Source organism: Caballeronia udeis, assembly GCF_044909315.1.
In the GTDB taxonomy this organism is placed as follows: Bacteria; Pseudomonadota; Gammaproteobacteria; order Burkholderiales; family Burkholderiaceae; genus Caballeronia; species Caballeronia udeis_A.
This window is the reverse complement of record NZ_JBIYEB010000002.1, coordinates 229,545-287,215: the sequence shown is the minus strand read 5'-3', so window position 1 is coordinate 287,215 and position 57,671 is coordinate 229,545. Positions and strand designations below refer to the sequence as shown.

Annotated in this window: 44 protein-coding genes and 1 other RNA gene (2 of these 45 cut by a window edge); 19 read left to right on the top strand and 26 right to left on the bottom strand. The window is 62.2% G+C overall.

What is annotated here, in order from left to right:
- The 5 genes from ABH944_RS04020 to ABH944_RS04000 all read right to left on the bottom strand — a co-directional run.
- A protein-coding gene (locus tag ABH944_RS04020) for a glycosyl hydrolase 2 galactose-binding domain-containing protein (RefSeq protein WP_404604481.1) crosses the window boundary here: on the bottom strand, positions 1-2,510 show its 5' portion. It extends 4 nt beyond the left edge of the window; 2,510 of the gene's 2,514 nt are visible here — the first part of the coding sequence; the start codon lies at positions 2,508-2,510; the stop codon falls past the left edge of the window.
- A 177-nt stretch (positions 2,511-2,687) separates the two neighbouring features.
- The gene (locus ABH944_RS04015) at positions 2,688-3,647 is read right to left on the bottom strand and encodes a DUF1839 family protein (protein ID WP_404604711.1); all 960 of its coding nucleotides are present in this window, start codon (positions 3,645-3,647) and stop codon (positions 2,688-2,690) included.
- Between the two features lie 74 nt (positions 3,648-3,721).
- Positions 3,722-4,762, bottom strand: coding sequence for an amino acid--[acyl-carrier-protein] ligase (locus ABH944_RS04010; protein WP_404604482.1), 1,041 nt, complete (start codon positions 4,760-4,762; stop codon positions 3,722-3,724).
- A gap of 3 nt (positions 4,763-4,765) precedes the next feature.
- Positions 4,766-6,064 (bottom strand): acyl-CoA dehydrogenase family protein, encoded by a 1,299-nt coding sequence (locus ABH944_RS04005; protein WP_404604483.1) that lies wholly within the window; start codon positions 6,062-6,064, stop codon positions 4,766-4,768.
- Positions 6,061-6,312: an acyl carrier protein gene (locus ABH944_RS04000; protein WP_062084037.1), complete on the bottom strand. Its 252-nt coding sequence runs from the start codon at positions 6,310-6,312 to the stop codon at positions 6,061-6,063. The genes ABH944_RS04005 and ABH944_RS04000 overlap by 4 nt, the downstream gene beginning before the upstream one ends.
- Positions 6,313-6,670: 358 nt before the next feature.
- Between ABH944_RS04000 and ABH944_RS03995 the strand changes: the two genes are divergently transcribed.
- The 5 genes from ABH944_RS03995 (at position 6,671) to ABH944_RS03975 (ending at position 12,803) form a co-directional block, all read left to right on the top strand.
- Positions 6,671-7,201, top strand: a complete 531-nt coding sequence (locus ABH944_RS03995) for a GNAT family N-acetyltransferase (protein WP_404604484.1) — start codon at positions 6,671-6,673, stop codon at positions 7,199-7,201.
- Positions 7,202-7,329: 128 nt separating this feature from the next.
- On the top strand, positions 7,330-9,015 hold the full coding sequence (locus ABH944_RS03990; protein WP_404604485.1) for an O-antigen ligase family protein: 1,686 nt from the start codon (positions 7,330-7,332) through the stop codon (positions 9,013-9,015).
- Between the two features lie 107 nt (positions 9,016-9,122).
- Positions 9,123-10,316 carry a glycosyltransferase family 4 protein gene (locus ABH944_RS03985; RefSeq protein ID WP_404604486.1) on the top strand — a complete coding sequence of 398 codons (1,194 nt, stop codon included), beginning with the start codon at positions 9,123-9,125 and terminating at the stop codon, positions 10,314-10,316.
- Positions 10,317-10,489: 173 nt separating this feature from the next.
- The gene (locus ABH944_RS03980; RefSeq protein WP_404604713.1) at positions 10,490-11,608 is read left to right on the top strand and encodes a glycosyltransferase family 4 protein; all 1,119 of its coding nucleotides are present in this window, start codon (positions 10,490-10,492) and stop codon (positions 11,606-11,608) included.
- 91 nt (positions 11,609-11,699) lie between these two features.
- Positions 11,700-12,803, top strand: coding sequence for a glycosyltransferase family 4 protein (locus tag ABH944_RS03975; RefSeq protein ID WP_404604487.1), 1,104 nt, complete (start codon positions 11,700-11,702; stop codon positions 12,801-12,803).
- A 129-nt stretch (positions 12,804-12,932) separates the two neighbouring features.
- Here the strand turns inward: ABH944_RS03975 and ABH944_RS03970 are convergent, their stop codons facing one another.
- Together ABH944_RS03970 and ABH944_RS03965 are read right to left on the bottom strand one after the other, a co-directional pair.
- The gene (locus ABH944_RS03970; protein WP_404604488.1) at positions 12,933-13,910 is read right to left on the bottom strand and encodes a glycosyltransferase family 2 protein; all 978 of its coding nucleotides are present in this window, start codon (positions 13,908-13,910) and stop codon (positions 12,933-12,935) included.
- Positions 13,849-14,808: a glycosyltransferase family 2 protein gene (locus ABH944_RS03965; protein WP_404604489.1), complete on the bottom strand. Its 960-nt coding sequence runs from the start codon at positions 14,806-14,808 to the stop codon at positions 13,849-13,851. Before ABH944_RS03965 ends, ABH944_RS03970 begins: the two co-directional genes overlap by 62 nt.
- 209 nt (positions 14,809-15,017) lie before the next feature.
- On the opposite strand from ABH944_RS03965, the gene ABH944_RS03960 reads away from it, so the two are divergent.
- The 6 genes from ABH944_RS03960 to lepB all read left to right on the top strand — a co-directional run bounded on the left by ABH944_RS03960 (position 15,018) and on the right by lepB (position 23,644).
- The gene (locus tag ABH944_RS03960) at positions 15,018-17,003 is read left to right on the top strand and encodes an alpha/beta hydrolase (RefSeq protein ID WP_404604490.1); all 1,986 of its coding nucleotides are present in this window, start codon (positions 15,018-15,020) and stop codon (positions 17,001-17,003) included.
- A 173-nt stretch (positions 17,004-17,176) separates the two neighbouring features.
- The gene (locus ABH944_RS03955; RefSeq protein ID WP_404604491.1) at positions 17,177-18,658 is read left to right on the top strand and encodes a flippase; all 1,482 of its coding nucleotides are present in this window, start codon (positions 17,177-17,179) and stop codon (positions 18,656-18,658) included.
- A gap of 84 nt (positions 18,659-18,742) precedes the next feature.
- Positions 18,743-20,377, top strand: a complete 1,635-nt coding sequence (locus tag ABH944_RS03950) for a mannose-1-phosphate guanylyltransferase/mannose-6-phosphate isomerase (RefSeq protein WP_404604492.1) — start codon at positions 18,743-18,745, stop codon at positions 20,375-20,377.
- Positions 20,378-20,725: 348 nt separating this feature from the next.
- The gene (locus ABH944_RS03945; RefSeq protein ID WP_404604493.1) at positions 20,726-21,481 is read left to right on the top strand and encodes a FadR/GntR family transcriptional regulator; all 756 of its coding nucleotides are present in this window, start codon (positions 20,726-20,728) and stop codon (positions 21,479-21,481) included.
- A 370-nt stretch (positions 21,482-21,851) separates the two neighbouring features.
- A complete protein-coding gene (locus ABH944_RS03940; protein WP_404604494.1) occupies positions 21,852-22,832 on the top strand; it encodes a Gfo/Idh/MocA family protein in 981 nt (326 codons plus the stop codon).
- Positions 22,833-22,936: 104 nt separating this feature from the next.
- The gene (gene lepB / locus ABH944_RS03935) at positions 22,937-23,644 is read left to right on the top strand and encodes a signal peptidase I (RefSeq protein ID WP_404604495.1); all 708 of its coding nucleotides are present in this window, start codon (positions 22,937-22,939) and stop codon (positions 23,642-23,644) included.
- Positions 23,645-23,671: 27 nt separating this feature from the next.
- On the opposite strand, the gene ABH944_RS03930 is transcribed toward lepB, so the two are convergent.
- The 6 genes from ABH944_RS03930 to ABH944_RS03905 form a co-directional block, all read right to left on the bottom strand.
- A complete protein-coding gene (locus ABH944_RS03930; protein ID WP_404604496.1) occupies positions 23,672-24,331 on the bottom strand; it encodes an amino acid ABC transporter permease in 660 nt (219 codons plus the stop codon).
- A gap of 112 nt (positions 24,332-24,443) precedes the next feature.
- The gene (locus tag ABH944_RS03925) at positions 24,444-25,235 is read right to left on the bottom strand and encodes a cystine ABC transporter substrate-binding protein (protein ID WP_404604497.1); all 792 of its coding nucleotides are present in this window, start codon (positions 25,233-25,235) and stop codon (positions 24,444-24,446) included.
- 141 nt (positions 25,236-25,376) lie between these two features.
- Positions 25,377-26,417, bottom strand: a complete 1,041-nt coding sequence (locus tag ABH944_RS03920) for a quinone-dependent dihydroorotate dehydrogenase (RefSeq protein ID WP_404604498.1) — start codon at positions 26,415-26,417, stop codon at positions 25,377-25,379.
- Between the two features lie 129 nt (positions 26,418-26,546).
- Complete coding sequence (locus ABH944_RS03915; RefSeq protein ID WP_404604499.1) at positions 26,547-27,428, bottom strand: arginyltransferase; 882 nt, start codon at positions 27,426-27,428, stop codon at positions 26,547-26,549.
- Positions 27,429-27,651: 223 nt separating this feature from the next.
- Positions 27,652-28,401 (bottom strand): leucyl/phenylalanyl-tRNA--protein transferase, encoded by a 750-nt coding sequence (gene aat / locus ABH944_RS03910; protein WP_404604500.1) that lies wholly within the window; start codon positions 28,399-28,401, stop codon positions 27,652-27,654.
- 15 nt (positions 28,402-28,416) lie between these two features.
- Positions 28,417-28,962 carry an NUDIX hydrolase gene (locus ABH944_RS03905; RefSeq protein WP_404604501.1) on the bottom strand — a complete coding sequence of 182 codons (546 nt, stop codon included), beginning with the start codon at positions 28,960-28,962 and terminating at the stop codon, positions 28,417-28,419.
- Positions 28,963-29,323: 361 nt separating this feature from the next.
- On the opposite strand from ABH944_RS03905, the gene ABH944_RS03900 reads away from it, so the two are divergent.
- From ABH944_RS03900 to moaE, 3 genes are read left to right on the top strand one after another with little or no spacing between them, the layout of a single operon-like run.
- Positions 29,324-30,556, top strand: a complete 1,233-nt coding sequence (locus tag ABH944_RS03900; protein ID WP_404604714.1) for a molybdopterin molybdotransferase MoeA — start codon at positions 29,324-29,326, stop codon at positions 30,554-30,556.
- Between the two features lie 8 nt (positions 30,557-30,564).
- Complete coding sequence (moaD, locus tag ABH944_RS03895) at positions 30,565-30,822, top strand: molybdopterin converting factor subunit 1 (protein ID WP_404604502.1); 258 nt, start codon at positions 30,565-30,567, stop codon at positions 30,820-30,822.
- A gap of 1 nt (position 30,823) precedes the next feature.
- Entirely contained in the window at positions 30,824-31,303 is a 480-nt protein-coding gene (gene moaE / locus ABH944_RS03890) for a molybdopterin synthase catalytic subunit MoaE (protein ID WP_404604503.1), read from the top strand.
- Positions 31,304-31,378: 75 nt separating this feature from the next.
- On the opposite strand, the gene ABH944_RS03885 is transcribed toward moaE, so the two are convergent.
- The gene (locus ABH944_RS03885) at positions 31,379-32,014 is read right to left on the bottom strand and encodes a group III truncated hemoglobin (RefSeq protein ID WP_404604504.1); all 636 of its coding nucleotides are present in this window, start codon (positions 32,012-32,014) and stop codon (positions 31,379-31,381) included.
- Positions 32,015-32,571: 557 nt separating this feature from the next.
- Here ABH944_RS03885 and ABH944_RS03880 point away from each other — a divergent pair.
- Both ABH944_RS03880 and clpB read left to right on the top strand, forming a co-directional pair.
- Entirely contained in the window at positions 32,572-33,063 is a 492-nt protein-coding gene (locus tag ABH944_RS03880; RefSeq protein ID WP_404604505.1) for an Rrf2 family transcriptional regulator, read from the top strand.
- A 331-nt stretch (positions 33,064-33,394) separates the two neighbouring features.
- Positions 33,395-35,992, top strand: coding sequence for an ATP-dependent chaperone ClpB (gene clpB, locus ABH944_RS03875; RefSeq protein WP_404604506.1), 2,598 nt, complete (start codon positions 33,395-33,397; stop codon positions 35,990-35,992).
- A gap of 114 nt (positions 35,993-36,106) precedes the next feature.
- On the opposite strand, the gene ABH944_RS03870 is transcribed toward clpB, so the two are convergent.
- Both ABH944_RS03870 and ABH944_RS03865 read right to left on the bottom strand, forming a co-directional pair.
- Positions 36,107-36,556 carry a YidB family protein gene (locus ABH944_RS03870; protein ID WP_404604507.1) on the bottom strand — a complete coding sequence of 150 codons (450 nt, stop codon included), beginning with the start codon at positions 36,554-36,556 and terminating at the stop codon, positions 36,107-36,109.
- Positions 36,557-36,756: 200 nt separating this feature from the next.
- A complete protein-coding gene (locus ABH944_RS03865; RefSeq protein WP_404604508.1) occupies positions 36,757-37,359 on the bottom strand; it encodes a ComEA family DNA-binding protein in 603 nt (200 codons plus the stop codon).
- A 38-nt stretch (positions 37,360-37,397) separates the two neighbouring features.
- On the opposite strand from ABH944_RS03865, the gene ABH944_RS03860 reads away from it, so the two are divergent.
- Positions 37,398-37,571: a hypothetical protein gene (locus ABH944_RS03860; protein WP_404604509.1), complete on the top strand. Its 174-nt coding sequence runs from the start codon at positions 37,398-37,400 to the stop codon at positions 37,569-37,571.
- Between the two features lie 116 nt (positions 37,572-37,687).
- On the opposite strand, the gene pbpC is transcribed toward ABH944_RS03860, so the two are convergent.
- The 10 genes from pbpC to trxA all read right to left on the bottom strand — a co-directional run bounded on the left by pbpC (position 37,688) and on the right by trxA (position 55,030).
- Positions 37,688-39,895: a penicillin-binding protein 1C gene (gene pbpC / locus ABH944_RS03855; protein ID WP_404604510.1), complete on the bottom strand. Its 2,208-nt coding sequence runs from the start codon at positions 39,893-39,895 to the stop codon at positions 37,688-37,690.
- A gap of 4 nt (positions 39,896-39,899) precedes the next feature.
- The gene (locus ABH944_RS03850) at positions 39,900-45,881 is read right to left on the bottom strand and encodes an alpha-2-macroglobulin family protein (protein ID WP_404604511.1); all 5,982 of its coding nucleotides are present in this window, start codon (positions 45,879-45,881) and stop codon (positions 39,900-39,902) included.
- Between the two features lie 132 nt (positions 45,882-46,013).
- Positions 46,014-47,393 (bottom strand): MATE family efflux transporter, encoded by a 1,380-nt coding sequence (locus ABH944_RS03845; protein ID WP_404604512.1) that lies wholly within the window; start codon positions 47,391-47,393, stop codon positions 46,014-46,016.
- Between the two features lie 2 nt (positions 47,394-47,395).
- Positions 47,396-49,156 carry an ArnT family glycosyltransferase gene (locus ABH944_RS03840; protein ID WP_404604513.1) on the bottom strand — a complete coding sequence of 587 codons (1,761 nt, stop codon included), beginning with the start codon at positions 49,154-49,156 and terminating at the stop codon, positions 47,396-47,398.
- 297 nt (positions 49,157-49,453) lie between these two features.
- Complete coding sequence (locus ABH944_RS03835; RefSeq protein WP_050380378.1) at positions 49,454-49,708, bottom strand: type B 50S ribosomal protein L31; 255 nt, start codon at positions 49,706-49,708, stop codon at positions 49,454-49,456.
- Between the two features lie 188 nt (positions 49,709-49,896).
- Entirely contained in the window at positions 49,897-50,745 is an 849-nt protein-coding gene (locus ABH944_RS03830; protein WP_404604514.1) for a M90 family metallopeptidase, read from the bottom strand.
- A 35-nt stretch (positions 50,746-50,780) separates the two neighbouring features.
- Positions 50,781-52,328, bottom strand: coding sequence for an MFS transporter (locus ABH944_RS03825; protein WP_404604515.1), 1,548 nt, complete (start codon positions 52,326-52,328; stop codon positions 50,781-50,783).
- Entirely contained in the window at positions 52,328-52,807 is a 480-nt protein-coding gene (locus ABH944_RS03820; RefSeq protein WP_404604516.1) for a MerR family transcriptional regulator, read from the bottom strand. The genes ABH944_RS03825 and ABH944_RS03820 overlap by 1 nt, the downstream gene beginning before the upstream one ends.
- Before the next feature lie 176 nt (positions 52,808-52,983).
- Entirely contained in the window at positions 52,984-54,249 is a 1,266-nt protein-coding gene (gene rho, locus ABH944_RS03815; RefSeq protein ID WP_031356444.1) for a transcription termination factor Rho, read from the bottom strand.
- Between the two features lie 454 nt (positions 54,250-54,703).
- The gene (gene trxA / locus ABH944_RS03810) at positions 54,704-55,030 is read right to left on the bottom strand and encodes a thioredoxin TrxA (protein WP_031356443.1); all 327 of its coding nucleotides are present in this window, start codon (positions 55,028-55,030) and stop codon (positions 54,704-54,706) included.
- A gap of 391 nt (positions 55,031-55,421) precedes the next feature.
- On the opposite strand from trxA, the gene ffs reads away from it, so the two are divergent.
- Together ffs and ABH944_RS03800 are read left to right on the top strand one after the other, a co-directional pair.
- Positions 55,422-55,520, top strand: an RNA gene (ffs, locus tag ABH944_RS03805) — signal recognition particle sRNA small type.
- A 312-nt stretch (positions 55,521-55,832) separates the two neighbouring features.
- Positions 55,833-57,671, top strand: the 5' portion of a protein-coding gene (locus ABH944_RS03800; RefSeq protein ID WP_404604517.1) for a DNA polymerase III subunit gamma/tau. The gene runs 954 nt beyond the window's last position; the window shows 1,839 of its 2,793 coding nt (coding positions 1-1,839); it begins with the start codon at positions 55,833-55,835; the stop codon falls past the right edge of the window.

Sequence of the window (57,671 nt, the reverse complement as noted above, 5' to 3'; positions counted from 1 at the left end):
TTACGCTGGTAATGAATTGAAAACGTTGCGTTGAGTGCACGAACCTCGCCTTTTGGCGGATGAGAAGTGTTGCAGTGGCGAGCAATCAGCGGGATATGGCGCTCACGGTCAGGTGGAAGATGGAACCAGTCGAGCGTTGCGCGATAGTGCGGATCGACGATATGAACCCATCGTGCCAAACGTTTGGCGCTCACTACCAACACCCAGCTCTCGTCGCTGGTCTGCTCCACGCGAACCTCGAGTCCAAGATCGTGGTTCTGCGTGCAGGCACGTTCGGGGAAGTGGAATGCTTCGGACAACACGGCACCGCTAACCTTGTCACGCAAGGTGATCATGGTGGCATCGTGGGCGCGCGGCCCGAATCTGTACGCGTAGGTGAAATCGAAGAACTGGCCGAGCAGCTCTGAAGCCGCGACGCGCGCCGTGCTGCGCGCGGCGAGTGTTACGTCTTTCGATGCGCTGGCCACTTTCGTTGCACCGTCACGAAGGCACGCGAGTTCGAGACGGGCGTCGACAGCCACCGCGGTCTCGTTGATCAAATGCACATCGAGGCCGTCAAGGCCCTCGTCGGTGATGAGCGTTGCTACCGGACGCAAAACCTGCGCGAGGCCGTGCCAGGCGCTTTTGGGCGCTCCCAGGGAGTCTATTACGCCCCAGCCAGCCCCTGGACGCAGGTCCTGTAACTGCCAGACAATTCCTCCGGCGCACGACGAGCCATGACGGCGCCATTCCGAGAAGACTTCGGTCATGACCTCGGCCACGACCGCGCGCGACAAGTCGAGATAACGCTCCGGGTCTTCGTATCGAAGGCGGGCGGGATCGACCTGGTAGAGCGTACGCAGGTAGTACTCGCGCACGTCGTCGAAGTCCCAGCCCGCGCCGGGGTCTCGCGGCACGGCGGCTTTCCAGCGCGGCTCATGCGGCTTCGATGCAAGCGGCACGGCGTTGAGCGCGACATCGTCGGGAACGTTGGCGAACGCCAGGCATTCGCTGGCGAACCGGACATTCGCACGGCGCGCGTCTTCGAGCGGCCTTTGGTAAGCGCCCACGCCGTAGTAATGGGTGACGCCCGCGCGCGTGGCGAATGGCCATGAGGGAGCGCCAGCCTCACTTGCGGGCACGCTCGGCGAGTTCATCACGTAAGGGACATCGGGACGTAACGCGGCCACGATCGACGGCAATTGCTGCGTGAATAACGTTTGCGTGCGCAATTCGGATGGCAGGCCAAGCATGGCCCCTTGCTGGTCGGCTTCACTGCCGCCGCATAGAACGCCAAGGGACGCGAAGCGCCGCGTGCGCAACAGGAATTGTTCGGCTTCGCGCTGGACACTGGCCGTGAAGGCCGCATCCGTCGGATAGTCGAAATTCGCAAATGCAAAATCTTGCCAGATCAAAAGCCCGTATTCATCCGCCAATCCATAGAACGCATCGGACTCGTAGAGCATCGTGCCGCCCACTCGCAAGAGGTTCATGCCGGCATCGCGAGCGAGTCGGAAAAACGTTTGCGCCTGTTCACGCGACCCGCTGAGCGACACGAGATCCGCCTGCGTCCAGCACGCGCCGCGCGCAAATATCGGCACGCCGTTTACCACTAACTGGAAGCCGTCGCCCTCCGGTCCACGGTCTACGCGCAGTTCCCTGAAGCCGATGCGCCCAAGCTCGATCATTTCATGGCCGGCAAATTCGAGCGCGACGCGATGCAACGCCGGTTCACCATGCGTATGCGGCCACCAGCGCGGCACATCCGGAACGCGCAACGTGCCCGCAAGCGTTTGCGCATCGCGCCATTGCAGCGTTATCGTCGCATTGTTGCAAACAAGCCGCCCGGTCTGTTCTTGTTGCGGATGGACAAACCGGAGCGTCAGGTGAATCAGGCCGTCGTTTCCATCGAGGCTCGAATGCAGCTCCACGCGATCAATCGAAGTGGCCGATTCCCCGAGCAATTCGACCGGCCGCCATGGGCCTGCCGCCTGGATCGGCGGGCACCAGCCGGGCATGTGGCCAAGCAGGGTTGTGCGTACGTTGCGCAGCGTGGCCGGCTGCGCAAGCCTCGGCCGCCAGCGCGCGCGGGTACGTTTGGCGCCAAGCGCGGCGCTCAGCGAACGGAAGCAGAGATAGAGCGTGGCGTTGCCATCGAGATGCAGGTCGAGATCGTGCGCGACGAACATCGAATCGGAATCGAGCAGTTTTGTATCGTTGAGCCAGACTTCCGAAAGTGTTGCAAGTCCGTGCAAGCGTAGCCGGCGCAGCCCTTTTTCCGATAGGACCAGTCGATACCAGTGGTCATCAAAAGCGAATGCCGGCGGCGTGTCCGGATCGAGCTTGCCGGCCTCTCGCCACGCCGATGCAACGGTGCCGGGAACGGGTGCGGCAAGCCATCCTTCGGCACTCAGCGCCGCGGGCGTGGCATAGGCGCCGGCATGCGTGGTGACGCACTCCCAGCCCTCGGACAACAGGCGCGGCAAGTAAGCGGATGGCGAAACACCGGGCGCGGGCGACGGGACGCTCATGGCGGTTTCCTCGAATGGCGTTGTAACGTGGCGTCGAGGCGACCCACTCTTATAGTGTGTAGCCGGCGCGCGGCCCTGACCGCGTCGCTGCTACCTTGTTTTCGGCCAGCCGGGCCAAAACTTTAAGTCCGGCCGGACGGGACGGGGCCAGTGACTGGCGACCGTTCCGACCATTCCCTAGCGGATCAGTGCGGCAAGCGGCTCTACGATTTTGTCGTAGGACTCTTCCAGCACATCGAAGCACTCATGACACGGATCGCGCCGTCCACGTGCAATTGCCCGCACCAGCCGGAACTGCATCACCATCGACTCGGTCGCGATGCGTTGCGCGGCGGTCGGCATCTCGTCGGGGATGGCGAATCCACGCTCGCGCATCCAGACGAGGTATCTCGAGAGGAACTCGAAGTTCGAGCCGAGTTGCCGCATGAGGTTGAAGGTGTACAGGTGGAAATGGTCCGGACCGCGCTCGAACAGCATTTCCAGGTGTTCGGGGAAAGCCGCCCGCCATTGCGAGATCGGATTGCGCGCCGGACGCCGCTGCAAATGCGCAACGAGCAGATCCGCCGATGCTTCCGCCAGTGCTGTGCCGCTCAGCGGCGGCCGTGCGCGCTTGCAGAACTCCACGTACGGAAACAGGAGCTCGGGGCGGCCATCAAGCTCCGGCAGCCGGCGAAACACGCCTTCATAGTCCTCGCCGTCCAGCACGAAGTAACCCGTGTTGTGGAAATAACCCAGCCTGCGCGAACGCGGATCGATGTAATCCACGCCTATGGTCGTCTTCGTGTGGTCGCGCCGGTACGACGTGGCGCGCGTATCGGGCAGGTAGAACGCATCGACTTCAGCGAGCACCGTATGGCCGCGCTGGGTCTGGGTACGCACACGGTCTTCCAGTGAATCGTAGATGGCCAGTTCCTGGACCTGCAGACCGTAGAGCTTGTCGAGGTCTTCCAGCGGAAACTTGAAGAACGTGAACTGGTCGCCCTCGAAGTCCTGCGTGACCGTAAACGCAAGCGCTGCGCGCGGATCGAGTCCGTAGCCGTGCAGCAACTCGATCCACAGATCCACGTAGCAATTGGTTTCCGCCCAGACCCGTTCGCCCTGATGCAGCGAGTGCGACTGGTGCTTGCGCACGCGCATGTGGGACGGGTGCAGTTGCACGACTCGGGCGCGCTCGCGGCTGGAATCCGTTGCGCCGCTGCTATGGACGGCAGTCATGAGAGTGCCTCGAGCCCGGCGCTGATACGCGACTGCGTATCGCCCCAGAGGAACTCGCGCACCTCGGCCGGCCACGCTTTGACATCGAGGCCATGATGGCGGAAGAGAGCAAGCGTCGTGCGTTCCATGCCGAAACCGACGCACGCGGTATGCGCCAGTTCACCGTTCGCCTGGGCGATCTTCCAGATTTCGCCGAAGTGTTCCATGTGATAGTTGAACGACAGGCAGGCGGTCGGCCGGTCAGGCGTTGCAACCGGAATCAGCAGTTCGAATTTCAGTTGCTGGGCGCGCTGGCTGTCGGCCACGATCTTGCCGCCACGGCCAAAGAACGGATCGTTCGCGAGATCGATCTCGAACGGCAGGCCAAGCATTTTCACGAGCAGCGAACCCCGCTCGATCCACTTCTGACGGAACTCCATCACTTGCTGCGGGCTGCCGAGGCGCACGTATTCCCGCATCCGGAACATCTGCATGCGGCCCGGATCAATGGACGGTTCATGGCGGAAGCAATACGCAAACACGTCGACAGTCGCGCCGTCCTCGGCCAATGCGCCGCGCTTGGCGATGGTCGGGTAGATGGGGTAGCAGGCAGCCGGTGTCAGGACCAGGCGGGTCGGTTTCTGCTGGTCCATCCATTCGTCGGTGCGTTCTTCCTCGCCTACGGACACGGTCTTTTCGAGCGCTTCCAGCAACCGGTGGTGACCCCGGTCATTGCCCTGGAACGAGTGGATCGTGCCGGCGAGATCAGGAAAGCTCTTCAGGTATTCGCTGTCCTCGAAGTCGTGGCGGCGCATGGCGGGCGGAAAGCGCAGCACTTCGGCTTCCTGGTCGGCGCCCAGCAAGGTGATCGCGTTGTTGAGGCGGTCGATGATGTCCTCGAATACCTGGCTGCGGCCATACAAGCCGTCTTCGCCCGTGTCGATCAGGATCCCTGCTTCAATCAAACGATCCCGCAACGTGATGTCCGAAGCGTTGTAGGCGGATGCTTGTTGGGCATCGGCGGCTGCGATGGCCGCGTGGTCCGTTAACGTGTTCATGTCCTAGATTCTCCCCGTAGCCGGCGTGCGCTGCGCAAGCAGCAGGTTCGCCGTGTTTAATTGGATGCGGTCGTTGCTGATCATCAGCGGCGCTGAGAAAAGATCGCGCAGATGACGCCCGACGCTGTAATCGGTGTTGTTCTTGTAGCCCGCCATGCCGCAGATCATCAGCGTCTCCTGCACAACCTGCAGCGCAGTCGACGAGATGCTGAGCTTGAGCGTGTTCATGTCCGAAGCAAGGCTCAGGGACGCGCCCAGGGGCGTATCGAAATCGCAAGCCTCCTGGGCATCGCGCGCAATGCGCTCTGACGAGGCTTCGGTTGCGGCATCGAGTGCAACCTTCAGGCGTGCCTGCATCATGCGCAACTGCGCGACCGCGTCCGCGAGCCGTCCCGCCGAAGGAGGCAAGGCACCGGGCTTGCCGCGCGCCTGCGCACGGAAGAACTGGTGCGCGCGGTTCACGGCGTCGGCGGTAATGCCGATCCATACCGACGCCCACAACGTGTGCGAGACCGGCAGCATGGACTGGTCGGCGATCTGAGCGAACGGCACGGGCAGGATCTGCTCGGCGTGGCCCACGGCGACGAGCCGGAAGCTTTCGCTGCAGGTGCCGCGCATGCCGAGCGAGTCCCAGCCGCCACGCTTTTCCAGCACGAGCGAGTCGCGCGGGGCAACGATCAGGACCTGGTCCGAGGCGCTGGCCTCCGGGCTGCGGCGCGCGGTGACCAGGATGCAGTCAGCGTGCTCGCCATACGAGATGGTCGGTGCGAGCTTCTCGATCCTGAACGCGCCATCGACCAGTTCGACCGCACACGCGCTGGTGCGCATGTTGCCGCCAATGGTCTCTTCGGACGTTGCAGAGGCGAGCAGCCATTGCTCGTCCACCAGGCGCGCGATCATCTCGCGTTGCCACGGGACCGCGTTGCCCTGGTCGACAATGCAGGCCACCTGGCTTTGATGCATCGCATACACCATTGCGGTCGATGAACACGCACGGCCCAGCGTTTCACAAATGCGCGCGACTTCGGCAAGCGTCAGGCCGGCGCCGCCGAGTGAAGCGGGGATCATGGCGGACAACAGGCGCTCGCGGCGCAAGGCCTCGAAGGCTTCGACCGGGAAACGCGCGTCGCGATCGACCGCGGCGGCATGGAGTGCAGCGACCTGGGCCACGCGGCGGGTGGCGGCGAGCCATACGGGCTCAGCCGACGCTTGCCGGACGTCTTCCACGATCTGTGCTGCCACGACCGCGGCTTCTTCGGCCTTCACTGCTGCAAGGACGGCGACATCCGTGGAGGCGTTCATGCTGCGGCCTGCGCCTGTTGCAATTCGGTCACTGCGGCGGCGAGCGAGTCGATCGACGAAAACAGGCGGCGCGTGAGCATGCGGTCGGGGATCTCGATACCGAACTCGTCTTCAACGGCGAGCATCAGATGAACGGTGGCAAGCGACGACAGGCCGGCGGCGTAGAGGTCGGCGTCGTCGGCGAGCGAGTCGGCGGGAACGTCGAGCCGGGCAGATTCGGTAAGGATGCGGCGCAGTGCGGATTTCATGTAATAGCCCCCCAAAGAAGCGTCACTAAAGGTGTTTCACCTAGGACCGGCCGCAGCCGCTTGATATCGGCTTGGTCGCGTGACCGGAACCGAACTGGTCATGCAATCGGCGAGCTGGCGCACGTTTGTTTTGAAGCCTGGAGTCTTGTCCCGCGTGGGCGGGTTTCTGGCTCTTGGTTCCAGGCTCTTTCTCGCGGCAGTTCGTCATTCGCCGATTGCGGTTCGGTTGACCGTATTTAACGGATTAGCAAGGGGTTGCGTCGGTGCGATGCCGCACGGAAGTTAAGTGGTCAACGACTTAAGGTATGAACATCGAACAAGCCGGTGTCGCCGGCTTTATCTGGAGCAGGACCGGCACATGAACTGGAAAGCACTCGACTTCGAGCAAATCACCGCACGGGAGCTGTATTTGATCCTGCGGGCGCGAAGCGCTGTGTTCGTTGTCGAACAGTCCCATGTGCATCTGGACCCGGACGGGCGCGATGAAACGTCCCTCCACGTGTTTGCAGTCGATGACATCTCGCGGCCAATGCCTGTCATGGCCTACGCGCGGTTGCACGAGGGCAGCGCAGGGCCGGCGGAAGCGGGCGTGGTCATGGTGGACAAGATCCTCACGAGCCCGCTACGGCGCGGCGACGGCACGGCTGCGGCGCTGATTGCACGGGTGCTTGCGGCAGCGGGCGAGCGGTGGCCCGGGCGCGGTGTGCGCTTGCTGGCCCCGGTGAGCTTGCGCGGTTTCTACGAAGCATTCGGATTTCGCAAGGATCAGGGGCCGTTTGTCGAGCGCGGGGTTCGCCTGATCGGGCTGATACGCAAGAGCCGTCATAACGGCCGGCCGAGCCAGGATGCCGGCGAGCCGGATTTCGTCGATACGGTCGAGGAAGTTTGAAGTTGTTCAGAAATACGTAATTTGCAGGGGCCTAACGTCGGCATTAGACGTTTCCAAATGACACAGAGGACGCGAGTGACGTGCATTGCACGAACACGACGCCGACCTCTCCTTCACAGGATTTAACGATGTCGAGTGTTTCGATCACGAATGGGCGAGACGAGCCGAAGGACGGGCGCGTCGAGACCTGGAAGACGCCGCGGATGGCGCAGCGCGAGAAGATGGTGTCCAGGCCTGCATTGTCGCCTGCAGCGAAAGCGGCTCGCACGGCGAAGCTCGCGGCCGATGCAGCGGAGTTGAAGCAGCGTACGGAGTTGAGCCGCCGGCGCCGCATGATGATCGCGCCGCTGGCCTTTGCCGCGCTCACGGGGTTGTTGCTCGTCCTGCATCAGAGCCGTGTGCTGGAACTGTTCTATCCGGCGGGCGCTGTCCTTGTCGCCGCGATTCTCTACAAACGTTCGCCCGCGCACTATCTTTCATTCGTCGTGTGGCTGTTCTTCCTCACGCCGGAAGTGCGGCGCCTGTCCGACTACTTCAACGGCACGTTCAGCGACCGCAGCCTCATCATGCTCGCGCCGGTGATCGCGGCCGCGCTGTGCGGCATGAACCTGCTGACCCATTTCCGTGTGCTGATGCAGCGGCGTGCGATCCCGCTTACGCTGATCGTGCTTGGCATCTTCTATGGCTATGTGATCGGTATGGTGGGCGCCGGGATTGCTGCTGCGTCCTATACGCTGATCTCGTGGTTGTTCCCGGTGCTGATCGCATTCCACATCCTGGTGACGTGGCGGCAGTACCCCGAGTATCACCGCACGATGCTCAAGACCTTCGTGTTCGGGGGCTTCGTGATTGCGGCGTACGGCGTGTACCAGTACGTCAGCCCGCCGCCCTGGGACGCGTTCTGGCTGGTGCAGTCGGGCATGATCTCCGAGGGCGTGCCACTGCCGTTCGGCATGCGCGTCTCCAGCACGATGAATTCGTCGGGACCGTTCGCCATCGCGATGATGGCCTGCCTGCTGATGACGCTCGCCGCGCGCAACAAGATGGCCTTCCTCGCAGGCGGCCTGGCCGTGCCCGCGCTGATCGGCACCATGTCCCGCAGCGTGGTAGGCGGACTTGCTATCGGGCTCGTGTACCTGTTCGTGATGCTCGACGGCCGCAGCCGCCTGCGCCTGGTCGGCGGTGTCGCGGTGATCGTGCTGCTGTGTTCGCCGGTCGCCATGATCGATGAAATCTCGGACAAGGCGATGGCGCGCTTTTCCACGGTGACCCAGCTCGATAACGACTACAGCTATCAGGTTCGCACCGAGATCTACGACCACTTCCTCTCCGAGATGACCACGAATATCGCGGGGCAGGGTCTTGGCATGACCGGTCTCGGCTCGAAGCTCTCGGGCGATGGCTCGTCGAATAACGTCGACTTCGACAGCGGCCTGATGGAGGTGCCCTACGTGCTCGGATGGCCCGGTACGTTGCTCTACACGGCGGGGCTGCTGATGCTGATACTGCGCGCGTTCGTTGCCAGCTTCGCCAGGAAGAACGACCGCTTTGCCGTGGCCGGCGCGGCTGCGGCGTTCGGCGTGCTGGCCATGATGGTATTCGTCAATACGCTGATCGGCTCGGGCGGCATGTTCTTTTTCATCGGCGTGATGTTGCCGGTTACCGGCTGGCGTTATGCACGCGAGATTCAACATCGGGCGGCGCGCGCAGCCGCCGTTCGTCCGGACGCGGCGGCAACGCCAGACCAGGCAACGGCAGGAACCGAGGCGCAGCGGAACATCGCGCTGCCCTCCAAGCTGAAGCTGCGTACATGAGCGCCGTCGCCGATCGGCCCAATCCGTATAGCCCGCACAGTCGGCCTGCGAGAGCCGGCCAGACACCGGACAGCACGGCAGAAGACTCCGTATCCAACGAGGACCGTATGAATTTGCTTATCGTCACCCATACCGTCGGCCGCAACGACGGGCAAGGGCGCGTCAACTACGAGGTCGTCCGGGCGGCGCTTGCCGCGGGCCATTCGGTCACGCTGCTCAGCACCAAGGTCGACGAAACGTTGAGCCGGCATCCACGCATCACCGTTGTCCGTGTGCCCGCCAGCCGGGTGCCCACGCGGTTGCTCCAGTACCAGATGTTCGCGTTGCGTGCTGCTGCGTGGATTCGTGCGCATCGTGATGGATTCGACGTGGTGCAGGTCAATGGTTTTATTGCGTGGACGGGTTCGGACGTGAACGCCATCCACTTCGTCCACACCGGTTGGTACGAGAGCGGCTATTACCCGTTTCGCCTGACCGGCGGTTTGTACGCCGCGTATCAATTATTATTCACGCGGCTCAATGCGTGGTGTGAACGCTGGGCGTTCAGGCATGCACGCGTGCTGGTGCCGGTGTCGGAGAAAGTGAGTTCGGAACTGGTATCGCTGGGCATGTCGCGCGACAAGATTCACGTCATTCATAACGGTGTGGATAACGTGGAGTTTTCTCCGGGCCTGTCGCAGACATCGCAGCGCGAGCGGTTCAAGTTGCCCGAAGACCCGTTCATGCTGCTGTTCGCCGGAGACCTGCGCACCGCGCGCAAGAACCTCGACACGGTGCTGCGCGCGCTCGTCAAGTGTCCCCCCAACGTGCACCTCGCGGTGGCCGGCGGCGTGGAGAACAGTCCGTATCCGGCCATGGCAGCCGCGCTCGGTGTTGCAGATCGCGTGCATTTCGTCGGGATGATCCGCGATATGCCCACGCTGATGCGTTGCGCCGATGCGTTCGTGTTCCCCTCGCGTTACGAGGCTATGAGCCTGGTGCTGCTGGAGGCGCTTGCGTCCGCATTGCCGGTGATTACCGTGCACACGACCGGTGGTGCGGAGGTGGTCACACAGGAGTGCGGCATTGTCCTCGACGATCCCGACGATGAAATTTCGCTTGCCAAAGCCATCTCGCTAATTGCAACCGACCCGCTGCGTGCCCGCGAAATGGGCCAGGCGGCTCAGGCGCTGGCCGCGACGTTGTCCTGGCAGACCATGGCGGCGCGCTATCTCGCGCTGTTCGAAGATATTGCAGGAACACGCAAGGCCGCTCGCCGAAACGCGCGTGCTGCCCAAGAGACCGTATCGGTGAAGACATGAATACCGCCATCAAATCAATGACCACGCGCGCAAGCACGACCACTGCCACCGCGGACCGCGCGCCCAGGCCGACCAATGCGAACAGACCGTTGAACCAGGCTTCGGGCAATACTTCGAGCGCCGCGTCAAGCCCGGCGCCAAAGCCGCGGGCCATCGACTCGCTGCAGATCGGCATGAACTGGTTCGACGAGCGTCCTGGCGGCCTCGACCGCATGGTCGCCTCGTTGATCGAGTCGCTGCCGGCTCAGGGCGTCACGGTGCGAGGCCTCGTCGCGGGAAGCGAAAACGTACGGATCTCGACCCACGGCGTGGTGACGCCGTTTGCCGCACCCGATGCACCGTTGGCGAAGCGCGTAGTCGGCTTGCGGCGTGCCGCGGTCGAACTGCGTAACGCCCGTATGCCCGACGTGGTTGCCGCGCACTTTGCGCTGTACGCCGCGCCCGTGCTCGGCAAGTTTTCGCGCGTGCCGAAGGTGATTCATTTTCACGGCCCCTGGGGCGATGAGTCCGCGCACGGCGCACGCGGTCACGCGAATGTGATGCTAAGGCGCGCGGTTGAACGGCACGTGTATCAGCGCGGCAAACTGCACATTGTGCTGTCGCAGGCTTTTGGGGACGTGTTGCACAAGCAGTATGGCGTGAACCCGCGGACCATTCGTATCGTGCCGGGCTGTGTCGATGTCGATCATTTCAGCTCTGACATCGACCGGCGTGCCGCACGAACAGCGCTGGGGCTTCCGCAAGACCGCCCCATGCTGTTCTGCGTGCGCCGTCTCGTCTCGCGCATGGGCCTGGAAGACCTGATCGACGCCATGTTCATCGTGCGCCAGCAAGTGCCTGACGTACTCCTGACCATTGCCGGAAAGGGGCCACTGATGGCGGCCTTGCAGGCGCGTATTGACTATCGCGGTTTGTCGCAGCATGTGCGTCTCGGGGGTTTTGTCGCCGACGAAGCGCTGCCGCTCTGGTATCGCGCGGCAGACGTGTCGGTGGTGCCGACAACGGCGCTGGAGGGCTTCGGCCTGACCACCATCGAATCGCTCGCAAGCGGCACGCCGGTGATCGTGACACCGGTGGGCGGATTGCCCGAAGCGGTCGCTCCGCTGAGCCCGGAACTGGTGCTGGAGTCGGGCGGTTTTCAGGCACTGGGGGCAGGGCTCGCCGGCGCGCTGCTTGGCAAGCGGGTCCTTCCCGGTGAAGCTGAATGCCGTGCGTATGCGCGCTCGAACTTCGACCTGCCTGTGATCGCGGCGCAGACGGCTGCGGTGTATCGCGAAGCCATCGACTCGTAATGAATGAGAGAGCAGTACCCGTAGCTACCAGCAAGAAGAAAGAAGGGCCCCGGTGCCCCAGGCGCCGCTCAACCTCGAACCAGAACTAGTCATGAAAATCGTTCACCTGGCCACGCATGCGCAATGCATCGGCAACGGCACCGTCAACGCGATGGTCGATCTGGCGTGCATGCAGGCACGCGCCGGACACGACGTCGCAGTTGCCTCTTCGGGAGGTGCCTTCGAACCATTGCTGAGGCGCCATGGCGTCACGCATTCGCTGCTGCAACAGTCGCGTCAGCCCTGGCGTGTGCCGGCCATGATCGCCGGATTTGGCAGGTTGATCGAGCGTTTCAATCCCGACATCGTGCACGCGCACATGATGACCGGCGCGTTGATCTCGCGCTTCGGCAGCATGCGTCGCCACTTCGCGCTGGTGACCACCGTCCATCACGATATCCAGAAAAGTGCTTCGCTGATGCGTTTTGGCGACCGCGTGATCGTGGTGAGCCACGCGGTGGGAGACGCGATGCTCGAACGGGGCGTGATGGCGGACACCTTGAGCGTAGTGACGAGCGGCACAATGGGTTCACCGCGTTTTGGACGGCAGATGCCGCGGCCATTGCACTTGCAGCATCCGAATGTGGTGTGCGTATCGGCCATGTTCGAGCGCAACGGCATTGCCGACCTGCTGCATGCGTTCGCGCATGTGCGGCAGACGCAGGATGCGCAGCTGTATCTGGTGGGAGATGGCCCTGATCGCGGATTGATGGAAGGGCTAGCCGAACAACTTGGCATTGCGAATTATGTCCAGTTTACGGGATTCGTCGCCGATCCCCGTGCATATCTGGCCGAAGCCGATGTTTTCGTGTTTGCTGCGCATCAGGCGCCCGGGCCGCTGGTGATCAGCGAAGCGCGGGAGGCGGGTTGTGCCATTGTCGCGACGAAGGTGGGCGGGGTTCCCGAGATGCTGGAAAACGGCACTGCGGCTGTGCTCGTCGCGCCTCAGGAGCCGATGCAACTGGCAGCCAAGGTGGGATGGCTGCTGATGGATTCACCGGTGCGTGCGCAATATGCCGCGCGTGCGAAGCGGGATCTCGAGCGTTTTTCGGTGCAGCGCGTGTGTGCGGAACATCTTGCCGTGTATGAGCAAGCAATTTCGCAGCGTGCAGAACGGCAGGCCCAGCCGTCGACACGGCGAGCGCCGGTAGCGTGACCGGTTGCCCGATTGGCCACTTTTCGTGGCCGTTACTGTAGATGAAAAAACGGCGATCAAGGTTACCTGATCGCCGTTTTTATTAACCGCTGCCTGCTGCCTGAGTCCGCTTACATCCGGCAGTTTCAATCAACCCGCGAATTCGCTTTCCACCCGGTCCAGCCGCCGCTGTGCATGATCGCGCTTGGCCAGTGCCGCGCCGCTGCGCGCTGCGCGCCAACGCTGCAATGCGCTCGCCTCGCGATGGATGAAGCGGGAACGCGCGAGATTGACCCAGCCGAGGCATGCACCGTGTCCCACCACGGTAAGCCACAGCAAGGCGATGCCCCGGCCCGCACCGCGATACTCGTCACGCACGATCAGATGCAGGTTATACGACTCGTTTTCGATCGCGACCCAGCTCCGGCTGCCGCGCACGGCGCGTGCATCTTCATCGAAACGTTGCGCCGGATAATGATCCACTTCCACGGCGGGATCGTAGACAAGACGCCAGCCTGCACGCCGCACCGCGGACGCAAACGCCATGTCGTTGTTGACCTGTGCACCGGTTCCGCGCAGACGGGTATCGAAGCGAATGGCATTGCCGCGGATTGCGCTCACGCGATAGCTCATGTTCGCGCCCTTGAGGAAGTCGACGTCGCGTGCGGCTCCCACGCCCAGATGATGATTGCCGATCGCGCGGCCCGGGAACTGCCAGCGGCCGACGTCCGGCTCCGAAGCATCGAGCGTCGCGCCATGCTCATGCACCCAGTCGCGCCCACCGACCCCGCCCACGTCCGGCGAGTTCGCGAAATGGCATTCGATGCGTTCGAGCCACGTCGGGCGCGGCGCGGCGTCGTCGTCGGTGATAGCGACAATGTCGCCGGTGACAGCGTCGAGACCCGCGTTCAACGCGGCGACCTGGCCACCCTGGGCGACTTCGACCTTGACCAGCGGCAGGCGCGCGCGCGATTTCTCGATCACGAGCCATGCTTGCGTTTCTTCGTCGGCGCCGCGGCACACCACCAGCACTTCGTCCGGTGCACGCCGTTGCCGCGAGAGCGCATCAAGGCAGCGAGCGAGATCCGAGGTTCGACGATAAGTGGGTACGAGTACGGAGATCTTCATGTTGTAGGGCGAGTCCTTCGGGGGTGTATCGGCGAATGTAGGCGATCGCGCGCGAAACCGTGCGAGCGCTGCGTGCAAGCCCTTTGGGTCCATGTGCCCGCAGGTTGTGCAGCACGTTGTGTCCAACGGCAAGCGTAAGGAACAGCGCGGCTTTCGGGCGGTTGCGCTCGAACCAGCGGTAGCGTTTATGCGTCACGTAGATACGTGAGGCTTCGAGGAACGCCGCATAGTAGTCGCGATTCACCGTCGACGGAAAATGCGAGTTGAATACTTCCGGCAGAAGCCGGACCACGCATTTTCCCTGCAGCGTCGCACGCATGACGATGTCCACTTCGTCATAACCGTAGACCAGATGCTCGTCGAAGCGAATCAGCTTGAAGAGCCACGCGGGGAAAACCGCGCTGTTGATGACCACGGTGCCGTGATGGTCGCCGGCCAGGTAAGGCCGCGACTGGAAACCGAGGAACGTGGTCGCGTTGGCATAAACGCGTTCACCGCGATTCAGTTCGTAGCCCGTAACAATCAGCTTCTCCGGATGCTGCCCGCCATGCTTGAGCGACTCGGCCATCTGAGCAAGGAAGTCCGTGCTGAGCGTGGCGTCGTCGTCGATGAACGCCACGTGCGTGCCGGTCACCGCGTCAAGCGCGCAGTTGCGATTTGCGCCAAGTCCGCGGCGCGGTCCTTCCAGGAAGACGACGCGCGGAAAGTCTGCGGCCATCATTTCGCGGGTGAGCGTGTCGGTGCTGTCGTCCGACACCACGATCTGGTGCGCCGGATAGGTGGAGGCTTCAACCGAACGTAATGCACGCGCGAGATCCCCCGGGCGATTACGCGTGCAGATACATACCGAGAAGCGCGGCGCATCGGACGGACTGGGTTGGTGAACAGCGGTGACCATGTGTTTTCCCCGGCATTTTCTTGTTCTGTGCCGCGCATGCACGACACGGCGTGATGCGCTATTTGACTGCGCAATGAAAAAGCCGTCTGTTGGACATCGAACATCGGGGGAATAACGGTGGCGGACAAGGCCGCGCAATGGCGGAAGTATCAGGGTGCGCTTGTACAGTGTGTGCGGGCGCACTGAATCATCAGCGTAGTGAAAGTGTAATGCGCAGACAACTTAATAACGACGCTCTAACGGGGCGCAACTTCGAGATGACGCCTGTAATTTTCGACCACTGCTTTGGCTGGCTGCACGAGGGGAAGCCAGCCGCCACGTACGGCGTGGTGCTCTGCCAGCCGTTCGGCCGCGAGGCGATGTGGGTCCACAAGGGCTGGCGCGTCTTCGCCGAAGCGCTCGCGGACTCAGGTGCGCCGACACTTCGCTTCGACTACGCCGGCACCGGCGACTCGGCTGGCGAGTCGGAAGACGGCGAGCAGATGGAGCGCTGGTTGCGAAGCATTCGTTCGGCGATCGCCTATTTGAAAGAATCGACCGGGGTCACGCAAGTGGCCCTGTGCGGCTTGCGTCTGGGCGCCACGCTCGCAGCGATGGTGGCTGCTGAGGCGGAAGTCGATCAGTTGGTGCTGCTCGCCCCCGTGTTGTCGGGCAGGCAATATCTGCGTGAACTGCGTCTGCTGCAGCAGAACTGGCTTGAAACAGGCGGCATTCATGTCGAACCTCCGCCCGCTGATGCCGACTATGCGGAGGCGGTAGGGCACCGCCTGATCGCGTCGAGCGTCGCGATGCTGAGCAAGTTCGAGCTGCTGCGGGACACGCGGCTCGCGGAGCGAGCGCCGCGACGCTTGCTCGTGCTCGATTCTTACGATCCCTCACGCTCGAAGAAACTTGTCGACGCCTGCAGCGCCGCAGGAGCGGATGCACAGTTCGAAGCCTTCGACGAATGTGCCGCATTCATGCAGGAATCCGGCGTGACCGAGACACCGCGACAGGCAATTGCCCGCATCGTCGAGTGGTTGGGTGTGACCGGGCAGGCTGAATCGCCGATTGCCGAGTCAGTTGCCAAGCCATCTGAAAGCCCCGTGCTCATTGCTGATGGCGTGCGCGAAACACCCGTGGTCTTCGACAACGGCCGCCTGTTCGGCATCCTGTGCGAACCGGAAGAGGGCGTGCTGTCGCGCCGCTCGGTCGTGTTTGTCAACCCGGGCGCGACCCATCGGATAGGCGATGCGCGCATCTCGGTGACCCTGGCCCGCCGGCTTGCGCGCCAGGGTTTTGCGTCGCTGCGATTCGACGTGGGCACGCTCGGAGACAGCGCCGCCCCTGTCGACAAACGCCCGCTCTCGCTGCTGTTTTCACGCGCCGGCTGCGACGATGTGGTGAGCGCGGCAGCATTCCTCGCCGAGCGCGGTTTCGACGAAGTCTCGTGTTTCGCGGTTTGCTCGGGCGCCTACGTTTGCCTGCACGCGGCGCCGGTGAGTCCCCACATCCGCTCGCTGGTGCTCGTGAACGCGCCCAAGTTTGATTTCCCGGAAGATCCGATGTCGTTCGCTGTGAACGACAACCGGCCAAGGACGGCGACCAGCACTTTCATGCGTTCCTTCAAGACGGTGGGTAAATGGAAGCGCGTGTTGCGTGGCCAACGGCGGCTCGCGCCTATCGTGAACGAACTGGCACGGCACCTGGGTGCACGCCTTAAAGCCAGCGTGGCGTATTTCGCCGAGCGGACTATCGGCACTGATTCCGCGGGTTCGCGAGTGCGCGCGATGGTTCGCGGGCTGAGTGAGCGCGACGTGAAGATTCGCTTCGTCTACGGCGCGGGAGATCCGGGCATGGACGAGTTCGCCGTGTTTTTCGGTGCGGGCGGACGGCGGATGCGCAAGTGGCGCAACGTGGAAACCGTTCATCGCGAGACGCTCGATCACGCGTGTTTTTCGTACTCGGCGCGTGAGGAAATGATGGCGTCGTTCGTTCAATTCGTGCAGGGCGAGCCACCGCAAGCTGCACGCGGTGGCCTCGGCTGGGCACGCTTGCGTGCGTTGCTGCCGAGTTTCACAGCCCGTGCCGGCCGGCCCGTCGAGATGCGCACCGACATGGCAAGGCGCTCGAATCGCGATGAACCTAAAGAATGTAAAGAATTGCAAGAGATCGAGGGCCGCGGCGCAATGCGTTCGTCTGCGTACAGACCCTGATGTGGCACCCCTTTACTCTGGCATGTAATTCGTCTGACCTTCGGGCAGGCACCTGCTGCGTGCACTTGAACGTGCATCACCCGTGCGCTGCAACGTGCCTGCATTCACCGCGAGCTGTGACGCGGTGCCTTGATTCGTCCTGTGTGAGTTTGTTGTAATCGGCCCGTTGCTCAATGGAAAAAAGTCTTCTCAAGAACATAGCGATCAATTTCGCCGGGCTCATCCTGCCCGTGTTCGTCTCACTCGCGACGGTACCCGCCTACATTCACGGCATGGGGATCGAACGCTATGGCGTCATCAACCTGGTGTGGGCGTTGATCGGTTATTTCAGCGTGCTTGATCTCGGTATTTCGATGGCGACGGAAAACCATATCGCCAAGGCGCGCCAGTCCAACGACGGCACTATCGAGCGCATCTTCTGGAGCGCATTTTTTCTCAATCTCGCGACTGGTTTCGTCGGCGCGGTGCTGATCTGGTTCGGCGCATACGTGTATGTCGTGCATATCGCGACCATCGAACCGGTGTTCCAGGCCGAAGTGCTGCATGCACTGCCGTGGATTGCGCTCGCCGTGCCTATTGCCAATATCTCGTGGGTGTTCAGCGGCGCTATCGGCGGGATGGAAAAGTTTGCCCTGTTCAACACCAACCAGACTATCGGCACGTTCCTGTTCCAGTTGCTGCCGCTGGCCGCGCTGTACCTGATCTCGCCGTCGCTGGCAGTGGTTGTGCCGGCAGCCGTCATTGCGCGGTTCCTGGCGGCCCTGCTGCTTGGCTACGGCACGTTTCGTGCGATAGGTATCAAGCGCATCTCGAAGCCGGAATGGCCGCTGATTCGCGAACTCTTCAATTATGGCCGCTGGCTGTTGCTGTTCTCGGGCGCGAACATGATCGCGACCACGCTTGACCGGGTCGTGATCGGTTCCATGTTGGGCGCCAAATACGTCGCGTATTACGCCACCCCGCAAAACCTGGTGACGCGCTTGAACCTGCTGCCCAGCGCCATGTTGCGCACGCTGTTCCCGCGCTTTTCAGCTTCCGCGAGCGAGCACGCCGACGAGCTTTCGCACCAGGCGCTCGCGTTCCTGAACTGCGCATTCACGCCATGCGTGGTGGTCGCGTTGTTCGCGCTGGCGCCGTTCCTGAACGTCTGGCTCGGCCATGAGATGGCAGTGCAGTCGGCACCTGTCGGACGCATCCTTGTAATTGGCGTGTGGCTTGCCGGGCAGTCGAGCATCATCGGAGTGCTGATCCAGGCCAAGGCCAATCCGGCACAGGTCGCGCGGGTCGGCTGGATTGGTTTGCCGATCTTCGCGCTGGTGCTGTGGCTGAGCATTCGCTGGTACGGCCTGCTGGGCGCTGGCGTGGCGGTGGTGGCGAAGGCCTTCTTCGACTACGCGGCGTTCCTTTATTTCTCGAAGCTCAAGCCACGGCCGATTGTGCGGAACATGGCCGGACATCTGGTTTTCCTGGTGATTGCCACCGTGTGCGCCGACTCCATGGACTCGCTCAGCGGCATGGCCGCGATAGCCGTCGCGCTGATTGCCGGCAACCTCGCATGGTCGTTCTGCGAGTCGAGCGAACTGCGGGAAGTGGTCTCGCGTCTCCGGCAAAGATTGCTGCCCAACACCCGGGTGAGGGTGAATAAAGTGCCTTGAACGGCAGATTGACCGAATAGCGTGCGGGCGTTCGCATGCGCACACAACAAAATAGATTTGCCTGCTTAAATAGCGCATCAATCGATGCGTGTTTTTCACGCGTCCGCACCTGTCAGATGCGTTCGGCCCTCAATCAGCTTCAACGCTTCAGGAGTCACCGTGGACGTGTCCCACTATCCGCTTACCGGCGCTGCCAAGACGGGCGCCGAGCGTGTTCGCGTGCAACCGGTCATTCTCGCCGGCGGGTCCGGCACGCGTCTGTGGCCTCTTTCACGCCAGCAGTTCCCCAAGCAACTCATCGAACTCATGGGCGCGGAATCGCTGCTCGAAGCCACGTTGCGCCGTCTTGACGGTCTCGATGCGGCAACGGCTGGCCATGACAGCGTGCATCTCGCGACCGCTGAAGAACTGATCGTGGTGTGCGGCACGGAGCACAAGTTGCTGACCGCGCAGCAGATCGAGCGTAACGGCCGCCCGGCGCGCATCGTGCTCGAACCCTGCGCCCGCAACACGGCGCCGGCGCTCACGCTTGCAGCGTTGGCAGCACTGGCGGCTGCATCCGGTGACGACCCCGTGATGGTCGCCATGCCCGCCGATCACGCCGTGTCCGACCTTGACGCGTTCCGGCGCACGATCGCGAAAGCGATCGAACATGCCGCGAGTGGCGCGCTCGTTACGCTTGGCATCGTGCCGGACAAGATCGAAACAGGTTACGGTTATATCAAGGCCGGCGCGGCCCTGGGAAGCGCCGGTGACGGCATCCCTCAGGCACGGGTGCTTGAACGGTTCGTCGAAAAACCGCGGCGGGAGATTGCCGAGCAGTATCTGGCTTCCGGCGAATACTGGTGGAACAGCGGCATCTTCGTGTGCCGGGCGTCGGTGTGGCTTGCAGCCATCGAGCACTTCCAGCCCGCCATTCACGCCGCATGCATGATCGCGTTCGAACGCGGCCTGCATCAGGACGGCTTTACGCAACTCGATGTCGAGGCGTTCGAAGCATGCCCTTCCGATTCAATCGATTTCGCCGTCATGGAGCGTATTGAGCAGGAGCCGCGGTTTACGGGCGTCGTGGTGCCGCTGGCCGCCGGCTGGTCCGATGTCGGCGCGTGGGACGCCGTATGGGACATGTCGGACAAGGACGATGACGGCAACGTTGCTCGCGGCCGCGTGATCTTCGAAGGCTCGGCGGACAGCTTCGCGCATTCGGACGGTCGTCTGGTGGCGTGCGTCGGTGTGACGGGTGTCGTGGTCGTGGAAACCGCGGATGCGATCCTGGTGGCGTCGAAAGATCGCGTGCAGGAAGTGAAAGCCATGGTAGGGCGTCTGAAGGCCGCCAAGGGCGCCGAGGCGCAGGATCATCGCAAGGTGCAGCGGCCTTGGGGGTTCTATGATTCCATCGATCACGGTGAGCGTTTTCAAGTAAAGCGTATTGTGGTGAAACCGGGGGCACGGCTCTCGCTGCAGATGCACCATCATCGCGCGGAACATTGGGTCGTCGTGCGCGGCACGGCGCTTGTGACCCGCGGGGAAGAAACCTTCCTGGTGAGCGAGAACCAGTCCACGTTCATTCCCCTCGGTACCACGCACCGGCTCGAAAACCCCGGTAAAACACCGCTCGAAATGATCGAGGTGCAGTCGGGGACGTATCTGGGCGAGGACGACATCGTGCGCTTCGACGATCAGTACGGACGCGTGACCGAGAAGAAGACAGCAGGCTGAACACCGGCGAAGACAGGGTGCTCCGGCGGGCAATGAGCATGGCAACAAGCATGAAGACAGGCGTTACGAAGCACTTAAATCAAAAGCATCAAGAACTACTTAATACAGCGATTGCCGAAGCAGTACCGCGAGATGCAAAGGTAAAGGGATAACCCTTGAGAGGGACATTCCGACTGGCGTCAGCGGTATTGAACACGCAATTTATCGTGCACGGCGCAGAGCTGCTGATTGATCTGACCGATTCTATTGGTCTGAAGAATAAGCAGTGCTCACCGGGCCTTTCGGCGAGCTTGGGGAAGCACGCCGGATGTGCAGGGACACAATGTAGGGCGCAAGGGGAGAGGGGTGATGGACGAAAACAAAGAGCGATCACTGGTGGCCAAGGTGATGGACGGGCTCGTATCGGGCATCGTCGAACAGAAGTACGGCGCGATCCTGCCGCCGCAGGACGTCTTGTCGAAGGAGTTCGACGTGAGTCGGACCGTGATGCGAGAGGCATTGAGCATGTTGCTCGCGCGTCATATGCTGGATGTGCGCCCGAAGACGGGCACGCGGATCCGGCCGATGAGCGACTGGCGGCTGATCGATGAGGACGTGGTGAGCTGGCGCTTCCGGGCAACGCCGGACCAGGCGTTCCTGCGCGACGTGATCGAGTTCCGAATGTTGATCGAGCCGCGTGCGGCCGCGTTGGCGGCGGTCCGTGCAACGCCGGACGAGGTGAGCGGAATTCGCGCTGCGTTCGACGCGCTGGCATCGCTCAACGGCAGCGAGCCCGAGTACCAGGCCGCTGACGTCGCGCTGCATACGCGCATCGTGGCCGCGAGCGGCAACCAGTTCTTCCAGCAGATGACGGCTATCGTGCGGGGCGCGCTGGTAACGGTCTATCCGATCGTGGCGGGCATTGCGACCATGCGCGACGCGACGCTCGAAGCGCAGCGCCGCGTGGTGGAGGCGATCGAGGCACACGACGCCGCTGTGGCCGAGCGCGCGATGAGCACGCTGATCGATGTCACCGCGGAGGAAGTCGGGCGAGCTTTTTCGCTTGAACGCCGCGAGGACAGTTCGTCGCCACCGGTTGGCGAGTCCGAATCGGCCGGCGCCTGATACGCGCTCGAAGCTTCGCGTTCCGGGACGGTTCCGGCGTGGCGAGGCTGGCCCGAGGTTTCTGGTCACGTTCATCGTGGCCGGGCGCGAACAGCGCCCTGTTCGGGTTTTCACTAACGCAAACGTTTCACTTCAAAATCCTGCCCGGCATCGACGCCTGATGGTTCCCTGATGGCTTGAGCGCCGAACGACAATCCGCAGCCGTTTCCCCGCAGCTTTGTGATCAGAACGCGATGCCCGTGTGGTGGCAACGCGAAGCGTTGTGCACGCATCGTTCACGCTTCACGCAGACCGCCTCCGTAGTGGACAATGTGGCCATCGCCGGCCTTGGCCGACCATTCACCATGCTTGGGGCAAGGGAGCGGGACAGATGAACGTACAGAGCACGATCCGTTGGGGCATCGTTGGCGCGGGGCATATTGGGCGCAGGTTCGCCGAAGGGCTGGCATTTGTGCCGGGCACGACGCTTGGCGGCGTCTGGTCGCGGCGGCCCGAGTCGACATCCGCATTCGCCGGGCAGTTTCATACCAAGGCGTATGAGAGCTTCGATGCACTGCTCGACAACATCGACGCGTTGTACATCGCGACGATGCAGGACAGCCACCCTCAATACGCGCTGCGTGCTTTCCAGGCCGGCCGGGCGGTGCTCTGCGAGAAACCGGCGGCCGTCAACGCGCGGGCGTTGCAGGAGATGATCGACGTGGCGCGTTCATCGAAGCTGCTGTTCATGGAAGCGATGAAACCGCCGTTCTATCCGCTATACCGGCGCTTGCGCGATCATCTTGCTGCCGATCCCATTGGTGAAATCGGCCTGGTTCGCGCGGGTTGTTCGATCGCGAATGTGCCCCTTACGCATCCCTCGTACTCCATGGAAATGGGCGGCGGCGCGTTGCTCGATATTGGTATCTACGAAGCGTTTCTCGCGGTGGACTGGCTGGGTGAGCCGCTGGAGGTGCAGACCTTCGGGCGCATCGGGCAGACGGGCGTGGACACGTTTGCGAGCTTGAACGTGCGCCATGAACGCGGCGTCGCGCAGTTGTTTTGCGGTCTGGATCTGCAAGGCAAGGGCGATGCGTTGCTTGCTGGAACCGGTGGCACGGTGACGATCCACGAGAACTGGTGGAACCCCGCGCGCGCGACGGTCCGCTATGTGGATGGCCGGACCGTGGAACTGGATGAGCCGTTCGAGGGCGGTGGCCTGAACTACGAGACTACGCACTTTTGCGAGTTGCTGCGCGACGGCGCCATTGAGAGCCCGATCATGCGGCATGCCGTATCCATGCAGATGATCTCCATCACCGATGCCGCTCGCCGCGACCTCGGCGTGCGGTTCCCTTTCGAAGCTGAATAAGGAAACCGAATAAGCGCGGGCCGGCCCCGCGACTTGATTTAAGCTTCATTTCAGCTTTCGACGTTAAGCTACGTCGTCCTTAAACGCCGGCATTCCACACCATCATGCGACTGTTACCCCGACTCTGGCGCGAAAATCGGAACCTGATTGCGTTCCTGGTGTTGATGACGCTGTTCCGCAGCGCCATCGCCGACTGGAATGTGGTGCCAAGCGGCTCCATGCTGCCGACCATTCGTGAGGGCGACAGGATTGTCGTCGACAAGATGGCGTACGACCTGCGTATCCCGTTCACGCACATTGCGATTGCGCACCTGCATGATCCGCAGCGCGGCGATATCGTGACGGTGGATTCATCGGCGGCACATGAGCTGATCGTCAAGCGTTTGATCGGGCTTCCCGGCGACGTGGTTGCCATGCGTGACAACGTGCTTTATATCAACGGCAAGCGAGCGGGTTATCAGCCGGTCGATATCACGGGAGTGGAGGGCGATGCGTCTTCGCCTGGCGAGTATCTGGACGAGAAGCTTGGGCACGTTACGCATGTCGTGCGCTTGTCGGTGCTGGCGCCCAGTCCGAGGCGCTCGTTTGGGCCGGTGACCGTGCCCAAGGGCGAGTACCTGATGCTCGGAGATAACCGGGATGACAGCGCGGACTCGCGGTATTTTGGGTTTTTCCCACGCAATGAGTTGATGGGACGGGCTACACGGGTAGCGTATTCGCTGGATCCGGACCGGCATCATATGCCGCGGCTGGACAGGTTTGGGGCGCGGCTGGACGAGGATGCGGCGGCCGCGCCAACGGGCAAGTCCTGAGTTGAGAGGGTCGAAACCCTCCCTTTCTCAATGCCTCCCCGGCAACGCCAACCGGCGTTCAAACAGCCGCTGCACGAACTCCAGCACGCTGCACAACACCCAATACACGACGGCGGCGGCGAGATACAACGGCAATGGCTGATACGTAGCGGCAATCACTTCCTGCGCACTCCGTAGCAATTCCGTCACCGTGATCACCGACACCAGCGACGTATCCTTGATCAAGCTGATCAGGCTATTCGACAGGCTGGGAACGGCAATCCGCAGCGCCTGCGGACCAATCACATACCGCAGCGTCTGCATCCTCGACAAGCCCAGGCTATAAGCCGCGAGCCACTGCCCGCTCTGGATCCCGAGAATGGCGCCGCGCATGCTTTCGGAAAGATAAGCCGCCACATTCGCCGACAAGGCGATCACCCCCGCCGGCGTCGGATCAAGCGAAATACCCAGGCTCGGCAACCCATAATAGATCACGAAGATCTGCACCAGCAGCGGCGTGCCGCGCATCACGCTCACATAAGCGCGCGCCATGCCGACAAGCGTGCGGCTTCGGCTGATGCCCATCATCGCGAGCACGGTGCCCGCGATCAGGCCGAAGAACATCGAATAGACCGCGAACTTGATCGTCAGGACAGCGCCTTGTGCAAGGGCCGGTATGGATTGAACGAGCAGGGATGTCGTGGACATGAAGGAATAAAGTAGGCGTAACGTCGGAGGCGAGCATCAAATGCAAAGGGCGGCATCCTTAAGAAGCCGCCCCGATGCCGAACGCTTGAGGGTCCGGATTGACTGTGCAGGCTTACTTCGCCGGCTTCGTTACGTCGATCCCGAACCACTTGTCCGAAATCTTCGTGAACGTCCCATCGGCTTCGAGTTGGGTCATCGCGTCATCAATGGCTTTCTCGAACTTCGGATTGCCCTTCTTGAACGGAATCCCCGACGGATTGCCCGGGCCCACATTCGCACCCGTGCGCAGCGGCAACTGCGAATTCTTCATCAGGTACGCAAGCATCAGGCGGTCGTTCAACGCAGCGTCCAGACGATTTGACGCCAGATCACGCAAGTACTCGGGCGCACCCGGATACGTCTTTACGTCGATACCCGGAACGGCCTTCGCCATGTCCATGTAGTTCGTGCCGAGACCCACGCCCAGCTTCTTGCCCTTCAGGTCTTCAAGCGACTTGAAGTCCCGCGTGTCGTCCTTGCGCTGAATCAGTTGCGCATTCGAATACGTGTAGGCCGGCGAGAAATCGAGCGTTTGCTTGCGGGCATCGGTAATGCCGACCTGATTGACGATCACATCGAACTTGTCAGCCTGCAAGCCCGCAATGATCCCGCTCCATTCGGTCGTCACGAACTCGGGCTTGACGCCGAGCTTCGCTGCAACCGCCTTTGCGATATCCACGTCGAAGCCGACGAGTTCACCTTGCGGCGTCTTCGAGTTGAACGGGGGAAACGTGCCTTCCAGGCCAATGCGCAACGTGCCGCGTTGCTTGACCGAATCCAGCAGGTCTTCAGCGTGGGCAACAGCCGAGAGTGATGCGCCGATCAAGCCTGCCACGAGCACTTTCTTGAAGAGAGATAGTTTCATGAGTTATTTGCCTTTGTCCTGGTTTTTATCGGTGATCTGAAGTGCGGCGATGATAGCTAAAACGCAATGCCGTCTTCAGATCGTTTGCTCATGTGGATATGAGCCAAGCATGCTAAGAAGAAAAGACCCGGAAAGACCCGGTCATGCAGCGGCGCTCGTCCGCGCCAGCGCTTCGACGCATTCTGTCACGAGCGCCGGGCCTCGATAGATCAGGCCGGTGTAGATCTGCAGAAGCGCTGCACCCGCCGCGAGTTTCTCGCGCGCGTCCTCGCCCGACATGATGCCGCCTACGCCGATGATCGGCACCTCGCTGCCCAGCTCCGCGCGCAGCTTGCGGATCACCGCATTCGACGCTTCGAACACCGGCTTGCCCGACAGCCCGCCGGCTTCATCGCCGTGTTTCATGCCCGTCACGGCTGTGCGCGACAGCGTGGTGTTGGTCGCAATCACACCATCAATCTTGTGACGCAGCAAGGTGGCGGCAATCTCCTTGACCTGCTCGTCGTCCAGATCAGGGGCGATCTTCAGCGCGAGGGGCACGAGCTTGCCGTGCATGTCGGAGAGCCGTTGTTGCTTGTCCTTCAGCGCGCCGAGCAGCGCGTCGAGTTCGCCGGCGCCTTGCAACTGGCGCAGGTTTTTCGTATTCGGCGACGAGATGTTGATCGTCACATAGCTTGCGAACGGGTACACCCGCTCGAGGCAGTACAAATAATCTTCAGCAGCGCGTTCTATGGGGGTATCGGCATTCTTGCCGATGTTCAGCCCCAGCACGCCACGATACCGCGCCGCCTTCACGTTCTCGACGAACTGATCGACACCGCGGTTGTTGAACCCAAGCCGGTTGATGAGCGCCTGTGCATCGGGCAGGCGAAACATGCGCGGGCGCGGATTGCCGGGCTGCGCGCGCGGCGTGACCGTCCCCACTTCGATGAATCCAAACCCGAGCGACGCCAGTCCGTCAATACATGCTCCGTCTTTGTCCAGCCCCGCTGCGAGCCCGACCGGGTTGCGAAAACTCAGGCCCATGACGGTACGCGGCGAATCGGAGGCGCGCTCGGCGAGCATGCCGGCCAGGCCGGTGCGGCCGGCGGCGCCGAGCATGCGAAGCGTCAGGTGATGGGCGTCTTCCGCATCCATGCGAAAAAGTTGCGCGCGGGCGAGCGGGTAGAGAGAGCTGAACACGAGGAGGAAAGGCCGGAAAGGCGTAAATTAAGACGCGCCATTTTAACGGCTTTGCGAAGCCATACCGAAAAGCAGTGGCGCACGGATGAAAACGACTGCAAAAAGGGCCGTTTAAGAGCCGGTGGGCCCCTAGCGCCGTGGTCTGTCCGGGGGCATCTTGCCGGGCATGGGAGGCGTTCCGGCGGAGTGCATGGTGGTGGGGTCGAGCAAGTCCCAGCGGCCGTCGATCAAGCCTTCCAGCGGCCGGAAATTCGCCTTGTACGCCATTTTGTCGCTCTCACGAATCCAGTAGCCGAGATAGACGTGGGGCAAATCCAGGCTGCGCGCCTGCTCGATCTGCCAGAGGATGTTGTAAGTGCCGAAACTGGTATGCGGCAGGCCGGGCTCGAAAAATGTATAAACCGACGAAAGTCCGTCGCCGAGGATGTCGATCATGCTGATCATGCGCAAGGTGCCGGGAGCGGGGGCGTCTTCGGCAAGACTGCCAGCCGGGTTCGCGCCGGGCTCCACGGGATTGCCGGCGGGTATGGGCCGTGCGGGCTCGCGGAATTCAACCAGGCGCGAGTTGATCCGGCTTTGCAGCAGGAATTGCTCATACTGGTCGCGGCTGTCGCGATCCATGCCGCCGCCCGCGTGCCGTGCCGACTGGTAGCGCATATACAGCGCGTAATGCTCCTCGTCATAGTGGAGCGGTGCCACGCTCGCAATCAGGTCGCCATGCTGTTTCCAGACGCGCCGCTGGGTGCGGTTCGGCGTGAAGCGGTCGATAGGCACGCGCACCGGCACGCACGCACGGCAGCCGTCGCAATACGGGCGATAGGTGAAGACGCCCGAGCGCCGGAAACCGGCCTTGACGAGTTCGGTGTAGACGTCGGAGTTGATCAGGTGGCTGGGAGTGGCCACCTGGGAGCGCGCGATGCGCCCGTCCAGATAGCTGCACGGATACGGTGCCGTTGCATAAAATTGCAACGCCGAAAGCGGAGAAAGCGGCAGCTCATTGGGGTGAGTCACGTTGGCAGCTCTCGTTCTAAGCGTCTATCTTGCTCACCACCCCAACCGTGCCGCAGCGGTTCGATGGAGGGTGGAAAACCTCGGTCGTGTCGCTATCTTGCCTGCTATACATCACGTTCGATGGTGCTGGATTGGTTCGAGAATATCAAAGGTGGTATTACCGGTCGCCGGCTGCGGTTCATGCGCTGAATCGGCTGGCGTCCTTCGCCTGAACCGGCCCCGTTCATTCAGGCGCAAGCAGCGGTGCCCGAAGTGTCTCCAGCAGCGCGTATTTGTCGAACTGCCACGGGATCGGCGGCTGACCGACCGCCCCGCGCAGATGTCTCACAAATACCTTGCGGGAGATCTCCCGGCCGCCCAGCGACGCCAGATGCGACGTATTCTGCTGGCAGTCTATCATCTCTATTTTATGGTGGCGCAAGTGTCCGATGAGCGCCGCGAGCGCAATTTTCGAGGCGTCGGTGCGGTGCGCGAACATCGATTCGCCAAAAAACATGCGCCCGAACGAGACACCATAAAGACCGCCCACGCGCTTGCCCTCGAACCACGTTTCAATGCTGTGCGCGCGGCCTTCGCGATGCAGCGACGAATACGCTTCCACAATATCAGCCGTGATCCACGTGCCGCGCTGACCTTCCCGCGGCGTCTGCGCGCACGCCCGCATCACGGCGGCGAAATCATCGTCCACGCGAATCTCCCACGATGCCTCGCGCAACACGCGCCGCAGCGTTTTACGCAGCGAATCGGAGACTTTGAATTCTTCGGGAATCAGCACCATGCGCGGATCGGGACTCCACCAAAGCACCGGCTGGCCGTCGGAATACCACGGGAAAATGCCGCGCTGATACGCATCCACAAGACGGCTGCCCTGCAATTCCGCACTGGCCGCGAGCAAGCCGGGCGCGCCGCTCGCCTCGCCGAGCGCACGCTCGACAGGGGGGAACGGATCGTCGGAGGCGAGCCATGGAACCATGATTCGGAGGGGCGCTCAGCCTTCGCGCAGTGAGCGGAAGATGTCGCCGGTGTGCAGCGCGTAGTTGCCGGCAGCGCGGTCGGCGAAAAAGAAACGCAGCGTCTGCGCGACCGTCGGGAAGGCAATCTCGTCCCAGGGGATGTCGCTCTCGTCGAAGAGCTTCACTTCGAGACTTTCCTCGCCTGCATCGATGTCGAGATCCAGCAGCCTGGCAAGGTAGAAGAGGTGCACCTGATGCACGTGCGGCACGTTCAGCAGCGTGAACAGGCTCTGGATTTCGACGCGCGCGCCAGCTTCCTCGAGCGTTTCGCGTGCGGCGCCTTCGCTGGTGGTTTCGTCCATTTCCATGAAACCCGCCGGCAGGGTCCAGTAGCCGTAGCGCGGTTCGATCGCGCGCCGGCACAGCAGCACCTTGTCGTCCCAGACGGGCACGGTCCCGACCACGTTGCGCGGATTCTGATAATGCACCGTGCCGCAATTATCGCAAACGTAGCGCTGTCGGTTGTCGCCAGGCGGAATGCTCAGGCTGACTTCGTGGCCGCAGACGGAACAGAATTTCATAGGGGAGAAGTCTGAAAGTGTCGTGCGAGTGTATCACCGAGCTTGGGGCGAGCGGCAGCACGGACGCCACGCGAAAAAGAGGTCGCGAAGCCAGGGCGCACGGCTGCGGTGCACGTCCGGGGTGCATGTTTGTCCTGCACTTGTCCCGATGACCGATGAGCCCGGATCGGGCGTCATCCGGCGGCCGTCTGGCCGGCGGTTCTTGCTACCCTGATTCTCGCTGCCCCGGTTCTCGCTACCCCGGTTCTCGCTACAATAAGTGCTTCGGTTGCCGCGCATTTCAGCGCTGCCCATTTCACCTTTCACGGCCAACCCAAATCCCCCGACGATGTCCACCACGCCCGCCGCTTCACGCCCGCCAATGCTGTCCACCGCCGACGCACTCGCCACTTTGCTGGCGGCAGCGCGCCGGGTGGACGGCGCACAAACCGTTGATATCTTCGATGCGCTCGGGCGCGTGCTGGCCGCGGCGGTCGTGTCGCCGCTTGACGTCCCGCCCATGCGCACCAGCTCCATGGACGGGTATGCGGTGCGGGCTGCGGACCTTGCCGGGGCGTCGGAATCGAGCACCGTGACGCTACCTGTGTCGCAGCGCGTGCCGGCTGGCCAGACGGCCGCGCCGCTGGCTGCAGGCACGGTTGCACGGATCTTCACCGGCGCCACCGTACCGCCGGGCGCGGACAGTATCGTGATGCAGGAAATGGTGCGCGCCGACAGTTCCGGCGCGACCTTCTCGCACGTGCCGCCGGAGGGCGAATGGATCACGCAGCAAGGTGCCGATATCCGCCGCGGCTCGGTGATTCTGCCCGCTGGCGCGCAGCTTACGCCGCAGGCGCTGGGGCTAGCGGCATCGGTGGGAAGCGCTGCGCTTGAAGTGGTGCGCAAAGTGCGCGTAGCGGTGTTTTTTACCGGTGACGAACTGACCATGCCCGGCGAGCCGTTGCGTTCCGGCGCGATCTACAACTCGAACCGTTTCACGCTGTGTGCGTTGCTCGCCAAGCTGGGGTGCGACGTGACGGACCTCGGTATCGTGCGTGACCGGCTGGACGCAACCCGTGAAACCCTCCGGCTCGCGGCGCGCGAGCACGACCTGATCCTTACGTGCGGCGGTGTGTCGGTCGGCGAGGAAGATCACGTGAAGCCGGCCGTCGAAGCCGAAGGGCGCATTTCCATGTGGCAGATCGCGATGAAACCCGGCAAGCCGCTCGCGTTCGGCGCGGTGCGGCGCGAGGCGGCGGAACCAAACGGCAGCGAGGCGTTTTTTATCGGATTGCCGGGAAATCCGGTGTCCAGCTTCTGCACATTCCTGCTGTTCGTGCGTCCCTTCATCCTGCGGTTGGCGGGCGTGGAGGCAGTCGAGCCGCGCGTGTATGCCATGCGCGCCGATTTCACGCAGAAAAAGGGCGACCGGCGCAACGAATTCCTGCGCGCCCGCGTGAACGAAGCGGGAGGGCTGGACGTGTTCGGGAATCAAAGCTCGGCTGTGTTGACGTCGACGGTCTGGGGCGACGGTCTGATCGATAACCCGCCGGATCACGCGATCCAGGCCGGCGAGACCGTGCGTTTCATCCCGTTTTCAGAACTGATGCGTTGAAGGCAATCATGAAAGTCGAATTGAGATTTTTTGCGGGTGTGCGCGAAGCGCTCGGCGTGGCGAACGAGAGTGTGGACGTGCCGGACAGCGTATCCAGCGTGGGTGACGTAAGGGCATGGCTGCGCATGCGCGGCGGGGCGTGGGCGGAAACCCTCGCCGAGGGCCGCTCGTTGCGCATGGCGTGCAATCACGAAATGACAGACCCGGCGCGACGCATCACGGAAGGCTGCGAAGTCGCGTTTTTCCCGCCCGTCACGGGGGGCTGAAATGACCCGAGTCCGCGTGCAGGAAGCCGGTTTCGATATCAGCACGGAAGTTGCCGCTCTGCGCGCCGACAATCCGAAGGTGGGCGCTGTGGCGTGTTTTGTCGGTACGGTGCGAGACCTGAACGAGGGCCAAACCGTCCAGGCAATGGAACTGGAACATTATCCCGGCATGACCGAAAAGGCCCTGGAGGCGATCGCGGCGCAGGCGCGGGAACGCTGGCCGGGTTCGGACGTGCTGATCGTGCATCGCGTGGGGAAGCTCTTGCCGCTCGACCAGATCGTGCTGGTTGTGACAACCGCCATGCATCGGGCGCAAGCGTTCGAATCGTGTGCGTTCGTGATGGATTATCTGAAGACGCAGGCGCCGTTCTGGAAGAAGGAAAAGACCGAACACGGGGAAAAATGGGTCGACGCCCGCGAATCCGACGACGCTGCGCTCGCGCGGTGGGACCCCGAGCCGGCGGCGCGGGCAGGAGAGTAATAGAAGCGGCGCTCAAGCTCGGGCGGGTTGTAGGCGGGCCCGGGAAGGTCCGCTTATGCGTGGCTCATGCGTGGCTCATGCGTCGCCTGATTGGTTACCTGGCCGGTTGCTTGAGCGGTTACTGGGCTCGTCGCGCAGCTCGGTGGCTTCAGCGCCCGACAGCCTGACCGGAAACGGCTGGCCGTGGCTCCAGTCGGGCAACTCTGTCGCGGATTCGTTCTCGCTGCTCCCCGTGCGCAGGCGTTTGAGCGACGCCATCAAAGCACGTTGCGCGTCAGGAATCGCATAGTCCCAGCCGAATTTGCTCAGTTGCAGGCTTTGCGCAATACGCAGCGCCGGCTCCATGAACTGCACGGCCGCGGCAGGTTCGTAACGGGTGTTGACGGTATCGAGGAAAAGCGTGAGCCAGCTGGCGAAGTGCTGGGGTTCAATATCGCCGAGAGGCCGGTGCGCCTCTTGAACGTTGCCCCTGTACCCCTTCGTGCCGAGCACGAGGCTCGACCAGAACGTTGTCATCTTTGCCAGATGCGCGTCCCAGCGGCCAGCCAGTTCGCGGGCGAAGATCGGGCCGAGCAGCAGGTCATCGTCGACACGCCGGTAGAATGCCTCCACCAGCTCCCGGATATTGGCTTCGTCGGGTTCCGCGGCGCGGACGAATGGCGTCGATGGGGTGTTCGGCTCGCCTGAAGGCTCAATCAGGGGTTGGATCATGGGATTACGGATTTCCGGGATTCGATGACACGGCTCAGTGAGGTATTTAGTCCCGCTGGCAAAACGCAGATCGTGGCCGTTAAATGTTAAATCGCTAAACGAGATGACCAAAATGGCAGGTCAACCGGCCGGATATTAGTAAAATGCCCCGTACACCGGGTATTTGACGGAAACTGAAGGAACAACGAATCTATTGCAGGCCAGTGCCTAAACGCAGCGCGATTAAATGGGCCATCGTTAATAGGGCCAGTAGTGTGCCGAATGACGTTTCATTGACATCTGGCGAACTGCTTCTCATGATAATCGACGTTTAATCGGGAAGCAGGGCTGCGCGGGGCGGCTGCTTGCCGCAGCGGTAGCCGGTGTTGGTCGGCAGTTGGGCATGCGGGTTGGGCCGGACATGTACGGATCTGGCTCAGGTCGAGCGTGTTCCTGGCGATCTGCGCCGCCCGCGGCCGTACTTGTATCCGTGCGATTGAAGCTTTTACCAAGCACCGGACCGACGTGACCAGGCGATCGGCTCATGCGACTGATTACGCGAACTACGCGATCCACTCATGCGACTGACCGATTACACCGACTATTCGTTGCGCGTCATGCTCTATCTGGCCGTCCGGCCCGAGGGGCTGTCGACCATCCAGGAGATTTCCGACGCCTACGGGATCTCCAAGAACCATCTCATGAAGGTGGTGCAGCGGCTTGGGGAGTTGGGCTGGGTGGAAACCGTGCGCGGCCGTAATGGCGGCCTGAGGCTCGATTCGCGTACGCCGTCGCTGACCATCGGCGAGGTGGTGCGCAAGACGGAGAACGATTTTTCGATAGTCGGCTGTTTCGCCGATGAAAGCGAGGCTCACCGACAGTGCGTGATCCAGTCCCACTGCCGTCTGCGGGGCGTATTCGCTGCCGCGCGCGACGCGTTCCTCGCGGAACTCGACCATCACACCGTCGGGGACCTCGCGTCGCCGGCGGATGAACTCGCGGGCGTGCTTGGTATCGTCCGACTCATGCCGGCAGCGGCAGGCATAAATCGAATCGCCGGACATAGCTGACGGAGCTGCCCGATCTGCCTGGCCCGATTGATGCGCGTCGGCATCCAGCGTCGCCAACGTCGCCAGCGGCAGTTCTTCGATGCAGGTCAATCCCCACCGCGGCGATCCGTTCACAATGGCCCTGTGCTCGACGGACGCCAACCGCACGCCAACATGCCCAAGTGCTTCCGGCGGGCAGTTTTTGCGCATCACGAACCGCGCGACACTCTCAAGCGCGTCGATCCTTGTCCGAGCGTCATTTCGCAGAAAAATGCGGTTTTTGGGTCGCTGAACGCTTGAAAGTGCCGGATCGCGCCTCATTTTGAACACATCCCGATTTGGAGGTCTCAATATGAGAATCGACAAGCTAACTACGAAGTTCCAGGAAGCACTGGCCGACGCGCAAAGTCTCGCCGTCGGCAATGACAATCAATACATAGAACCGATTCACCTGCTTTCCGCGCTGATCGCGCAGCAGGACGGGTCGGCGCGCTCGCTGCTGTCGCAGGCCGGCGTGCAGGTCCAGGCGCTGCAAACCGCGCTCAAGGACGCCATGACGCGTCTGCCGCAAGTCCAGGGCACGGACGGCAATGTCCAGGTCAGCCGCGATCTTGCCGGTTTGCTGAACAGCGCCGACAAAGAGGCGCAAAAACTCAACGACACGTTCATCGCAAGCGAGATGTACCTGCTCGCCATCGCCGATGACAAAGGCGAAGCCGGCCGTATCGCCAAGCAGCACGGCCTCACGCGCAAGGCGCTCGAAGCCGCGATCAACTCGGTTCGCGGCGGTGCCCAGGTGAATAGCCAGGACGCCGAGAGCCAGCGCGGCGCACTGAAGAAATACACGGTCGACCTGACCGAGCGCGCGCGCGCCGGCAAGCTCGACCCCGTGATTGGCCGTGACGACGAAATCCGTCGCTCAATCCAGATCCTGCAACGCCGGACGAAGAACAATCCGGTGCTGATTGGTGAGCCGGGCGTGGGCAAGACCGCGATTGTGGAAGGTCTCGCGCAGCGGATCGTGAACGGCGAAGTGCCGGAATCGCTGAAGAGCAAGCGCGTGCTGTCGCTTGACATGGCCGCGCTGCTGGCGGGCGCCAAGTATCGCGGGGAATTCGAAGAGCGGCTCAAATCAGTGCTCAGCGATATTGCCAAGGACGAAGGCCAGACTATCGTTTTCATCGATGAAATCCACACCATGGTGGGTGCCGGCAAAGCCGAAGGCGCCATGGACGCGGGCAACATGCTGAAGCCGGCGCTTTCGCGCGGCGAGCTGCATTGCATCGGCGCGACGACGCTCGACGAGTATCGGAAATACATCGAAAAGGACGCGGCGCTCGAACGCCGGTTCCAGAAGGTGCTGGTCGATGAACCGTCGGTGGAAGCGACCATCGCGATCCTGCGCGGCCTGCAGGAAAAGTACGAACTGCATCACGGCGTGGAAATCACCGATCCGGCTATTGTTGCAGCGGCGGAATTGTCGCATCGCTATATCACGGACCGTTTTCTCCCCGATAAGGCCATCGACCTGATCGACGAAGCTGCGTCCAAGATCAAGATGGAAATTGATTCGAAGCCCGAAGAGATGGACCGGCTCGATCGCCGGTTGATCCAGTTGAAGATCGAGCGCGAAGCCGTCAAGAAGGAAAAGGACGAGGCATCGCAGAAGCGCCTGCAGTTGATCGAGGAGGAAATCGAGCGGCTGGATCGCGAGTATTCCGATCTCGAGGAAATCTGGATGGCGGAGAAAGCCGCCGTGCAGGGCAGTGCGACGCTGAAAGAAGAGATCGAGAAAGTGCGCGCGGACATCGTGCGTCTGCAGCGTGAAGGCAAGCTCGAGAAGGTCGCCGAATTGCAGTACGGCAAGCTGCCCGAACTCGAGACGCAACTGAAGCAGGTCACGCAGGCCGAGACCGCGGAACAAAGCAATCCTACGCGGCCACGCTTGCTGCGCACCCAAGTGGGCGCCGAGGAAATCGCGGAAGTGGTGTCGCGTTCCACGGGCATTCCCGTGTCGCGGATGATGCAGGGCGAGCGCGAGAAGCTGTTGCAGATCGAAGGCAAGCTGCACGACCGCGTGGTGGGTCAGGATGAAGCGATCGGCGCGGTCGCCGATGCTATTCGCCGCTCGCGCGCCGGATTGTCGGACCCGAACCGACCGTACGGTTCGTTCCTGTTCCTCGGGCCGACGGGTGTGGGCAAGACCGAGTTGTGCAAGGCACTCGCCGCATTCCTGTTCGATTCGGAGGATCACCTGATCCGTATCGACATGAGCGAGTTCATGGAGAAGCACAGCGTCGCACGGTTGATCGGTGCGCCGCCGGGTTATGTCGGTTATGAGGAAGGCGGTTACCTGACCGAGCTGGTGCGTCGCAAGCCCTACAGCGTGATCCTGCTTGATGAAATCGAGAAGGCCCATCCGGACGTGTTCAACGTGCTGCTGCAAGTGCTCGACGACGGCCGCATGACCGACGGGCAAGGCCGCACCGTGGACTTCAAGAACACGGTGATCGTGATGACGTCGAATCTTGGCTCGCACGTGATCCAGTCGATGGTCGGAGAGCCGCACGAAGCAGTGAAGGAGGCCGTCTGGGAAGAGGTCAAGCTGCACTTCCGGCCGGAGTTCCTGAACCGGATTGACGATGTCGTGGTGTTCCATTCGCTCGACCGGAACAACATCCAGTCGATCGCGAAGATCCAGCTGCAGCGGTTGCATGAGCGGCTCGCGAAGCTGGAGATGCAACTCGACGTGTCGGAGGCCGCGCTGGAACACATCGGCAAGGTGGGTTACGACCCGGTGTTCGGTGCACGGCCGTTAAAGCGCGCGATCCAGCAGCAGATCGAGAACCCGGTCGCGAAGCTGATCCTGGCCGGCAAGTTCGGACCGAAGGACGTGATTCCCGTCGATATGCGGGATGGCGAGCTGGTGTTCGATCGCGTCGTGCATTAAGACGTGCATTAAGGCGCCCGACGAAGCAGGCCGGGCGGCGTTCTTCCCAATAAAAAGGGGCAACGGAGTGATCCGTTGCCCCTTTTTTAATACAGGAGACCAGGCCGGGAACGCTTAGGCCTTCGGTTCTTCGCTCTTGCCGAACAGGCCGGCCAGACCGCCGAGGCCACCGAGCGAACCCAGCAGGCTGCCCACGTCCAGCTGGCCGTTCGCCGGCACCTGGCCGTCCGGCGTCGCGTGATTCACGAGATGCGGCAGTACCGTAGCCAACATGCCGGACACCTGGTCGCCGGACAAACCGGCTTTCTGTGCGATCTGGCTGACCGCGTCCGAGCCGAGCACGTTGGTCACGGTGTCCGAGCTGATCGGCTTGTTTTCGCCGTTGCCGACCCACGACGAGACGATGTCGCCCGCGCCGTTTTCATGAAAACGCTGAATCAAGCCGTTCAGGCCGCCGGGCTGATTGTTGACGAACTCCATCGCCGCGGCGATCAGGCCGGACTGTGCGCCGCCGCCTTGAGGCGAATCTCCGAAGGAGGAGGCGAGGGTATCGAGTAGGCTCATGGCTGTCTCACTTGAAAACGATGCTGGTTAAATGCCGTCCGGCGTCATGCTGGTTGGCCTCTGCCCGACGGAAAACGTGCCGTCCGTTAAGGAACGGCCAGAGTGTTTCTGATGCAAGGCGACCTCGCTGGCCTGAATCCGGGCTGCGCGTTGATGGCCGTTCCACGCTCGGGATCCAGTGCCGGAATGCGTCGCCGTCCTCAGTTTGCCGCCGCGTCGCTCGCGGCTTTCTTTTTCTTGGACTTCTTCGATGCCTTGGCGCCGCTCGCGCCCGAGGCAGCGTCGGCCGTCGCCGTTGTGGCCGTGCTCGAGCTGGCAGCTGCGCCGGCCTTGGCTTTTTTGCCCTTCTTGCCCTTGGTCGTGGAAGCCGCGTCTGCCGTCGTTGCCGGCGTCACCGCGGGTGTTGTGGCCGTGGTTGCGGCCGGTGAGGTGGCGGCGGTCGCGGCCGCGGACGACTTCACTGTTGATTTCGCGGGAGCCGCGGCCCCGGCGTTGGTGGCCGCCGGTGTCTTTTCCTTCGTACCGGTCGGCGGCGCTGACGAACCGCCAATGGTCAGCCCGGCCTGCTCCAGGTTCGTCACGGACTTCGTGCCGAGGCCTTTCACGCGGTTGGCGAGATCGTCGGCGTCCTTGAACGGGCCATTCTTCGTCCGTTCGTCGATGATCGCCTTGGACTTCACCGGCCCAAGCCCTTTTACCCCTTCAAGCGAGGTTTGGTCCGCCGTATTCACGTCGACGGCCGCAAACGCGACACCCATCGACAACGCAAGGGCCAGACATAGCATCAACAGCTTCTTAAGCATGACAAGTGCTCCAGGTTGAAAAACAAAAGGAGAAATAGATGTCGGCCTTACTGGAAGCCTGGCCAGAAAGCCCAACAAGCATAGGACAAAATGCGGGTCAGGATAATGGCAGCGACATCCGTCTGACGTGGACGGGATTATTTTTTACAACAATGCCGGCTATTATTTTGCCGGTTGTATCCAATCCGCTGTCCGGTTTCGATTTCATTTAGCGATTATCACCAGACTCATGGCGGATGGGGGCGGATCAGATCAGATTTAACGTTTTCCGGATATAGGCTTGGCGGAATGGGTGCTATCGCGGATTTGAGTCCTGCTTTGATCCCTCTCAACCTTTTGCCTTGATTTTGGCAAATGCGCCGCGTACTTCGAATTTCACGGAATCGACCACCACGCCCCGACGATCGACCAGTTCCAGCGTGTGATGCCCGGGCCACGGCAGCCACGCCATGCGTGCCATTTGGGCGGAAGGCCCGGCCGATTTGCCGTCCAGCCGCCATACGCTGCCCGCTGGCGCACCTTGCGCGCTCTCGAACCAGACCCGCTGGCGGGCCGCCGGAATGTCGGGATCGAGCGCGAAAATGGTGCCGTCGGTGGGGGAGGCGATCCGGGCCGTGCCGTTGCGCACGCCCGCGCCTTCCGCATTTGCCGACAACGCGATCCGCGACATTTGCGTGCCGCTCAGGAACCAGTCGCCGCGCGCCGGTTCGATGTCGTTTTGATAAACGATATTCGCGCGCACCACGCCCGGCGGTGCGACCGGCGGCCGGCTGAGCGTGCGCCGGTGCAGGTAGTTGACCAGCGCGGCCCATACGGGCGCGGCGCCCGTGACGCCGGAGACATCCCACATGGGCGCGCCGTCCGCGTTGCCGACCCACACGCCCACCGTATAACGGGACGTGTAGCCGACTGCCCAGTTGTCGCGCATGTCCTTGCTCGTGCCGGTTTTCACGGCGCTGAAAAAACGCGTGGCAAGGACGCTGTCGAAGCCGAAGGTGCGCGTGCGCGCGTTGTTATCGGCGAGGATGTTCGTCACGATAAAGCTGGCCTGCGGGCTGAAAACGCGTGTGCCGGGTGTGGCGGAGGCGGCGGATGTGCCCGCCGGCAGGTTGGACATCGGCCCGGTGAGACCACCGTTTGCGAGCGTCCGGTAAGCGTTCGTAAGTGTGGCCAGCGTCACGTCGGCGCTGCCGAGCGCGAGACTGAAGCCATAGTAATCACCGGCTTGCGTGAGTGGCAGGCCGAGCGAGACCAGCGTTTTCGCGAACCGGTGCGGCGTGACCATCACCAGCGTGCGCACGGCCGGCACATTCAGCGACGACCCCAGTGCCGTGCGCATGCTGACCCAGCCCTTGAAATCGTGATCGTAGTTTTGCGGGATGTACAACCCGCCGCCGGTCGCGAGATCCAGCGGGGCGTCGTCGAGTAAAGAGGCGGGCGTGAGGCGCTTTTCGTCGATAGCCTGAGCGTACAGGAACGGCTTCAGCGTCGAGCCGGCCTGGCGCAGCGCGAGAACGGCATCGACTTCCGGCGCGTTCGACAATCCTCCCGCTGAGCCGACCCACGCCAGAATCTCGCCGCTGCGGTTGTCGATGACGATCGCCGCGCCGTCGTGCACATTGCGCTGATGAGCACGCGAGTTGAGTTCGACCAGGGTGCGCGCGAGGGAGTCGCGGGCGAAGCGTTGCAGCGAGGCGTCGAGCGTGGACCGGACACGCGCGCCCGCTGCCGGATGCACTTCGCTGGCTACACGGCGCGCGAAGTGCGGGGCGAGCGCGTCGTAATCCAGGGACCGCGGCGAGGCGGAGGCGGTGCGCGTGAGCGTCAATTGCACGTAGCTGTCGAGGTTCGCACAAGGGTCTATATCTGACGGCCGCGCCCGGCTCATGTCCCGCAAAATCCCGCACGTCCGCGCCGATACCTTTGCATAGTTTGCATTCGGCGCACGCACCAATGCGGCCGTGAGGGCAGCTTCACGCTCGTTCAGCCCGGACGGAAGTTTGCCGTACAAGGTCTGCGACAACGCCGACAAACCCACGATCTCGCCGCGAAACGGCACGAGATTGAGATAGGCCTCGAGAATCTGGTCCTTGCGCCAGGTGTGATCGAGCCATAACGCGCCGACCGTCTGCGTCGCTTTCTCGCCTATTGAACGGCGTCCCGGCCGGCGATCTTGATCGATCAAACCGGTCAGTTGCATGGTCACCGTCGACGCTCCGCGCGTACGCGTGTTCCACAGGTTTGCCCAGGCCGCCGCCGCTGCGCCGCGCCAGTCCACGCCGCTGTGCTCGTAAAACCGCTTGTCCTCCGACACGACAATTGCCTCGCGCAATGCCGGCGACACATCCTGCAACGTGACCCAGTCGCCGCGCCGTTCGGTTGTGTCGATACGCGTGCGCTGCAGCGGTTCACCATCGCGGGCGAGCAGCACCCAGTCGGAACTGCGCCAGCCCGAGCGCACTTCGTCGAAGCTCGGCAGTGCGTAAGCCGAGCTTGCAAGCACGCAACCGATCAGCGCGAGGGCGGCGCGTTTCATCGCTTTACTTGGCTGCGGCCAAGGGTGCAACAACCATCGTTGCGTTCGGAATCGCGCCGAACACGGAGGGTGCGTAGAGCGCCTCCACGCGTGTGGGCGGCAGTCCGAACGTCCCGGCGCTGTTCAGCCGGACCGTGTACTCCACCTGCAATTTCCCCTTCGGCAGATAGTCGTAATACGCGCGATAACCGTCAAAACCGCGTTCGACAAACGCCGGCCACGCGCCTTGCGCGCTCTTTTCACCCTCGGTCGCCACTTCCGAATCGCGGCCGAGCCCGGATCCGAGGATCGTTGCACCGGCCGGGATGGGATCGTTGATGACCACCCATGTCATATCGCTTTGGGCGTCGATGTCGAGATGCACCCGCACGATGTCACCACGCGAGAGCGTGCCTTTGACTGCCGGATCGATTGGCGTGATGGTTTTCGTGATCCGATACCCCGCCGCAAACGGCGCTTTCAACGCAACTGCCGCGAGGCTCTCGATGGTCGCCCACGGTTTGCCGCTGCCTTCCTGCGTCAGGTTGAGCGTGCCGGAGGCCCAAGGCAGCGTGACGCTGCGCGGATTCGCAGGCGAGGCGGGCGCGTTCCACGCTACCGCTTTCTCCGTCGCACCAAGTGCAATGTGCGTCTGGCCGCTGACCGGCGTGTTTTCGAACACGCGGGAAAAGCGCTGTACCGCGAGCTTGCCCCACAGGTTCGACGTCGTGGTCTGCCATGCGCCGTTCGTCTGCAACGCGAGCAAACCGCCGATCAGGCGCGGCATCTCGTCTTTCCACGCAGGGTTATCGGCGAAGATCAAGGCCGTGCGAGCGGCATTCGACTCGGTGCCGGTCATGAGCCAGTAGAGATCGTCGTCGGCGGCCGTGGAGAAGGTCAGGCGCGTGCCCGAATAGGTCAGGCGTGCCCGCAGGATCTGCTCGACCTGAGTTCGCTGGTCGTCGCGTTGCGCAATGCCGTCGACACGGGAAAGGATCGAGTAGTAGTCGAGCAGGGCGGACGTCGGCCATTGATTTGGCGCAATCGTGATCGAACCGAGCATGCGCGGCGCGGCCAGCCCGTAACGCGACAATGCTTCAATCGCGGAGAGTTTCACGAAGTCCAGGTCCTGGCGCGGCGACCAGAACTTGCGCTCGATCTTGCCTTCCACGAAGTTCGTCAACGCAGCCGCGAGCTTGTCGCGCAGGTCGTCGGGCAGCGCGAAGCGGGGATCGGCTTTCGATGCTTCATCGCTGACGGCGAGCAGATACGCCGATAACGCCGGACTGCCGTAAGGCCGCGAATCGTCCGAGGGCGGGAAGTAGTTGGCGAGTCCGTCGCTGTCCAGATACGACGGCATGCGTGCGATCACCGTCTGCCATTGCGTGAGGTCGTCGAGACCCAGCGCGCGTGACGTTTGCTGCTCGAGGCAGCTATACGGATAACGCTGGAACCAACGCCGCACACCCGGCAGGCCATTGGCGAGCTTGGGCTGCAACGTCACGGCAATGCCGCCGCGAATCTGCCCATCCGCGGATGCCACCGCCGTCTCCGGCGGCGCCACGGGCAACGCGAACGTGCCGTCGACCTGGGTGATCGTTGCTTGCTGCACGGTCACCGGAATCGCAGCCACCACGCGCTGCGTGAGTTTGACGGCATCGGCGGCTTTCGGACCGCCTTGCTCCGCGGCGCTTACTACCCAGTTCAACGCGCCCGTTGCAGCCATGCCAGTAGCATCCGGCGTCTTCACGTCCCACATGATTTCCTGCGATGAATCCGGCGCCAGCGTCACGTTCTGCGCGGGGAGATCGAGCGAAGGAACACGCGGCGTGACGACAACCTGCATGGTCCGTGCGGTCGTGTTGCGCAGCGTGAACAGCGCGCGGAACTGGTCACCCACGCGCACGAGCGGCGGCAGGCCCGAGATCAACTGCAGGTCCTGCGTGCTGCGTATCGATGCACTGCCGGTGCCGAATTGACCCGCGCCTACGGCTCCGATCGCGACAATACGGAAGCTCGTCAACGCGTCGTTGAGCGGCACGTCGATGGTTGCTTCGCCGTTGGCATCGAGCGTCACGCGCGGGTTCCACAGCAAGAGCGTGTCGAACAGTTCGCGGGTCGCGCTGTGTCCGCCGCCACCGCCTGCAGGCACGGCTTTGCGCCCGAAGTGACGGCGTCCGATGATCTCCATTTGCGCCGTCGATGTCTCCACGCCATACGCGCGCCGCTGCAGCATGGCGTCGAGCACGTTCCAGCTTTGATTCGGCATCAGTTCGAGCAGGGCTTCGTCCACGGCGGCGAGCGCGATCTGCGTGCCGGCCGGCGCTGGCTTGCCGTCCGGCAGCGTCACGCGGACTTTCACATGCGCCTTCGAGCGCACGGCGTACGTCTTCGCATCCGGCGTTACCGTCACGCGAAGCTTGTGCGAGGCTGTTCCCACCTTGATCTCGCCGAGCCCGTAACGGAACGCAGGTTTCGACAAATCGACCAGCGGGGTAGGCGCTTCATACTGCCGCCCTTCGTACCAGAACGCGTGCACCCAGTCGAGCGGCGCCTTCCAGCCCCACGTGAAGAACGAATACCACGGTACTTCGTGAATCCGCCCGCGTATCGCGAGCACGGAGACGTACACGTTCGGCCCCCACGCGTCCTGCACTTTCAATTCGATGGTCGGGTTCTTGCCGTCCAGTTCCACGACCTTCGTTTCCACGATCCCCTCGCGCTCCACCGCCACCAGTGCGGTCGCGAAGCGGAACGGCATCCGCACCTGGAAGCGGGCGGTTTCGCCGGGTTCATAGCTTGTTTTTTCAGGCAACACGTCGATCCGGTCTGTGTTTTCGCCGCCGAACCAGAGCTGATCTTCGCGCGTGACCCAGACCGAGGTGGTCGCATTTGCTACACGGCCATCCCCGTCCTTGGCGATGGCGATCAGGTCGACATTGCCTGCCTCCTTGAGTTTTGCATCGCAGGAAAGCAGGCCGTGGTCGTCGCTCTTGCCGCTGCAGAGCGTGCCGAGATCCTTGGTTTCCGTGTGGTTGTCGTACGCGTAGAAACCGCCGACCATGCGTTTGCGGGAGCTCGTCATGGTGCGCGCAACGCCACGGATTTCCAGCGCGACGCCGGCTCGCGGTTTGCCTTGCAAGTCGACGGCGAGCGCTTGCACCGGCACCGCGTTGCCCACCGATACCCAGTCGCCCGCCTTGATGCCGGCGGCAACCGCAGCGGGCCAGAGCGTGGCGTTCCCGCGCAGCGTCTGGATCTCGCCGTTGGGGTCCGCGAAGGTCGCTTCCAGCGCCAGTTGTTTCGGCGCTTCCACTGCGGGCAGCGACTTGAGCGTGAGGGTTCCTGCGCCGTTGCGGTCTAGCGTAAGCGCGGTTTTATCGGCGATGAGCTTGGCCGTCGACGTATCTTCCTGCGCACTGCTATTGTCGTCGTCCCCCTCGGTTGCGGGTGCGCTGGCGCCGTCATCGGCGGGCTTCTTGTACGGCGCGAAGCTGAACGATTCGAACTGCGAAGCAAAGGCCGGTGACGTGTCTTTCATCAACGCCGACACCTGCACCGGCAGGTTCGATGCCGGTCCGCCCGATACATATTCAACCTGCACCGCTAGCGGCGCGGTTGTCGCGGCCACCAGCGCACCGGTCTTTTGATCGCGAATACCGATCGATCCCTTGAACACCGGCAGGCGGAATTCCTCCACACGGAAACTGCCGGTTTCGATGCTCATGTGCCCGGCGGAATTCTGATCGCCACCACTGTTATCGCTGTCGTCGTCCGAGTTCGTCGAGCCATCATCCAGCGTCACGCTGTATTCGCCGAGCTTCGCGGCGGCCGGAATCGGGAAGGTTGAATCCGCGCTGCGGTCGGCCGCCCATTTGAGCGGCAGATGATAGGTCTGGCCGCTACCTTCATGACGGATCGTCACGCGCGACGGCAGATGCGAGGGGAACGCAAAACCAGTGAGCGTTTCCTCGCGCATCAGATGTTTCATCGATACCGTTTCGCCCGCGCGCAAGAGCGTCCGGTCGAACACGGTGGTCGCGCGCGTGGTTTGATCGCGGCTCATGTCGGTAGGCACATTGAAGCGCCACGATTCAATCCCGCGATTCCAGTCCGAGCGCACGAACGCCATGTCCGGACCGGTCTTCGGATCATCGACACGCGCGGAGACGAAAAAGCCCGAGTAGTCGAGGCTGTTTTCATCACACTTGCTTACCGACGCCAGCGGTTTGCCGATCGTGGCAATGCCATGCGCATCGGTTTTCGCGGCAGCGAGCTGCTCGCCGTTGCAGTCTGTCACACGCACTTGCGCGTTCGGCACGGGTTTGCCGCTATCGAGCGCGGTCACCCAGACAATGCTGTTTTCGCGCCCCTGCTTGAAGTGCACGCCAAGGTTGGTGACGAGCACGGAGGTACGCACGTACATGTCCTGCTGTTTGCCGAGCAGCGACGCACCCAGCGCCGGCGACGCCAGTTCGACCACGTAGAAACCAGGTTTCGGGAGCGGAATACCGACCACTTCAAAGGGCCGCAGCGCCTTCGGATCGGCTTGCGGCACGCTCAGGGTTTCAACTCCCGGTTGCTTTGCAAGCAGGGACAGCGAACGAATATCGATTTGGGGATCTTTAGCCGTACTGCCCGGCGCGTAGACCGGCTTGATGCCGTTGTTGAGCGCCTGCGGCATCTCCGCTTTGATCTGCGAGACGGACATCGAAAAACCGTCGAAACGATCGACGGTTTTCATCCATCGACGGATCTCGGTATCGGCATCCACGCGTAGTTTCGTCACGCTCGATGAGCCCGCATTGAGCCCGTTCACCTTCAGGTCGGCTTCCACATGGCGCAGTGTGACGGGCAACATGGCGGGCATGTTCGGCTCGGCGAAACGCTCGATGATCCCGAATGTCGACGATGAAAACTTGGCGAGCGGCGGCATGGGCGCTGTCGATGTCTTCAACGGAAAGAGGTCCGCGTTCGCGAGCGGGCGGCCGCTTGAATCCTTGAGTCCCGCCGGCAGTTCTATCGATAAATCCGCGTGTTCGGGCAAGGGCGCCGCGAACTGGACGGTCGTGATGTCGTTGTCCTTTTCATCGGGATCAAATTGCGGCGCCGTCGTGCCGCCCGGTCCGTGCAACGTGATCTTTTGCGCATCCACACGCGGCACGGGCGAGCTGAAGCGGATGCGCAGCGGGCGCAACGGCGTGCAGGGCGCTTTGGCGTTTTCGCGTTCGCACGAGAAACTGGCGGTGAAGGGTTCGCGGACGTCGAAGTCGAAGCGCTTCTCCACGTCGTTCGCGAGGCCGCTCGGGCCGGCGACGCCTACGCCGTACACGAGTTGCATCTTGGTCGCGGACGGCAGGGTTTGCTGGCAGGCGAGCGTGAGCACGCGTGCGCTGTCTTTTTCGAGCCGGAAGTGTTTGAGGAGAGCGGTGCGCGAGGGGGCGTCGATAGTTTTGACGGGAATCCGGTTACCCAATCCATTCGATTCGCACCAGATGTCTTGCAACGCGGACGCTTCCGTCGCGGGGCCGTTCAGGCGCAGCACGAAGATCTGGTTTTCTTCTATCTCGCCGCCGCCGGGCATGACCTGCGTGACAAACGGGCCACCGGTTTCGAAGCCGAACTGCCGCGGACCGGTGAGCGCGTTGCCCACGGTGGACTTGAGTCCGTCGACCAGCGCGACCGAGCAGCGCATACCGGGCGTGAGGTCTTGGGTGAAATCGAAGGCCCAGGTTTTATCGTCGATCCAGTGGCCCGAACCTGTTGATGCTCCGCCGCTGCAGTGGACCTGGGCGGGAGCCTTGGCCGCGGGGTCACCGAACGCGATCATGGCTTCGTCGAACTTGACGACCACCTGGCGGACCTGCGCGACCTTGCCTTGTGGCGACACGCTCAGCGTGCGAGCCGCGTCGGCGTGGTGTGTGACGCCTGCCAAGCCAATGGTGAGCAAGGAGACGGCGGCGAGCGCCGCCAGCGGCCAGCGTTGTTCTTTTATGACGCGCATCATCGCACTCGCTCCAGGATGGCCAAAACGCAGGCGATTTTACCGGAGTGTTACGTCATGCTTGCTAACTCTTTTCATCATTTGACAACGTGTTGCAAACCGATTGCATCGAATGCGCGGTTGTAACGGTCGAATCTAAACCGGCTTCGCTCCGGCGCGGACGCGGTCGTCCGGAATATGCCGCGTGCTGATCCGCCGCCAGTAGAGGAACAGTCCTACCCCGGCCACGCCGAGGCTCACCGAGTTCGCTACCCAGAACCCGCGTGCGCCTTGCAGCCACGCGGGCGCATAACCGCCTACGTCGAACCCGAGCAAATATCCGCCGCCGAGTCCAATGCCCCACAGCGCAACCGCGTAGATCACCGTGGGCACGACCGCCACCTTGTAGGCGCGCAGCACGAACGCGGTAGTGATCTGGAGGGCATCGAAGAAATGATAGAACACGACAATGGCCAGCAACGGCATGGCTGCCGCGATCACCTGGCTGTCGGGCGTGTACGCCTCGAGCAAGTACGGGCGCAGTGCAAACAGCGCGGCGCCGTACACGCACGCAATACCGCACGACAACGCAATGCCGTGGCGGGCGAGCGACCGCGCGGCATCGAAACGTTCTGCGCCGAGTGCTTGCGAGACCAGCGTGGCGGACGCCACGCCAATGGACAGCGGCGTCATGTAGAGCACCGCGCCAATGTTGCCGGTGATCTGGTGCCCGGCGAGCGTCGTCGTGCCGAAATGCGAAATGAACAGCGCCATGAACGTGTATGACGTCACTTCGATCAGGTAGGAGAGCCCCATCGGAACGCCGAGTTTGAGCAGTGCTTTCTGACGGCGCCAGACGGGCCAGCAAAATCGCGAGAACACGCCGAACGGCCGGAAGAACTCGACACGCACAAGCACCGTTATTCCGACAATGGCTATCAGCCAGTTGATCATCGTGCTGGCGATGGCGCAGCCCGGACCACCGAGCGCCGGCACGCCAAACCCGCCGAATATGAACCACAGGTTGAGCGGGATCTTCAGCATCAGCGCGCCGACTTGCAGGAACATGACGAGGCGCGGTTTGCCGACCGCGTTCGTGAGCGAGCTATAGACACGAAACGCGAGACTCGCGGGCAGTCCAAGCGACAGGATGCGCAAATACGCGAGGGTGCGGTCGTGCAGGGCAGGAGGCGCGTCGGCGATGCTCAGGAGAGGCTGCGGGAAATACAGGCACACGAAGCCAATCACCGACAACACCGCCGCCAGCCATAACGCCTGCCGGACTTCCTCGCCAATTTCGGCTTCGCGCCGCGCCCCGAACAATTGCCCGGCGATGGGCTGCAATGCCGTCAGGATGCCCGTCAAGCCGATATAGACGGAGATGTAGATCGACGAACCGAGGCCAAGCGCCGCGAGATCCGTGGCTGAAAAACGGCCGACCATGGCTGTGTCAATCACGCCGAACGCGATGATCGCCAACTGGCCGATCAGTACCGGCCACGCGAGGGCCACGATCTTGCGGACATCAGGCCACATGGTCAGTCGCCGCGGTGGAGCGACTTGGGCCGCAGCCGCTTGGCCGGCGCCACGGGCCGCTCGATGCGCACATACAGCCGGAACCGCTCGTCGCGGTCGGCCACGCGCCGGCCTTCCCACACCAGCTTCCACTCGAACGGCGAGATTGACGACGGCTCGCCGTAGTCCTGCGTGTCCTGGCGCAGGATCACGTCGCAGTCTTCATCGAAGGCGAAATGCATGCCGCCGAAATACGCGAAGGTTGCAATCTGCGCATCGCCCAGACGCACCGGGGAAATGCAGGTGTAGTCAGGCGGCAGGTGATCGGCGATCTGCTCCGCCACGTCGCGATACGTCCGGCTGTAGTTCACCACCGGCAGCCACAGCGTCATCAGCAGCACCCACATCAGCGTGGTGCCGGCACTCGACAACACCACGCTGCGCCACAACACCTTCGGATGACGCGCAAGACGCCAGCGCGCAAGCGAAAACCAGCACAGCGTCACGGCGACCGCGCACACAAACGACATGATCTTGAATTCGGGCTGGAAACCGGGTGCCAGACGCGCGAGATTGCGGGCGAGCGGGGCAGGGAAACCAAACAGGCCTGCGGTCCACACCAGCCAGACGAACGTGGCGAGCAGCGTGAAGCTCAACATTGCGAACCAGTCGATCGCGTTGATGGCCCCGCGCTTGAGCGTGGGCAGCGCGAACGTGGCGAGCACCGACAGCGGTGGCAGCAACAGCATGAAAAGGCGGTTCGACTGATGACTTTGCAGGATCACCAGCACCAGCAGCGGCCCGATCACCGATACCGGCACCGCCACATGCGGGGAGCGCCGCAGGCCGCTCCAGCTCACATAGGTCCAGATGGCGAGCGGCCACGCCGGCCACGTGAAGAGCGGCAGATTCCTGAAGGCGTAAGAGAGCGCCTGGACCGGGGAGCCGGAGAAAGCGTCGAAACTGTTACTCCACCATTGGCGCAGCCACCATTCGCCGTCGTCCGGGTAGAAGTGCAATACCGGCCATACCCACGCGCCGATCATGACCACCGCGACAGGCACGCCGAGCACGAGCAGATGATACGGCCGCACTTCCCGCACGATCACGGTCATTGCCAGCGTGCAGATCAGCAGCGCGAGCACCAGCACCGGCGTGCTCGACAAACCCACGAAACCGATTGCCGCCCCCCAGATGAGCGCACCCTGGATCGGCTTGTCGCAGCTACGCACCAGGCCGTAGAGCAGCATGGCGGTGCCGGCGAACTGGGCAAGCTGGGGTGTGGTTTCATGGCCGCGTATGGCCAGGCCAAAGCAGGCGAGCAGGATCAGCAGCGCGCCGTCGGCGAGAGTGCGGCCGTAGTCACGCGGTTCGGGCTCGCCGCCAAACGCGTATTTGAACGGTTGCGCTTCGTCGCGCCGGCCGAGCAGATAGGCCGTATACCAGACGAACGCGCAGGCGATACAAAACAACAATCCGGTTACCACACGCGATGCATTGCTTGCATCGACCCACGGGCTCAGCAAGCGGATGAAACCCGCGCCGAACCAGTACACGAACGGGCCGTCCGAGGTGAGCGCCTTGCCCACCAGATTAGGCAGCAGCCAGTCTTTCACGCCGCCGTTGGCCATCGTCCACATCACGCCGAAGCCCGTTGCGTCCTCGTTTTTCCACGGGTCGCGGCCAAACAGTCCAAACGAAGCGTAGATGATACAAATGGCGAGCAGCAGCCAGCGCGGCAGGGCGCTGGTGGCGGAGGCGGTCAGACGGACGACATTTCGCATGCGTTTGGGCGAGGGAAACAAAACTGATGGAGCAATGCGGCGGCGCGTGGGTCTTGCATGGCACGCGAATCTCGTGCCTTGACAGATCGTGCGATTTTTACCGAATCCGGCATTGTAGACGGGCGGCGTCGCGCGCGTCATTGCGGTGCTTGCCGGCGTGGCTGTTTGACGGGAAGAGTTCGCCCGATGTACGCCTTATGAGCGCCTGATTGGCTTCGCAATGCCTCGAAACATGGGGCGCAGACGAAAAAAAGGCAGCTTTCGCTGCCTTTTTTCGCTTCCAGCCTTCCCTGCTAATTACTTCTTTGCCGAAAATGCTGCGAACTTCTTGTTGAACTTCTCGACGCGGCCGGCCGTGTCCATGATCTTTTGCTGACCGGTGTAGAACGGATGCGATTCCGACGACACTTCGATCTTTGCCAGCGGGTACGTCTTGCCTTCGAACTCGCCGGTTTCGCGCGTGTTGATGGTCGAGCGTGTGATGAACTTGAAGTCATTCGACATGTCGACGAACAGCACTTCGCGGTAATTCGGGTGAATGCCTTCTTTCATGGTCTTTCCTTGGTATCTGTTGGTAGCCAGCCCACCCTGGTTGCGGGTTTTGCGCGTGCTTGTAGCTGAACTGTCAGCCGATCCCGCGAGCGCGAGCCACTTGCCTGAGGTCGAAAAAGGGCGATTATGCCAGAAAATCAGCCGTTTGGCATGTTTTCAGGGTGCCTGGACCCGACCTGCGGGGTTCTTCATTCCTGCCCGGGTGAGTTCGGTGCCCCCAGCGCTCCCACGCCCGCGGGGTCCTGGCGGTAATACCGCGCGAGCAAGCGATACAACTCCGGATATTCGCGCTCGAACGCCACCGGTTGCACGAACAGCGCCTCGCTACAGACGGCGAAAAACTCCGACGGATGGTCGGCGGCGTAGGGATCGATCAGCGATTCGCGTTCAAACCGGCCCCAGCGGCGCGGCGGAACGGCATCGACCCGAGCGCAGAAATGGTCGTAGGCGTGATCGAAAACGTCGTTCCACGCGTTGGAATCGAGCGGCGCGTGCCAGCGGCGAAAGAGCGGCGGATGGCCGTCCGCCTCACCGTTCAGCATGTCGATCTTGTGCGCGAATTCGTGGATGACGACGTTGTAGGCGTCCTCGCCGTCGGTCATCTGCGCGTCTTCCCACGACAACACAACGGGCCCGCCTTCCCACGCTTCGCCGCTCGCATCGTGCTCGATCTCGTGCACTACGCCGGCTTCGTCCTCCACGGTCTTGCGGATCACGAACTCGCCCGGATACACGATCACGCCGACCCAGCCGCGGTACAAGTCCAGGCTCAGATTCAGCACGGGCAGGCAGGCCTGCGCTGCGATGGCGACGATCATCGCGTCGGTGAGCGTCAGGTCGTGAGCGGTGGAAAACTCCTTTTCCGCGATAAAAAGCGTCGTGCATTCGCGCAGGCGGGCGCGTCCGTCGCCGTCCAGATGGCCGAAAAACGGCAGGCGATCGAGCGTGGTTTGCCAGAGCGTGTCGTCGATCGCGTGCTTGCGCAGCGCGCGTTCACGACGATTTCCGCTGATCAGCCGGGTCAGGAAATTGGCCATGAGGTCTGCCTCGTTCTCTCGACGTTCTCTCGAACTCAATCGATCTGTTTTTGCCAGAGGGCGAACGCACCGCCGCAAATCGCCACGCCCATCAGGAAATAAAAGCCGTCGAGCGAAGCCAGGAAGCTTGCTTGTTGCGCGACCGTGCGAGCGATGGTTGCCATAGCGAGCGCATGCGCGTCGACGGCTGAATGGCCCGCTGCCGCGAAGCCATTCGCCAGCGCATTCGCGGCGTTCTGAAACTCCGGATTGTACGGATTCACGGCTTCGGCGAGGCGCGACTGATGCAGCGCTTGCCGATGCTGCTGGACAATGATCACGGCTGCCGTGGCAAACGAGAGCGTCAACTGCCGCACGATATTCTTCAGCCTGTAGCCGTGCGTAAACTCCTCGATCTCGAAAATCCTGAACGTCAGGTTTGCCACTGGCAGCACGATGAACAGCAGCAACAGGCCCCGCAGCAGCATGGGCAGGATCAGGTCGCTTTGGGCCACGCCCGGCGACATGCGCGTCATCAGCCACCCAACCAGCGCCGCAATCGCGAAACCCGGCACGATGATCCATTTCTTGCGCTTCACGTACTTCGTATATCTGAAGTACAGAAATACCGCGGAACCCGATATCAGCGACGTGATGCCAACCATCCGGCCCGTGTTTTCGACCGGATAGCCGAGACCCTGTTCAAGGAATCGAGAGATCAGGTAGCTGAATCCTGTCGACTCGAAGTAATAGAACATATAGAGCAGGAGACCGACCTGGAACGAGCGCTCGCGCAGCGCGTGAAGGCGCACGAGCGGTGCGGGGTGATGCCATTGATGCCACGCAAACCAGGCGAGGGCGCTCATACCCGTGACGGTCAGCAGCACGAGCGCGGGCGACGTGCTGAAGTGCACGAAGCGCACTTGCTGCATCACGATCTGCAGTGCTCCCTGGGCAAACGCGAACAACAGATAGGGCCGGAAACTCGTTGCACTGCGTTCTTCCCGCACCACATTGCCCGAATCAGGCAGCGCAAGCATTGCCAGCACGGCAAATGCGAGCCCAGCGGGCGCGGTGCAGGCGAACAATGCCCGCCAGTCGAAATGCGATACCAGCCAGCCGCCAAGCAAGGGCGCAACCGCGCTGCTGCCCACAATCAGGATCAGGAACGCTCGCGTCGCGCCGGCGCGTTTTTGCGGCGTAAAGCTGACCTGGATCAGGATCCGGCACGCGCCCATCATCGGACCGATGAAATAGCCTTGCAGACCGCGCGTGAACATCAGTTGCAGCGAGGTTTCGGTGAGCGCCGACATCATTGCGCCGCATGCGTAAAGCAGCATGCAGCCGGCTACATAACGCCGGTGCCCGAGACGGTCCACCCACCATTGCTGTTGCAAAATGCCGAGCACGGCGGCGACCGCGTATGCACTCGACGACCACACGAGTTCATCCGGCGATGCATTGATGCCGCCGGCAATGTAGCTGGCGAAAAACGAAAAGATGGCGTTGTCGAAGTAATCCAGCCCGGTCACGAGCGCGAGCACCCACGGGAAAAAACCGCCGCGCAACCGCGCGACGGTGAACACCGGCGCCCGCGCACTCATTACTTCTTGCTCCCGGCCTTGGCGCTTGCTTTGGATCTTTGTTCGAGCAGCGCGTCGGCGGGCTGACCGGCGAGGCGCGCTTCCACGTAGTCCAGGTCGAGACGCAGTTCGGCGTGCACGGCTTGCGCTTCTTTCAGCTCGCGGCGCACGGACTCAATGCGGGTATCAATGGCGTCAAGCTGCTGCTGCAGGCCTTGGCGGATGTCCGCCAGCGATTCCGGCGAGTAGCGGTTCTGGCCCGCGGCGGTTTTCTCGAGCGGCCGCTTGAGCATTTCGATAATGCCGTGCAGCGAAAATCCCAGCGATCGCAGCCGCAAGATCCGCCCGAAGCGCTCCAGATCGTTTTCGTCGTATAGCCGATACCGCCCCTCGCTCCGGCTCGGCGTAACAAGACCGCGTTCTTCGTAGTATTTCAGCGTGCGGGGGGTGACGCCGAGTCGTTCGGCGGCGTCGCGTACGGTGAGCAGTTCGCTGGACATGGCGCTGGCCGATGGTTCTATCGGCGGATGATGATGTCCCGAAATTATAGATCAACATGAACGTGAACGTACACGTTACCAATTTCACTGCTCGTTTCGACAGACGAAAAAAAACCGCCCGCAAAGGCGGGCGGCTTTCATGTTTCGAACCAGCGCGTTGGATTAACTAAGTTGGATCAGCTACCGCCGCGGCGCATCAGGTCGAAGAATTCAGCGTTGTTCTTGGTCTGGCGAATCTTGTCGAGCAGGAATTCCATGGATTCGACTTCGTCCATGTCGTGAATGAACTTGCGCAGCACCCAGACTTTTTGCAGCAAGTCAGGTTTGATGAGCAATTCTTCGCGACGCGTGCCGGACTTGTTCAGGTTGATCGACGGATACACGCGCTTTTCTGCAAGGCGGCGTTCCAGGTGCACTTCCATGTTGCCGGTGCCCTTGAACTCTTCGTAGATCACGTCGTCCATGCGGCTGCCGGTTTCAATCAGCGCCGTGCCGATGATGGTCAGCGATCCGCCTTCCTCGATGTTACGAGCCGCGCCGAAGAAGCGCTTCGGCCGTTGCAGCGCATTTGCATCCACACCGCCGGTCAGCACCTTGCCCGAGGCCGGCACAACCGTGTTGTAGGCACGTGCCAGACGCGTGATGGAGTCCAGCAGAATCACGACGTCGTGTTTCATTTCGACCAGGCGCTTGGCCTTTTCGATCACCATTTCGGCGACTTGCACGTGGCGCGCGGCGGGTTCGTCAAAGGTGGAGGCGATCACTTCGCCGACCACCGAGCGCTGCATTTCCGTCACTTCTTCCGGCCGTTCGTCGATCAGCAGCACGAACAGCACGATGTCGGGGTGGTTCGATTTGATGGCATGCGCAATGTGCTGCAGCATCACGGTCTTGCCCGATTTCGGCGATGCCACCAGCAACCCGCGCTGACCCTTGCCGATAGGCGAGATCATGTCGATGATCCGGCCCGTCACGTTCTCTTCTCCGCGCATTTCGCGCTCGAGCGGCATTGGCTTGTTCGGATGCAGCGGCGTCAGGTTCTCGAACATGATCTTGTGCTTCGAGGCTTCCGGCGCCTGGCCGTTGACCTTGTCCACCTTGACGAGGGCAAAGTAGCGCTCGCCGTCTTTCGGCGTACGCACTTCACCTTCAATGGTGTCGCCGGTATGCAGATTGAAGCGGCGGATCTGCGACGGACTGATGTAGATGTCGTCTGTGCTGGCGAGATACGAGGTCTCGGGAGACCGGAGGAAGCCGAAGCCGTCCGGTAATACTTCGAGCGTGCCGTCGCCGAAAATCGTGTCGCCGGTCTTGGCGCGTTTTTTAAGAATCGCGAACATCAATTCCTGCTTGCGCAGTCGATTGGCGTTTTCGATCTCCAGGCCGTTGGCCATTTCGATCAATGCGGAGACGTGCTGAGACTTGAGCTCGGATAAATGCATACGGATTTCCCGCCAGGGAGAAGAGGTGCAACAGAGAATTTGGGAGGAGAAGTGAGCTGAACGCTCAAGGACCTAAACGTCTTGCCGTCTTACGAAACGTCTTGAACTCTTAGGATTCTAGCATAGCACATGCCGACAGGGCCTCGGGTGGCCGTGGCGGCAGTGTCATTCGTTCATGTTGTGGTCTCACAACATTTTATCGGAATCTCAGGTGCTGCTTCACATACTGCTTATTTCTTTTGCCACCTTACTTGTATTGCCTGATGCGATTCCACGCGACGCTTGCGTGCGGTCCGATGATGCCTGGATACGACCGGGTCAAACTCGGACACCGGTCGTGCCGCCGACATGCAACTGTTCCATGAGAGCCGGAAATACCGTTGCGGGTTTCCCGGCTTCATTTTCCAGCTTTAGATTTCCGGCTTTAGAAGCAGCCTCACGCTACAACTTCAAATCACAGGTTGCTGTCCAGGAACGCGGTCAGTTGCGACTTGGACAATGCGCCGACCTTCTGCGCGGCGACTGCACCATTCTTGAACAGGATCAGCGTGGGGATACCGCGCACGCCGAACTTGACCGGTGTCGATTGATGCTCGTCCACATTGATCTTCGCGATCTGGAGGCGGTCGCCGTAGTCCTTGGCCACTTCGTCGAGGATCGGAGCAATCATCTTGCAGGGACCGCACCATTCCGCCCAGAAATCGAGCAGGACGGGTTTATCCGATTTCGTGACGTCCTGGTCAAAGGATGCGTCGCTGATATGTTTGATCGATTCGCTCATTATGTGAATACCTCTATGAATTCGAGGCCCGCGTTTGAATGCTCGCCACGATACACCAAAACAGGAAATAGTTCGCCGCGCTGCGGGGTGTAGAGCCGCTCGCTTGGATGGGCGCGTACCGTTGCCGGAAAAGCCGCGTTCTGCCCTTCACACGGTATTTAACCGGTGCTTCAAATTGTCATCTTAGCTTACTTTGCTATCTGTTGCCGGGTACCGATAGGCCCCGTCTGGATGAACCTCCGACGTGCGATATCGCGGCGGATTCATATAGTCGGCATGAGCAAACGCTGCCGGCGCCACGCCGTGAATATTGCGATTGCGTGCCTGAATTGCAATAGCGCTCAGCTTTGGGTAGTGGGCGTGGCGATCCTTCTCTGATATGATTCTCCGTGACGGGCCTCCTCGCATGGTGGCGCGGTCAACCTGGTCAGGTCGGGAACGAAGCAGCCACAGCCGTTTTCTACCAGTGCCGAGGGTCGGGCTCGTCACCTTCGCTTTTTCTTCTTTGTGTTTGTCTGGTTGTTTCCAGCTTTTCGTCATACCTCCGTAGTTTCCCCAGGCCGCACTCCAAGCGCGCCATCGTTTTGTCCCTCGTTTCCAAGTTCTTGTGTTTCCCGGGTTCATGGCGTTCTCATGGAATCCTGTGAGCGTTCGCGTGTTTCATGCGCGCGCCTGCCACGTTTTTCGCTCTTGGAGAACCCATTTTGCCTGTGCGCGCGGCAGGTTCAGGCTTGCCGCTTCCATTGGCGTGCGCGGCAGGGGAAACGCTTTTGCCTCTTGACGTTGCTGATACAATTTCGGCATGACCTATCAAGTTCTCGCACGCAAGTGGCGGCCCAAATCTTTCGCTTCGCTCGTTGGCCAGGAGCACGTGGTACGCGCGCTCACGCACGCGCTCGGCGGCGGCCGTTTGCACCATGCCTATTTGTTCACCGGCACGCGCGGTGTCGGCAAGACAACGCTGTCGCGGATCTTCGCCAAGGCGCTCAACTGCGAGACCGGCGTGACGTCCACGCCGTGCGGCGTATGCCGGGCGTGCAAGGAGATCGATGAGGGACGGTTTGTCGATTACGTGGAGATGGACGCGGCCAGTAACCGTGGCGTGGACGAAATGGCCGCGCTGCTGGAACGTGCGGTGTACGCCCCGGTCGACGCGCGTTTCAAGGTCTACATGATCGACGAAGTGCACATGCTCACGAACCACGCGTTCAACGCCATGTTGAAGACGCTGGAAGAGCCGCCTGCGCACGTCAAGTTCATTCTGGCTACCACCGATCCCCAGAAGATCCCGGTCACCGTGCTGTCGCGCTGCCTGCAGTTCAATTTGAAGCAGATGCCGGCAGGGCAGATCGTCGGGCATCTGGAACATGTGCTCGGTGAAGAGCAGATCCCTTTCGAGCAGCAGGCGTTGCGGCTGTTGTCGCGTGCCGCTGACGGCAGCATGCGCGACGCGCTTTCGCTCACCGACCAGGCCATCGCATATTCGGCGAACCAGGTGACCGAGGAGGCCGTGCGCGGCATGCTCGGCGCGCTCGACCAGAGTTATCTGATCCGTTTGCTCGATACCCTCGCTGCCGGCGACGGGCAGGGTGTGCTTGGCATCGCGGACGAGATGGCGTTGCGCAGTTTGTCGTTTTCCACGGCGCTGCAGGATTTGGCCGGCCTGTTGCACCGGATCGCGTGGGCGCAGTTTGCGCCAGCTTCGGTGCTGGACGAATGGCCGGAGGCAACCGATATCCGTCGTTTCGCCGACTTGCTCAGTGCCGAGCACGTGCAACTGTTCTATCAGATCGCGACGATCGGGCGGGGCGAGCTGGGCCTGGCACCCGATGAATACGCCGGTTTCACCATGACCTTGTTGCGCATGCTTGCGTTCGAACCCGCCGGCGGACCGGGCGGGGGGGGCGGCGCTCGGATAAGGCCGGCGGTGATGGGCGCGTCGGGTACCGGCACGCGCGAATCGGCGCCGAGCGGTGTCGCGGCGGGCGGGTCGGCTATCGCGGCCGGGGGAACCGCGAAGCCAGTGGCGAATCGCGCAGCCGATGTCGCTTCGGCGCAAGCCGCCGTACCGGGTTCGGATCGCGCAAAAGGGCCGCTGTCGCAAGGTGTCGTATCCGAGCGCAGCGTGGCTGCGGATGGGAGCGATTCGGCATCGGTATCGGCCCCCCACGAGAGTCTTGCCGCGAGCGGTGCTGACAGCGCGGTGCAAAGCGTTGCAGTTGAGCCGGAGCCGGCTGCAAAGGCTCGCGTGATGGCGGAGTCCGATCAAACGGCTGCGGTTATCGATACCCCTGCCGTCTCATTGGACCGTGACAACGCAAACGATACAGCCGAAGCGAAGGTTGAAACGCCGACTGGCAAGCCGGAGGATACGGAAGCTGGCGCGGCGGATGTACAAAGCGCCTCGACGGCCATTTCCGCTGAACCAAGGTCGCCTGAAGCCATCGCGCCATCTGTCGATCGTTTAGATCCGCTGCCTTCCGCCATCACGCCTTCGTCAGGGGACCGCTCCGGTGCATCTGCGGATGAGGTATCAGCTTCGCCTGAGTCCGAACCCGATTCCAACCGGGCATCGCTTGCCGCTGCCGCTCAGGAACTCGTCGATCGCGCAGCTGCCGGCAGGGCGGAAAACCGGGCAGAA

Coding starts and splice junctions, on each gene's coding strand:
- ABH944_RS04015 (WP_404604711.1), bottom strand. CDS start 3,647: ATGCGCGTGCGCAAGCACCAGTCGCACTCGCTGCATCAGGGCGAACGG.
- ABH944_RS04010 (WP_404604482.1), bottom strand. CDS start 4,762: ATGAACACGTTAACGGACCACGCGGCCATCGCAGCCGCCGATGCCCAA.
- ABH944_RS04005 (WP_404604483.1), bottom strand. CDS start 6,064: ATGAACGCCTCCACGGATGTCGCCGTCCTTGCAGCAGTGAAGGCCGAA.
- ABH944_RS04000 (WP_062084037.1), bottom strand. CDS start 6,312: ATGAAATCCGCACTGCGCCGCATCCTTACCGAATCTGCCCGGCTCGAC.
- ABH944_RS03995 (WP_404604484.1), top strand. CDS start 6,671: ATGAACTGGAAAGCACTCGACTTCGAGCAAATCACCGCACGGGAGCTG.
- ABH944_RS03990 (WP_404604485.1), top strand. CDS start 7,330: ATGTCGAGTGTTTCGATCACGAATGGGCGAGACGAGCCGAAGGACGGG.
- ABH944_RS03985 (WP_404604486.1), top strand. CDS start 9,123: ATGAATTTGCTTATCGTCACCCATACCGTCGGCCGCAACGACGGGCAA.
- ABH944_RS03980 (WP_404604713.1), top strand. CDS start 10,490: ATGAACTGGTTCGACGAGCGTCCTGGCGGCCTCGACCGCATGGTCGCC.
- ABH944_RS03975 (WP_404604487.1), top strand. CDS start 11,700: ATGAAAATCGTTCACCTGGCCACGCATGCGCAATGCATCGGCAACGGC.
- ABH944_RS03970 (WP_404604488.1), bottom strand. CDS start 13,910: ATGAAGATCTCCGTACTCGTACCCACTTATCGTCGAACCTCGGATCTC.
- ABH944_RS03965 (WP_404604489.1), bottom strand. CDS start 14,808: ATGGTCACCGCTGTTCACCAACCCAGTCCGTCCGATGCGCCGCGCTTC.
- ABH944_RS03960 (WP_404604490.1), top strand. CDS start 15,018: ATGCGCAGACAACTTAATAACGACGCTCTAACGGGGCGCAACTTCGAG.
- ABH944_RS03955 (WP_404604491.1), top strand. CDS start 17,177: ATGGAAAAAAGTCTTCTCAAGAACATAGCGATCAATTTCGCCGGGCTC.
- ABH944_RS03950 (WP_404604492.1), top strand. CDS start 18,743: ATGCGTGTTTTTCACGCGTCCGCACCTGTCAGATGCGTTCGGCCCTCA.
- ABH944_RS03945 (WP_404604493.1), top strand. CDS start 20,726: ATGGACGAAAACAAAGAGCGATCACTGGTGGCCAAGGTGATGGACGGG.
- ABH944_RS03940 (WP_404604494.1), top strand. CDS start 21,852: ATGAACGTACAGAGCACGATCCGTTGGGGCATCGTTGGCGCGGGGCAT.
- lepB (WP_404604495.1), top strand. CDS start 22,937: ATGCGACTGTTACCCCGACTCTGGCGCGAAAATCGGAACCTGATTGCG.
- ABH944_RS03930 (WP_404604496.1), bottom strand. CDS start 24,331: ATGTCCACGACATCCCTGCTCGTTCAATCCATACCGGCCCTTGCACAA.
- ABH944_RS03925 (WP_404604497.1), bottom strand. CDS start 25,235: ATGAAACTATCTCTCTTCAAGAAAGTGCTCGTGGCAGGCTTGATCGGC.
- aat (WP_404604500.1), bottom strand. CDS start 28,401: ATGGTTCCATGGCTCGCCTCCGACGATCCGTTCCCCCCTGTCGAGCGT.
- ABH944_RS03905 (WP_404604501.1), bottom strand. CDS start 28,962: ATGAAATTCTGTTCCGTCTGCGGCCACGAAGTCAGCCTGAGCATTCCG.
- ABH944_RS03900 (WP_404604714.1), top strand. CDS start 29,324: ATGCTGTCCACCGCCGACGCACTCGCCACTTTGCTGGCGGCAGCGCGC.
- moaD (WP_404604502.1), top strand. CDS start 30,565: ATGAAAGTCGAATTGAGATTTTTTGCGGGTGTGCGCGAAGCGCTCGGC.
- moaE (WP_404604503.1), top strand. CDS start 30,824: ATGACCCGAGTCCGCGTGCAGGAAGCCGGTTTCGATATCAGCACGGAA.
- ABH944_RS03885 (WP_404604504.1), bottom strand. CDS start 32,014: ATGATCCAACCCCTGATTGAGCCTTCAGGCGAGCCGAACACCCCATCG.
- ABH944_RS03880 (WP_404604505.1), top strand. CDS start 32,572: ATGCGACTGACCGATTACACCGACTATTCGTTGCGCGTCATGCTCTAT.
- clpB (WP_404604506.1), top strand. CDS start 33,395: ATGAGAATCGACAAGCTAACTACGAAGTTCCAGGAAGCACTGGCCGAC.
- ABH944_RS03870 (WP_404604507.1), bottom strand. CDS start 36,556: ATGAGCCTACTCGATACCCTCGCCTCCTCCTTCGGAGATTCGCCTCAA.
- ABH944_RS03865 (WP_404604508.1), bottom strand. CDS start 37,359: ATGCTTAAGAAGCTGTTGATGCTATGTCTGGCCCTTGCGTTGTCGATG.
- ABH944_RS03860 (WP_404604509.1), top strand. CDS start 37,398: ATGTCGGCCTTACTGGAAGCCTGGCCAGAAAGCCCAACAAGCATAGGA.
- pbpC (WP_404604510.1), bottom strand. CDS start 39,895: ATGAAACGCGCCGCCCTCGCGCTGATCGGTTGCGTGCTTGCAAGCTCG.
- ABH944_RS03850 (WP_404604511.1), bottom strand. CDS start 45,881: ATGATGCGCGTCATAAAAGAACAACGCTGGCCGCTGGCGGCGCTCGCC.
- ABH944_RS03845 (WP_404604512.1), bottom strand. CDS start 47,393: ATGTGGCCTGATGTCCGCAAGATCGTGGCCCTCGCGTGGCCGGTACTG.
- ABH944_RS03840 (WP_404604513.1), bottom strand. CDS start 49,156: ATGCGAAATGTCGTCCGTCTGACCGCCTCCGCCACCAGCGCCCTGCCG.
- ABH944_RS03835 (WP_050380378.1), bottom strand. CDS start 49,708: ATGAAAGAAGGCATTCACCCGAATTACCGCGAAGTGCTGTTCGTCGAC.
- ABH944_RS03830 (WP_404604514.1), bottom strand. CDS start 50,745: ATGGCCAATTTCCTGACCCGGCTGATCAGCGGAAATCGTCGTGAACGC.
- ABH944_RS03825 (WP_404604515.1), bottom strand. CDS start 52,328: ATGAGTGCGCGGGCGCCGGTGTTCACCGTCGCGCGGTTGCGCGGCGGT.
- ABH944_RS03820 (WP_404604516.1), bottom strand. CDS start 52,807: ATGTCCAGCGAACTGCTCACCGTACGCGACGCCGCCGAACGACTCGGC.
- rho (WP_031356444.1), bottom strand. CDS start 54,249: ATGCATTTATCCGAGCTCAAGTCTCAGCACGTCTCCGCATTGATCGAA.
- trxA (WP_031356443.1), bottom strand. CDS start 55,030: ATGAGCGAATCGATCAAACATATCAGCGACGCATCCTTTGACCAGGAC.